Origin of the sequence: Gilliamella sp. CG22, assembly GCF_046635725.1 — a bacterium.
Lineage (GTDB): Bacteria > Pseudomonadota > Gammaproteobacteria > Enterobacterales > Orbaceae > Gilliamella > Gilliamella apicola_I.
Map to the genome: position 1 here is coordinate 115,344 of NZ_JBIDFK010000005.1, position 57,671 is coordinate 173,014.

Here is a 57,671-nt window from a genome sequence, read left to right on the forward strand (position 1 = left end):
AGTTGACTTGCTTACTCACAAATACGTTTATCGAACATTACGAGTGGGTTACGTTTATATCTTAGTGAAACATAAAACCAAAGGATGGGAATTTTTAGGATACGAAGTGACACCATCAGGGGTATTTCGTCATAAAACCATTACTGACTTAAAAGAGCGAAACGTTAAAGAGATCCCCGCAGCGTGTACCAAAGACGGTAATAATCACCATATACCTGGATCCTTTATCAATATTGACATCACGGTATACGAAGGCGAAGCCTACATTGCTTATACCCGTCGAGCATGGTCTCAAGGTGAAAACAGTGCGGTAGAAAAGTACCTAAAATTAATGAATGAATCCTCGATCACCATTGATTTACCATCCAAACAAGATCAAAAAAATGATTCATCGCAAAATGGGCAAAATAGTAATACCGAATCGGCAAAACGCAATACTAAAACTATCGATTTAAATACGGCGTTAAAACGGTTTACCAAAATCAAATTAAATCAAGAAACTTATAAAGATCCCACCAAATTGGCTGACAAAGATGGACGAAGTTTTGCATTCAACCAATTATTATCAGATAATTCATTATTAGAATTAGCCGCAAAACCGACAAACATCATACATAATCAAGGTAATGATGATGAAAGTGAACATGATAGCGATGATAAAGAACTGATTGAAGATAAAGATACCTTTATTACAGCACACAAATTCAACTCGTTACGAGATCGCCATAAAGCAAATAATAAAGAATATTTGAATTCACATGATGTGTTAAAAGAGCAAATTAATACATTTGAAAAAGATAAGCGTTTTGTTGTGCCAGTTGTTGTGATTGAAGATCCCTTTGGTATCGCAGAAGAGCTAAGTTTACAAAGACAGCTAAAAATCGAACCCATCACGCAGTTAATTATTCAATCGGAAGAAATCTATGCCAAGAAAATCGATGAAAATTACAAAAAAATCATTGAAGCAAACAAACGGTTAGATGAAAAATACAATGCAATATTAAACAATAAAGAGCCTGCACGTGATAAAAGTATTTTTGATGACATTAACGAAAAACAATATTATGACACTTACAACTCGTTGAGTTCAGATGTTATCAGTAAGCAATATTTTAAAGAAGAAAGATTGCATAAACGCAAAACATTAGCGTTAATAAATGAATACCGCAACCAAATTATCTCGTCTGAAACAGCAAAAGCGAAGGATGATATTCATTATGATTACTTTTATTATTCTTACTCAGGGCAATCAAGACTATATAGAAAATTTCCAAATACGCCTGACTTTTTGAAAAAGGGTTATCAAGAAATGCCAATGAGTCCAGATGAAAAGAAGAAACATTTGCATGAATTAAATAATCGATTTATAACAATATACACTTACGAAGACGTACGTAAGTTTAGAAATAATAACACTGCTGCAAAAGCCGCCAATGAAAACATAGATAAACAATTAGAAAAATACAACAGTTTAATAAGTACTCTTGATGAGCAAATTTTTATAGCAATAGAACAAGCGGACTATAACAAGTTTGTCGAATCAATTACTAAGCTTTCACAAGATTACTTTTATTACTTAACCTGGTTATTTGGTTTCAACGGATGTTCACAATATGCTCCTTCAGCAATTGAGCAGTATAATGATTGTGAATTTTGGTTAATCGAGTGTGATACTAACTGTTCCAATAATCATGTTGGCTACCTAACCGATTTTCTAAAACTGATTGATTTTACTTGTCTGGGTAATGTAAAAATGGAAGAGCAATCAGCGGTATGGGATACTCTGCTAAACAATGAAAACAGTCTGTTTTATCACCTGATTGACGGTCAACAAGGCAGTTTTTGGGAGTTAGTTTTCAATAAACGTCTGGATATTATGCAAGACGAACTCGCATTACATTCGAGTTTTACACCACAATTAACGAATAAAACCGAAGATCAAATTAAAGCTTATTTGCAACAGCAGTATGACAACGAACAAGCAGCGAAGCAAAAGCGCGTAGAGCAAACGAAAGTCCTTTTACAAGAACTGGAACAAGATTTAGGACAAGGCAAGTTAGCGAATAACTTTTTTGCCGAAAAAGGTGAACTTATGCTAAATCTCTATTTCATGCTATTTGCGCGTGTTTCAGCAGGATTGGCAAACCGCCCATCAATCCAATCTCAAACCAACGAACAACAAGATACAAAACAAGCGGACGCCTTGCTATTAAAAGTTATACCATTAATTATTCAAAGTAATCTGGTTATTCATGGTTACTTAATGCTGTATATTAAGCTGCAAAATATCCCGATTGCAAAATTATCTGAAGTTTTAAATTACTGGGAACCATTTGAAAGTAGCGATCAAGAACTGTCTTATAAAAATTACACCCTAACGGATGATCAAGACAGTACCATCGATTGGGATTTGCAGTCTACTTATGCCGATTATCTGGCATTCGGAACAAAAATAATCGAAATTGGCGCAAATGATAAGATATTACAAAATGGTAAAGAGCTGTTTCGAGCGATTAAAGCGACGTTAACATTTGCATTGAGTCGAAATTGGTTAGATGCCGCATTAACGTTTGGATTTGCCCAAAGCCGAAGCTTAAATATTGTCAACCAAATCAAAATTGATTTTTGTACGAGTATATTGAAAGATATTAAAGAAACCCGCATAAGTACTCGCTTACCAAAAACAGCCGATATGGTAGTTGGTATCAGTAAAATGGCAGTCGCTGGCGTACAATCCATAGTTGCCCATATGCAATATTTGGAAAATTTGAAAAAATTAGATGATCCCACATTAAGTGAAACCGTTCGCTTTGAAATAAAACGCGATGTGCAATTTGGCTTATGTAAAGTAGCTGCAAACCACGCATCAACAGTTAATGAAGTGTTATTATTTTTGAATAAAACACTACCAAGAGTCTGGCGAAGAACATTAAGATTTAATAAAAGTATGAGATTGATTAGCAATAGTGTTCTTAAAGGTTCGGTAGGGGTAACAGCGGTATTAGGCTCCATAACCAGTTTTATCACTATACTCGAAGGGAGCATGTTATTTTTAAAAGGGTATGCCAAAGGGGGCAAAGTAGGCACAGCCTATATGATTGCAGGTGGCTTGCAAATGTTTTCGGGTTTTGTATGTCTAATGCAAACAGTTGGAATATTGGGGTTATTTTCTGGCCCGATTGGCGCAGCCATATTTATTCTAGGACTAGTTGCGGGTGTCGCTGCTGCAATTATAACAATGATCTATAAAGATGAAACCGATGACTGGGATAAAATGCAAATCTGGTTTAATTACTGCCTATTTGGATTACAACAACCAAGTGACAAAGGCGTACCTTATTTAGCCAACTTTGACAGCATGGCATTAGCGATTAATGACTTTATGGTGGCAAGAACAGGGCTCTATGCGGTGCTTCAGTTCGACAATAACAAAATATACTATATGGACGAAATGAGAAAAGTACAAGAAATTCTCGAATTACAAAATCAAATGCCAAAAGTTGACGTCGGTTCCTACCCAATAGGCGGTTACGTAAATAATACACCTTTTTGTAAGGAAATATATCTTTCGGTGGGGTTACCCAATTTTAAAGCTAAAAAAAGTGATTATGAAGGTAAAATTCGATTTTTAGATAAACATACGCAAGAATTGGTGACGTTAAATATTAGTAATGGTGAAGAGTATCCGATTCTTACCTTTACGCAAGATTCCGTTGAAGACTTACTGATTAAACGCAAAGCGCCTTTAGCGCCAGTAACAGAAGATTATGAATTAGAGAAAAATAAAGTTGGAAAGGTGGAATCTTACAATGATGCAATAGATGCTGATGGAAAAAAATTGGGTTACTTTGAAATCTACTATAAAACAGGTGAATGCTATTTTTCGGCAAATAACGAAATTAATTTACAACTCTACTATTGGCCAACGGGTAGAACCACCAAAGATAACCAAGGCAATACAGTCGAAGCCAATCCTATTGTCATTTCGGATACATACAAAAGGTAATGATTTATGAAATTAAAAAACAGTAAATTCAAAAAGCTATCAGCCCTATTGATTGTTGGTAGTTGTTTAGTTGGTTGTTATAACAAAGAAGAATTTAAACACATTATTCAAGACGGTTATGACAAAGCACGTGCCAATACGAAAGTAAAAGGTGATTTTTGCTATTACTTAGGCGTACTAAGATTCCCTTATACGGATGAGCCAGTATTAGAAACGGATATAAGATGGGATATTTGGAACAAACGTAAATTATCAAGATCATTACCCCTATTTGCCGAAATTGGTTTATTAAGTCGACAATCTGTGGAAGGGCAATCAGGACTGTATCATTATGACTTAACCGACTTGGGGCGGGAATATTGGCATCAATACATTGATAATAGAGATGATGAACCTCTCTACCATAATGAATTTTGTTATGGACCAATAGTTGTTGAAAGAGTGACAGATGTCACCAAAAAGGAATACACCCGAGCGCAAGGTTATAGCTATAATGAAGTTAATTTATTGGTTCAGTTTCAATATCATGTTTTAGACATCCCAGACTGGGCAATCAACAACCAAGAAAAATTGAATGCGGTATATCCCCAAGTAAAAGTAAGATTGCCTGATAGAAATTATTTGCAAACTATAAAATTTTATGTAGGTAAAGATGATAAATTATATCAAAATAGCCTGTCCTATTTTCAAATTAAACCCACAAGTGAAACAATGGACAATAGTAAATAATTTATGAAGCAAAAAAATAGTAAATTCACCAAACTATTAGCCTTATTGATTGCTGGCAGTAGTTTAGTTGGTTGTTATAACAAAGAAGAATTTAAACGCATTATTCAAGACGGTTATGAGAATGGGAGAGCCAAAACGAAAGTAAAAGGCGATTTTTGCTATTACTTAGGTGTATTAAGATTCCCTTATACTGATGAGCCAGTTCTAGAAACGGATATAAGATGGAATATTTGGAATAAAGGTAGATTATCAAGGTCATTACCCCTATTTGCCGAAATAGGCTTATTAAGTCGACAACCCGTGGAAGGTCAATCAGGACTGTATCATTATGACTTAACTGACTTAGGTCGAGAATATTTATATCAATATGTTGAAAAAGGTGTTTCAGGACCTCTTCATCATACTCAGTTTTGTTATGGGCCGATCGTGGTTGATCGGGTAACAGATGTCACAAAAAATGAGTACACCCGAGCACAAGGTTATAGCTACAACAAAGTCAACCTTGATGTCTATTATGAATATCATGTTATCGATGTGCCAAATTGGGTAATAAACAATCAAGATAAACTTAATGCTGTGTATATTCAAACTAAGGCAAAATTACCCGGAAAAACTTATAAAGATATTATTACGTTTAATGTTGGTAAAGAGGGAAAATTATATCAAAATACTTTAGGTTACAAGCGTATTAAACCAATAGGCGAAGCACAGTCTAATAAAGAATGATTTATGAAACCAAAAAACAGTAAATTGACCCAACTATTATTGCTATTGATTGCTTGCAATAGTTTAGTTGGTTGTTATAACAAAGAAGAATTTAAACACATTATTCAAAACGGGTATGACAAAGTACGTGCCAATACGAAAGTAAAAGGCGATTTTTGTTATTATTTAGGAGATCTTCGATTCCCTTATACCGATGAGCCAGTGAAGGAAGACGATACCAGAGGTATGATTTGGAATAAGGAAGATCTTGCTAAAAGTTTACCTTTATTTGCCGAAATTGGCTTATTAAGTCGACAACCCGTGGCAGGGCAATCAGGACTATATCATTATGATTTGACCGACTTGGGTCGAGAATATTGGCATCAAGATATTGATAATAGATTTAAAAGAACACGTTACTATAATCAATTTTGTTACGGACCGATCGTGGTTGAACGAGTGACAGATGTCACCAAAAATGAGTATACCCGAGCACAAGGTTATAGCTATAACAAAGTCAATCTTGAAGTAGATTTTGATTATCATGTTATCGAAGTGCCAGATTGGGTAATAAACAATAAAGAAAAACTGAATTCGATATATCCACAATCAGATGTAATGTTACCAAATGAAAGTTATTCGCATACCATAAAATTTTATGTGGGTAAGGATGATAAATTGTATCAAGATAATCTTTCCTATTTTCAATTTAAACCATAAATTCTAAACCATAAATTCAAAGGTTTTAAAAAAGATGAGTAAACTCACCCAACTACTAGCCCTATTGATCGCTGGTAGTAGTCTAATCGGTTGTTATAATAAAGAAGAATTTAAACGCATTATTCAAGACGGTTATGACAAAGCACGCGCCAATACGAAAGTAAAAGGTGATTTTTGTTATTACATAGGTGTACTAAAATTCCCTTATACCGATGAGCCAATACTAATGCTATAAAAGGCATTCAAACAGAAATCTAAGACAAATATGAACCCAATAATTGTATAAAAACTAATGGAATATTAATTAAAGATAATAACTTTAATTTGAATGTTAATTAGCTATAATTAGTTGCAGTATAAACAAATAAAAAAGTTAACAAAGGTAAATAAAAAAGGAATTAAAAATGACTAATTTACGAGGCGTTATTCGTTTAGGTGATGATACTAATCATGGCGGTAAAGTTATTACCGCGTCAACCACAATGAAAGTAATGGGTAAACCTGTTGCTCGAGTCGGTGATTTAGTTAGTTGCCCCATTCATAAGCATGGTGTCAATTCAATTATAGAAGGTGAACCAACAATGACAGATCAGGGTAAAAAAATTGCTTTAGATGGGCATAAAAGTGCTTGTGGTTGTTCGTTAATTTCATCGATATCTAAAGTAGGAAAAAGCTAATGCCCGTTAATCTAAATGCTATCCCTGACTCACTGCCTAAACAGAAAAAAGGTAACTTTTGGCTTTGGCTTGGTTTTCTTATCTTGTCTGTCGCTTTAGGTGTATTGGGTACTCTAATTTACAGTGTTTTTTATAGTCTTTCTAATTTTTGGTTTATTTGTTTTTCGATTATTTTTCCAGTCTCAATATGGATGTTTTGTTTTTTTTATAATCTTTATATTCGTTTTTGTAATGATATATATATTGAAAATTGGAATATTGATTGTGAAATCGAACGACAAGAGTTAATTGAATTTGCAAGACGAGGTTTATACGTGTTAAGTCATTCTCTTGAAACGCATCATGGCAAACAGGGTAGTGGTGTCGGCGTGGCTAACAATAAAGTGTTATTAAGTTCGATGCCTGTTGTTAGTGGTAGAAAGTCTATTGCATATAGTTCATTAGCTATACCTGAAAGTTTGTTAGGTAACTATATTGAACAACGATTAAAAGCAAAATTTGATGAGTGGAAACTTGAATACCAAACAATATTTAATCGTCTTTCTCCAAAATTAAATATTCATGTACGATTGTTCATTGATTCAGAACCAAGTATTGATAATCTTGAAGATATTTGGACACAAACCTTAGGAAAATTAATTAAACCTACTAGTTTTGAAATAAAAAACCCTAAAAATAGTACTTTATTCACTGAGTCATGGTTGGATCATCGTGATCATGATTCTGATTTATTAATTGTCATTGCTGGTCATCTTTTTCAAATACCTTCTGAAAATGAAGGCGAATTTTTATCGTTCATGTTGTTTGCTGGTGAAGAAGCGATTAATGATCTTTGTCTTTCTGATTTTAGAGAATCAGCTATTAAAGTCTATCGTAGTGAACAAACTCAAACATTAGAAGAAACAATCGACAAGGCATTACTTTGGGGTGATGGTAAAGATAAAGATTATGACGGAATTTGGACAAGTTTTATCAGTGAAGATCAAAACAAAGCGGTATTAAATCATTTAAATATTATTGATTTTAAACCAAATAATTTTTTTAGTGTCGATAATTCAATTGGTAAATCAGGTAATTGTGCTTTATGGTTGGCAACGGGATTGGCTATTGAACAAGCGTTAGATAGTAAAAATAAGCAGTTTATCTTAATTGGTCAACCTGAATTAACTGCTTCTGTTGTAGCTTATCCTCAGCTCAGTTAAAAGTAATGAGTGATGAATGACTTAAAATGTTCTTCATTTAGGCAATGGTATACAGCTTCGAGACGTTTTAACAATTAAAATGAACATAATTGACATTAGTTATTGTTGATTCGCGTTTAAATTATTTAACCATAACATTATGGAATTTAGTTTAAACTTTTTCGAAGCTTTTTAAGCATTCAAGAAATATCCGTAGTTGAAAATTACCGTTTAAAAATGGCGTTACGGTTAAGTAATATAAACATTTAATTTGTCTAACTAGTTGTAATAATTAAAAGTTTGTATATACAGTGACCGCACCGCAAACTTTAACAAATCAATAACATTCGCATATCTATAAAGTCTATGTTTTAAAGCAGAAACGAACTGGTAGCGAAGTGTTAAAACATCTTAGAACCCATACCCCGTTTTTTTCTTGTGCGAAAACGCCTTTTTTAGAACTGCAAAAACTTATATTTAGTCAAGATCATTTATTATTAATGACTAAAAATAGCAAACAAATTAATTCATATCGATATCAGTCTAAACCAGACGATCAAGATTATTTGATGAAAATATGGAGTTAAAAAAGAGTTTAACGGAAGCATAAAAAGAGCCATGAAAAACCCATGCATAAAAAAAATTGGAATGCCTAGGCTACCATGTTCATACCTAACTGATACGAAAAAACTGTTTAGAATAAAAAATCATGACAATGTTAACGTCGAAATTCTAAATTTATCAACGATGTTACGCGGTAAAACAATCGACCTAATGGAAAAATTATAATTGATAGGGCTACTTTGAATGCCGTTCGGTAAATTGATTTAAGTTAGATTATTTGTGCTCAGGGTTATCGAGCGCAATAATATGTAGGACTATTTTGCTTTAATTGCATTCTAATACTACTTACTATTACATATATTTGTCAAAAAAAAACATGAACATTTAAATAATTACTAATTGTGGCACGAACGAGCATGAGTTATTTAAACTGATTTACTCACGTCAACTATTAGTAAAATCGAGAAAGGAATCGACTATTGGAGCATGAAAACACTATTTTTAAATATTTGGATGGATGTAAATAGACGACGATTTTGTCAAATCCTATAACAAACATTGGTTATTGTAATAATTTTATAGCTATGTAATCTAATTGTTTTTTAGTAAATTATTGTCAATTAATAATATCCAGTGTATATTTAGTGGTCGTATTATTTGTAAATAATAATTGAGAATATTTAATTAGTGAAAGTGTTTGTAATAAATTTGAGCAGTGCAGTAAATAGACGGGATAGAATTTCTAATTTATGTAAAAAATTGAAAATGGATTTTGAAATTATTACAGCGATTGACGGGCGTGAATTAGATGAAAATTTTATTAATGACAATGTTTATGATTATAAAAATTGTTTTTTAACGAAAGGTGAAATTGGATGTGCCCTCAGTCATATAGGTGTGTATAAAGAAATTATAAATCGGAGGTTACCTTATGCACTAATTATTGAGGATGACGCAATCTTCGATAGTAGAACAGTAGATTTTATGAGTGCATTCGAAAAAAAACCAAAAAACGGAATTTTTTTGCTAACTGGTGACGTCGAATACGCAAAAAATAAAAAAATGAGACTTGGCGATTTTAATGTTTTCCCAATAGCTAAGGCTATTCGCGCTACAGGCTATATAATTACATTAAAAACAGCAAAAAAGATGGTTGAGTTTCTAATGCCTATCAGATACGAGGCAGATATGTTTGAAATTTTCAGAACGTGCGGAAATATAAAAACATACTTTACCTTACCACATCTCATTGAAACCAACGATCGCGATAAGAACGATTCCTCACTTGAAGCGGAGCGCAAATTGGTTGTTGCTAATCGAGAAAATTACCGAAAAAAATTATATAGCCTAGAGAAACGACCTAAAGTCAATTTTATTGTTTCGATACTGCAAATGTTTTCAAAAAAACCTAAATATAGGAATTATTTTGATTACTGATTGCTAAACAAACGGTATGAGTTTGCAATATCAACATTATTAACATTAATACGTACTAATAGTAATTGGTATTTTTTACAATTGTGTTCCCCATACATATGGGTATAGATATTTAATAACACAGATTAAATATCTATACCTTGTCTTTTGAAAATACTTCCCATCAACATTTATCAACAAAATATTTCATCACCCGATTATCGTTAGATAGCTCGGGATGAAATGAGCAGACTAAAATATTATCTTGTTCTGCCATTACACAGTGATCATCAATAAATGCCAGTTGTTTTACTGGGTTACCTGCATGGATGATATAAGGAGCACGGATAAAGATGGCTGGAATGTGCTTGCCAATTGACGCTATATCTAAAAAGGTTTCAAAACTTGCTACTTGCCGACCAAACCCGTTGCGTTCAACGGTAATATCCATTAATTCAAGCAGTTCAACTTCATGATGAGTGGTTGTCATACCACAAAGAACTAAGCCGGCACAGGTGCCTAAAATACTTTTGCCTTGACGGGCAAATTCTTTGATGGGGTCAAATAATCCATTTTGCTTAATTAGTCGGCTAATTGTGGTAGATTCACCGCCTGGAATAATTAGACCATCCAATCCCGCTAAATGTTCTGGTTTTTTTACTGTCACCGCAATCACATTTTCGATACTCAGCAACATGGTTATATGTTCACTAACTGCGCCTTGTAAGTTAAGCACGCCAATTTTTTTTAACCGTAAGGGTTTGAGTGATTGCATCGTTACCATCCTCGTTCTTGCATTCTTTCGGATTCAGACAATTTACTGATCTCAATGCCTTTCATTGCCTCACCTAATCCTTTAGATAGTTCTGCTAAGCGTGGATAATCGTCATAATACGTCGTTGCCTGCACAATCGCTTTGGCAAATTTTTCAGGATGTTGCGATTTAAAAATACCCGAGCCAACAAAAACGCCGTCTGCGCCAAGTTGCATCATCAAGGCTGCATCGGCTGGGGTTGCAATGCCTCCGGCAGCAAAGTTAACAACAGGTAATTTACCCAACTGTTTGATTTGTATGACGAGTTCATAAGGCGCACCGATTTCTTTTGCCAATGTCATTAGTTCATCTTTAGATTTACTGTTTACCAATCGAATTTGTTCGTTTACTCTGCGCATATGGCGTACTGCTTCAACGATATTACCTGTTCCCGGTTCCCCTTTTATGCGTAGCATGGATGCCCCTTCACCTATACGACGTAGTGCTTCGCCTAAATCACGACAACCACAAACAAAAGGTACGGTAAATTCATCTTTGAGTAAATGGTACTGTTCATCGGCAGGTGTTAATACTTCGCTTTCATCAATATAATCAACGCCCATTGATTCTAAAATACGGGCTTCAACAATATGACCAATACGCGCTTTTGCCATGACAGGAATTGTAACCGCATTCATCACTGCTTCAACAATAGTTGGATCTGCCATTCGGGCAACACCACCAGCAGCACGAATATCTGATGGAACCCGTTCTAGTGCCATAACGGCGACAGCGCCAGCTTGTTCAGCGATTTTGGCTTGTTCTGCATTCACCACATCCATTATCACGCCACCTTTTTGCATTTGTGCCATACCCCGTTTTACGGTCTGTGTTCCGATAATTTTATTCATCACGTCTCCTGTTTTAAATTAATTAATGCTTAGTTATGTATTATTTAAAATTAACGATAGGTAAGATACAGCCAATTGGACTATAATTAGGTCATCCAATTTTTTATGCGTTGTCTGGCAAGGTTTAAAATGTTGAGTAATCGATAACATGTGGAATCATCAGAAATTAAATGCCTATCAAGGCGCACTTTTTAATAAAGTAAGTCAACTAATTGAATATTATATTGAGCAAGGCATATTGATTGCTGGCGAACGATTACCATCAGAACGTGAACTTGCTAACATTTTAAACATCAATCGAACAACGGTGGTTCGTGCTTTGGATAATCTCTCTGAACGAGGACTTTTAATCCGCAGGCAAGGAAGTGGAACATTTGTTAATGATAAAAAATGGGGTGTTCAGGCGTATACTTCAATAAATTGGCGGTTACCAGCACGTTTTTATCAAAATAAACAATCTCGTTATCAACAAAAAGTCGAACTCATACGACGTCAGCAATCTAACATCATCGATCTTGCTAATGGGGACTTACCCACAATTTGGATGCCCAAATTGTTATTACCCAATATCAGCTCAGATGAGCTTATCATGCATGAAAAAAATAGTGACCAATTACAGTTAGGTTTGCCAGCACTAAAAACGCAAATAGCCAATTACATGCAACAACGTTTTGCTATGTCGGTAGAGACATCTCAAATACTTATTACATCAGGCACACAGCAATCACTATTTTTAATTACCCAGGGATTACTTAAATCAGGCGATGCAATTGCTATCGAATCGCCTTCTTATTTTTACTCTTTGCCACTTTTCCAAGCAGCAGGGTTACGCTTATATGGGATTGAGTGCGATAATGAGGGTATTACCTTAGACAGTTTAAGTAAAGTCGTTAGTCAGCAACCCATAAAATGGCTGTTTCTCAATCCTATCTTTCAAAATCCATTAGGTTTTGTGATGAGTGATAAACGCAAAAAAGCAATATTAGCATTTTGTCGTTCGCAATGTATTGGTATCGTTGAAGATGATGCTTATAGTGGTTTAGCATTTAATTCTCAATTATCCATTTCACCCATTAAAAAGTTTGACCATCATAATCAAGTTATCTATTTAGGATCGCTTTCTAAATACATTGGTCGAAATATACGGGTGGGGTGGATGATAGCACCTCGTAATATTATTGAAAATCTAGCGAATATTCGTCAACATATCGATTCTGGGTTGAGTATTTTGCCGCAATTATTGGCAGAAGAATATCTAAAAAATCATTATTTCACTCATCAACACTTTTTGAGTGAACAGCTCAATTTTAAAGCGAATCAATTAATGGTATGGCTCAATAATTATTTTGATGACACAATAAATTATCAAAAACCTTTAGGTGGTTTTCATTTATATGCCCAATTACCTGTTAAATCATCACAACAAGAAATCGCTATTTTAAATCAATTGCTTGCTCAAAATATTATCGTATCACAAGGAAGTGATTATGGTGATAAATTAGGGTGGATACGTTTAAGCTATGGACATTTCAATCAAAATTTGGTTTGATCTTAAAAAATTACTATTATTTTTATGTTATGCAATATTCAACAAAACGCTCAATATCAACCAAAAAACTTTTATTTATTGCCGGTACAGGCTGGCTGTTTGATGCGATGGATGTCGGATTACTGTCGTTTATACTTGCCGCCTTAAAACAAGATTGGGGATTAAGTCCTGAACAACTTAGCTTAATTGGCAGTGTCAATTCTATCGGTATGGCGATAGGCGCTTTTCTGTTTGGGATCTATGCGGATAAAAAAGGACGTAAATCGGCATTTTTATTTACTTTATTAATGTTTAGTATTGCCAGCGGATTAAGTGCATTTGCTTGGGGACTAGCAAGTTTAGTTATTTTACGTTTTTTTATTGGTATGGGATTAGGTGGTGAATTACCGGTTGCTTCTACTTTAGTAAGCGAAAGTGTCGAGCCTGAACATCGGGGTCGAATTGTCGTATTACTTGAAAGTTTTTGGGCTGTCGGTTGGATTTTAGCTGCTCTAATCGCTTATTTTCTTATTCCTATTCCGGCAATAGGTTGGCGAGGAGCGATGATTATTTGCGCTATCCCTGCGTTTTATGCGCTTTACTTACGTTTTAACTTACCCGATTCATCGGCTTTTAATAGTTTGAATGCAAACTCTAAAAATGATTCGGTAATTAAAAAAGTTAATTCATTACTCACTTCAGAGTTTCGCCGTTCGACCATCATGTTATGGATAGTATGGTTTTGTGTGGTTTTTTCATATTATGGCATGTTTTTATGGTTACCGAGTGTCATGATGATAAAAGGATTTTCCATGATAAAAAGCTTTCAATATATTTTAATTATGACATTTGCTCAGTTACCGGGGTATTTTTCGGTTGCTTGGTTGATTGAGCGAGTAGGGCGTAAATGGGTGCTAATCACCTATTTATTAGGTACATTAATTAGTGCCTATTTATTTGGTGAGGCTAAATCTGTTAATCATTTACTCGTATATGGTGCTTTTTTATCATTTTTCAATTTAGGTGCTTGGGGTGCTATGTACGCTTATACTCCAGAGCAGTATCCTACCAATATTCGTGCTACAGGTTCTGGTATTGCTGCTTCGGTTGGACGAATAGGGGGAATATTAGGCCCTCTCATGGTTGGTTTTTTAATGGCTAAAGATATTCGTTTAAGTGTGATTTTTGGGTTATTTAGCTTATCTATTTTAATGGCAATAATGGCTATTGTCCTATTAGGTAAAGAAACAAAGCAAACACCATTAACCTAACTGTTTCCTAAAATGTGAGTTGTATAAATTCAGCGTTGACCTATACTAGTAAAGTCATCTGGTCGCTTCGTGTAATAAATAAATGATAAACATGAAGCGATAACACTGAATTTAACTTTAACGTTGATACCGTTGCTCAAATCTTTTCGTTCTTTATTAATTAATCTTTAGTCATGAATGAGTTTTATACCATTTAAACGTTTTCATTCAAAATGATGCGTATTGCAGTTATCAACATTATCGATTTAACTAATCATTAGGAGGTCATTTTGTATCTTTCAGCAAAAGCTTTCCATTATCTGGGTATTATTGCAACCATAGCTTCACTGGGTATGTACATTTCTTACATTCCACAAATCATTGATAATTTACAAGGTATGAAATCGAATCCTACTCAGCCATTAGCGGCAGCAATCAACTGTTCCTTATGGGTCAGTTATGGTCTTTTACGTGAAAAAAAGGATTGGCCTATTGCGATAGCGAATTCACCGGGGGTGATTTTTGGTCTTATCGCTTTTTTTACCGCCTTATAATTGTCAATGAAAGCGGAAGTATTTGCTTCTGCTCATTTATCTGAAGTCTTTTTTCGTCTATTTAATCCGTCTTAATTTAGCCTAATTTTAACAATTTAATACTTGATTTTTTCTTTAAAATAATATCATTTTTGAGGTCGTTTATTATTTAATCTGAATGATAAATTATTAATAATTAATAAGATAAAGAGTTATCAACAGGTTTGTTAAATACTTATCAAATAGTACAGTGCATAATTTTGATGTTACTCACAGCATCAATAATTATGTTTAAAAGTTACCGCCTATCCGATTATTCGTGTACCTATTTGAAAAGGGTATTTGAGTTTATTTGTCTTAAAATCTGCTATGATAAATGTATGGCAAAGTTAATCGTTATCATTTAATAAGTAATTATAACAATTTGATTTATTATATTTTAATTTCATAGAATATTATTAAGGAAAGAGATGAAAAAAGTAGTTTCTGTTTTGATGATATGTATGCCAACATTTGCGCTGGCATCAAATTGTGACGCTATTTGTGCCGATATTGCTGAAAAAATTGAAAATAATGGTGTAAAAACGTCTGACTATATGTTAAAAATTTCACCCACCGATATTGCCGATCAAGTTGAAGGTAAAATTGTCGGATCCTGTGAAGCTGGACAGAAAAAAATTATTTATCTTCGGTTAAATCATGTCTCAGCGGAATTTTTAGATTTATCATCAGAACATCATTCAAGGGGCATTGAATGTAAAAAAAGAAAGTGATTTAAAGCAAAGTACAGAAAATAAAATTGAATGAACAACGTGAATAATTGAAGAGGGATAAAGTTACGTTATTCGGTGATTTAAGCAGGTCATTTTTCTAATCAGAAGTGAGTAATATCTCTTCTACCATGAAAATAGAAGAGATAATCATTACATTATAATAAATTAGTGTAATTTTGATGAGTTACATCGTTCCAAACACTTGATTGTACTTGTCCAATATGTTTTTGTTGTAAAAGTAGCATCGCTAAACGAGATTGACCAATTCCACCCCCTATAGTTTGAAGTAGATCACCATCCACTAAAGCTTTATGCCACGCATATTGTAAACGATCTTCATCATTGGTTGCTTTTAATTGGCGTTTTAAAGCTTCTGGATTAACTCGAATTCCCATAGACGAAATTTCAAACGCACTATTTAAAATTGGATTCCAAACTAAAATATCGCCATTTAAACCTTTTGATCCCATTTCATTATCGCTACTCCAATCATCATAGTCGGGTGCACGTACATCGTGTTTTTCATTGTTAGACAAATCACCCCCTATACCGATCAGGAACACAGCGCCAAGCTCTTTTGTGATGGCATTTTCACGTTCTTTAGGTGATAAATTAGGATAACGTTTTAATAATTGCTCACTATCGATAAATGTGATCGATTCGGGTAAAAATCGTGATAGATGATATTTATCGGATACTGCACTTTCAGTCGCTTTGATGGCGGAATAGATCTTTTCGACAGTTTGCTTTAAATACCCTAAATTACGATCTTCTGGTCGCATTACTTTTTCCCAATCCCATTGGTCAACATAAACAGAGTGAATAGGGGAAAGTTGATCTTCGTCGGGGCGTAATGCTTTCATATTCGTATACACGCCTTCGCCGACAGGAAAATGATGCATACTTAATATTTTTCGTTTCCATTTTGCCAGCGAATGAACAACTTCAAATTGTGATTGAGGAATAGCTTTAACTTTAACTTGAACGGCTTTTTCAGTTCCCGATAAATTGTCTTGTATCCCATCACCTACTTGACTTAATATGGGGGCTTGCACTTCAATAAGCGATAAGTTTTTTGCTAATTGTTCAGCAAAAAATTGTTTTACAAAACTGATACGTTGTTGTTGTTCTTTAAATGATATCGTCATGTTTACTCTTCAATTATTAGTTAATCCAGATAGCTAAATTAAACTAGAAAATAAAAATATGCAAGTTAGAACATATCGGCACTTTTTCAAAAATACTAAGCAAAATAGTTAACGAGTTTACTTTGGACTTTTCATCAATGATAGGAGCCGATATTAAATGTAAAAACTAAAAATTAAAACGCCTAATAAGACAAGATATTAGGCAATATTTTAATAACACCAGAAAAAGATAAATGGGTTAATTATTGATTAATATAGGTGGTAATAATATTCGCTAAATTTGGTTTTTGCCATTTTACGGTCAGCACAAAATTAGGCACTTTAAATGGATATCGTTTATTTTCAGTAGTCGTAAATTCAAATTTGCTGTTAATCCAACCTTTTTTGAAGGTCATATTTGAAATTGATGTCATCGGTATTTGGAGAACATTATAGGTAAAATCTCCTGTTACAGTTAAACCTATTAAAATAATTTCATTGGAATCAAAATAAATAAGGAAATGTTTAATATCTAAAACAGCTAATTCCTGATAAAGTGCAAATTTCCAAAATTTTGGGTTGATACAACCATAAATTACTGATGAGCTGTTAAAATTGGGTAATTCAAATTTTTCAAATAATGCGTTAATGTTTTCTAACTTTAAGCCTTCGTTCATGTTAATATTCCTTATGTATCGAGAATTTATTTTTAGTTTTTATTAAAAAAAATTATTTTTTAGTTTATATACTGTTTAATGTTAGTTCTAAGGATTTTCGTATTTTACTCTAATGAAATGTTTCATGATATTACAAAGTAGTGAAATAATTGTTTTATCTTCCGTTTTTCGTCATAGGTAATATTCTTTTTTTCAAAAAAATTTTGCAACGATTTTATAGCAAAAGTTTTAGATTCTGAATCTGTTTTAAAATCAGCTTCCATTTCGGCACAATATAACCCGTTTTTTTAAATTTATTATTTCACTTCTTTACCCATAGCCTGTAAATCAGCATGATACGATGAACGGACAAAGGGGCCACATGCGGCATGAGTAAATCCCATATTTAAGGCAATTTGTTTTAATTCATCAAATTCTGATGGTGATACATAACGCTCAACAGGAAGATGATATTTACTTGGTTGTAAATATTGCCCTAAGGTTAACATTGTCACACCATGACTACGTAAATCTTTTAAGACTTGAATAAGTTCTTCATTTGTTTCACCCAAACCAACCATTAAGCCCGATTTTGTTGGAATATCCGGATGTTTTTCTTTAAAGGCTTCTAATAACTTTAAAGAGCCTTCATAGCTAGCACCGGGGCGTATTTTTTTGTATAAACGAGGAATATTTTCAAGATTATGATTGAAAACATCGGGCGGGTTTTGACTTAAAACTTCGACTGCTTCATTTATGCAGCCTCGAAAGTCTGGTGTTAAGGTTTCGACTTTAATAGTCGGGCTTAATGCGCGAATCTCTTTTGTACATGCTGCAAAATGACTTGCACCACCATCTTTTAAGTCGTCTCGGTCAACCGAGGTAATAACCACATAGCGCAATCTCATCTCTTGAATCGTTTTAGCAAGTTTAATGGGTTCTTCATGGTCTGGTGGTAATGGTCTACCGTGCGCAACATCACAAAATGGGCAACGGCGTGTACATATATCACCTAAAATCATAAAAGTAGCCGTTCCGTGATTAAAACATTCCGCTAAATTTGGACAAGACGCTTCTTCACAAACCGAATGTAAACCATGTTTACGCATAGTATTTTTTATATGGGCAATATTATCACTGTTAGCGGATAATTTAATTCTCATCCATTCAGGTTTTTTTAAGGGGGCAGAATCTTCCACCGTAATAGTTGGAATTAAACGTGTTTTATCTGCATCACGGTATTTTGAGCTTCGGATTATTGGTTCATCATTTTGCATAATTTTATCTTATTGATTTTGTAACTGGCTAATAAAGTTATCCGTTAATTGTTGTTTAATAACTTTGCGATCGATTGAAGAGACATATTCTTTTAATTGTGTCATTTGCAATCCAGCATAGCCACAAGGATTAATATAAGTAAAGGGAGTGAGATCCATATCAATATTTAAAGCAAGTCCATGCAATGTGCAACCACGTTGAATGTGCAAACCAAGTGAACAGATTTTTTTTGTATCAATATAGACGCCAGGTGCATCAGGTTTGGCATAGGCTATGATATCATAATTAGCTAAAGTTTGTATGATACTGTTTTCCAGATAACTGACCATATCACGAATGCCGAGTTTGGCTCTTTTTAAGTCAAACAAAATATACATGATTTGCTGACCGGGAGCATGGTAGGTGATTTGTCCACCTCGATCAGTTTGTACGACAGGAATATTGGTTTGTTTAAGTAAGTGTTCAGGTTTACCCACTTTACCTTGAGTGAAAACCGCATGATGTTCGACAAGCCAGATTTGATCGGGTGTCTGATTATCTCGACTTTGAGTAAACTCATGCATAGCTTGATACGTTTGCATGTAAGGTTGTATATTCAAATCTTTGATAATAATGTCTTTGTTCATCATGCTCGTTTTTTCAGTCTCTACGTTGCATTGCTTTAAAATTTACATTTATATATCAGATTTTACTATAGCTTGACAACCTATGCTTGAACAAGGTATAACCATATAGATATTTCTTTAATTTTTCACTTCTTAAAAATTCTTTTATATCAATGAAATATATGCTCTAAGTCGTATTTATTGGAATAGTTGATTAATTTGATAGGAATTAACATTCTTTTCTAAACTCAGGTTTACTTTACTTTTTTTCTGAAAATGGCAGACTGATATAAGTAAAGCTCCATAATGCAGAATTGAAGCTTATATATTTAGTTATGCTTTTGTGATAGCTAAGGATAGCAAAAACTGCATTTTTTTTAACAAAAAAGAGGTTTTTATATGTCGGACATGCAAATGAATGATATCGATCCATTTGAAACGCAAGATTGGCTGAAAAGTATCGAGTCAATTATTCGTGAAGAGGGTATCGAACGTGCTCAGTACATTATCGAACAAATAGTCAACAAAGCCAGAGATGGTGGCGTTCCACTTCTTTTCGGTTCTTCAACAAGTAATTATATCAATACCATTCCAGTAGAAGAACAACCTGCTTATCCAGGCGACTGGGAAATTGAAAGGCGCATTCGTTCAATTGTTCGTTGGAATGCTATCATGATGGTATTACGAGCATCTAAAAAGGATTTAGAGCTTGGCGGTCATATGGCTTCATTCCAATCGGCAGCCACTTTTTATGAAGTCTGTTTTAATCACTTCTTCCGTGCTCGCAACGATAAAGATGGTGGTGACTTGGTCTACTTCCAAGGTCACATTTCACCCGGTATCTATTCTCGTGCTTTCATCGAAGGACGTTTGACTGAAGAACAATTAGATAACTTCCGTCAAGAAATTCATGGTAAAGGTTTACCATCTTATCCGCACCCTAAATTATTACCAGAATTTTGGCAATTCCCAACCGTATCTATGGGATTAGGGCCAGTAAGTGCTATTTATCAAGCTCGTTTCTTAAAATATTTACATCATCGTGGACTAAAAGATACCTCTGAACAAACCGTTTACGCTTTCTTAGGTGATGGTGAAATGGACGAGCCAGAATCTAAAGGTGCAATTACGGTGGCAACCCGTGAAAAACTGGATAATTTAGTTTTCGTTGTTAACTGTAACCTGCAAAGACTTGATGGACCAGTAACCGGTAATGGTAAGATTATCAACGAACTTGAAGGGATTTTTGCTGGCGCAGGTTGGAATGTTATCAAAGTGCTTTGGGGTGATCGTTGGGATAAATTATTACAAAAAGATAAATCAGGTAAATTGATTCGTTTAATGAACGAAACCCTTGACGGTGACTATCAAACTTTCAAATCAAAAGATGGTGCTTATGTGCGTGAGCATTTCTTTGGTAAATATCCTGAAACGGCTGAATTAGTAAAAGACATGAGCGATGAAGAAATCTTCAGACTCAACCGTGGTGGTCAAGATCCAGAGAAGATGTTTGCGGCATTTAGTCGTGCTAAAGAGACTAAAGATCGTCCTACCGTGATATTAGCACATACTATTAAAGGCTATGGTATGGGTGAAGCGGCTGAAGGTAAAAATATTGCTCACCAAGTGAAAAAAATGAATATGGACGGCGTTCGTCATGTTCGTGATTTCTTTAACATCCCGGTTAATGATGAATCACTTGAAAAATTACCTTACATTAAATTTGAAGAACATACGCCAGAATATAAATATATTCATGAACGTCGCCAAGCATTACATGGTTATGTGCCTTCACGATTAACTAAATTCTCAGGCACCGTGTCAATTCCACCGTTAAGTGAATTTGCGCCACTACTTGAAGAGCAATCAAAAGAGATTTCGACCACTATTGCTTTTGTTCGTGCGCTTAACATTATGCTTAAAGATAAAGATCTTGCTCCTCGTTTAGTGCCAATTTTAGCTGATGAAGCAAGAACATTTGGTATGGAAGGCTTATTCCGTCAAATTGGTATCTATAATCCACACGGTCAACAATATACGCCACAAGACAAAGAACAAGTGGCTTATTATCGTGAAGACGAAAAAGGACAAATTCTACAAGAAGGTATTAATGAATGTGGTGCAACCGCTTCATGGCTTGCAGCCGCAACATCTTACAGTACCAACGACTTGCCAATGATTCCATTTTATATTTACTACTCAATGTTTGGTTTCCAACGTATCGGTGACTTAATGTGGGCTGCTGGGGATCAACAAGCACGTGGATTTATGATTGGTGGGACTTCAGGACGAACAACGTTAAATGGTGAAGGTCTACAACACCAAGACGGTCACAGTCATATTCAATCTTTAACCATTCCTAACTGTATTTCATATGATCCAGCTTACGCTTATGAAGTAGCAGTAATTATGCAAGATGGTTTACGCCGTATGTATGGTGAGCAAGAAAATGTTTACTATTACATTACCACATTGAATGAAAACTATGCACAACCTGCAATGCCAGAAGGTGTTGAAGACGGTATTCGTCGTGGTATCTATAAACTCGATACGGTTAAAGGTAAAAAAGGTAGTCCAACTGTTCAATTATTAGGTTCAGGGGCAATTTTACGTCATGTTCGTGAAGCGGCAGAAATTTTGGCTAAAGATTACGGCATTGGATCCGATGTATATAGTGTTACTTCGTTCACTGAATTGGCTCGTGAAGGTCAAGATTGTGAGCGTTATAACATGTTACATCCAAGTGAAAAACCAAAAGTACCTTATGTAACACAAATTATGAATAATAACCCAGCCGTGGTTTCAACAGACTATATGAAACTGTTTGCTGAGCAAATCCGTGCCTTTGTACCTGCTGAAAGTTACAGAGTACTTGGTACTGATGGTTTTGGTCGCAGTGATAGCCGTGAAAACTTACGCCATCATTTTGAAGTGGATGCATCTTATGTTGTTGTTGCAGCATTAGGTGAGCTTGCTAAACGTGGTGATATTAAAGCCAGCGTTGTTGATGAAGCGATTAAAAAGTTTGAAATCAATGCTGACAAATTAAACCCACGTATTGCATAAGAGGTAACCAACATGAGTATTGAAATTAAATTACCTGACATTGGCAGTGATGAAGTCGAAGTCACCGAAATCCTTGTAAAAGTGGGAGACAAGGTAGAAGTCGATCAATCATTATTAACGGTTGAAGGCGATAAAGCCTCAATGGAAATCCCTGCGCCACAAGCAGGGATCGTAAAATCTATCTCAGTCAAAGTCGGCGATAAAGTTAAAACTGGTGTCGATATTATGGTATTTGATACCGAGAATGGCGCAGAATCTGCGCCAGCTCAAGCAGAGTCTGCCCCGAAAGTCGATGTTGCTCCAGCGGCTGCAACCGTAAGTCAAACAGTCGATGTTAATGTGCCAGATATTGGCGGTGACGAAGTCGAAGTGACCGAAATTTTAGTGAAAGTCGGTGATACTATATCGGTAGATGATTCACTTATTACTGTTGAAGGCGATAAAGCCTCAATGGAAATACCTGCCTCTATCGCAGGTGTGGTTAAAACGATAACAGTTAAAGTTGGCGATAAAGTGAAGACAGGTTCCAAAATTATGGAATTTGAAACGGCATCCAGCAGTGCGCCAGCTAACGCTGCAACTGCAACGCCAGCGCCGACAGCACCAGAAAAATCAGCTTCAGTTGCTGCACCGGTGAGTAATGTTTCTACTCCTGCTGCAACGGCTTCTACAACGGCAAGTAATGATTTTGTTGAAAATGATGCATATGCACATGCAACACCTTCTGTTCGTCGTTTAGCGCGTGAATTTGGCGTGAATCTGGCTAAAGTATCACCAACAGGGCCTAAAAACCGAATCCTACGTGAAGATATTCAAGCTTACGTTAAAAATGCGGTGAAACAAGTTGAGAGTGGTACAGCAGGCGGAGCATTACCGGGATTATTACCATGGCCGAAAGTTGATTTTAGCAAATTTGGTGAAACTGAAACTTTACCATTAACTAAAATCCAAAAAGTGTCAGGAGCAAATTTACATCGTAACTGGGTCATGATTCCTCATGTTACTGAATTTGACGAAACCGATATTACGGATTTAGAAGCATTCCGTAAACAACAAAATGCCGAAGCAGAGAAGAAAAAACTTGATCTTAAAATCACGCCATTAGTGTTTATTATGAAAGCGGTGGCAAGTGCATTAACTGCTTATCCACGTTTTAATAGTTCATTATCGGAAGATGCGCAAACCTTGATTATCAAAAAATACATCAATATTGGTGTCGCAGTTGATACGCCAAACGGTTTAGTCGTACCGGTATTTAAAGATGTCAATAAAAAAGGCATCGTTGAGTTATCTCGTGAACTTGCCGAAATCTCGAAAAAAGCTCGTGAAGGTAAATTAACCGGTGCGGATATGCAGGGCGGATGTTTTACAATTTCAAGTTTAGGTGGTATTGGTACAACTTCATTTACCCCAATTGTGAATGCACCTGAAGTCGGTATTTTAGGGGTGTCACGCTCAAGTATGAAACCTGTATGGAATGGTAAAGAGTTTACGCCACGTTTAATGTTACCTTTATCTCTGTCATTTGATCATCGTGTGATTGATGGTGCAGACGGTGCACGCTTCTTAAGCCATATTGTTAACGTCTTATCTGACTTACGTCGATTAGTGATGTAGTTTAGGAGAATAAATTATGAGTCAAGAAGTTAAAACACAAGTGGTGGTTTTAGGTGCTGGTCCAGCAGGTTATTCTGCTGCGTTCCGTGCCGCCGATCTTGGATTAGACGTAACGTTAGTTGAACGCTATTCTACATTGGGTGGCGTATGCTTAAATGTGGGATGTATTCCTTCTAAAGCACTTTTGCATGTAGCTAAAGTCATGGACGAAGCCAAATCACTGACAGAACATGGAATTCATTTTGGTACACCTAAACTTGAACTGGATAAAGTTCGAGGTTGGAAAGAGAAGGTCATTAATCAGTTAACTAATGGATTAGCAGGTATGGCTAAAATGCGTAAAGTCAATGTTATTCAGGGCGAAGCGCAATTTACCGGTAGTCATACTATGGATGTGACTTCAGCAAAAGGTATTACTAAAATTACGTTTGATAATGCTATTATTGCAGCTGGGTCTCGACCAATTAAATTACCTTTTATTCCGCATGATGATCCTCGTATTTGGGATTCCACAGATGCGCTTGCTTTGACAACCATCCCTAAAAAATTATTATTAATGGGTGGGGGAATTATTGGGCTTGAAATGGGCACGGTTTATCATGCCTTAGGTTCAGAAGTTGATGTGGTTGAAATGTTTGATCAGGTCATTCCTGCTGCTGATAAAGATGTGATCAAAGTCTTTACTAAGCAAATTCAGGATAAATTCACCTTACGTCTTGAAACAAAAGTAACGACGGTTGAAGCAAAACATGATGCGATTTACGTCACTATGGAGAAAAAAGACGGAACCACTGAAACACACACTTATGATGCCGTATTAGTGGCAATTGGACGTTCGCCAAATGGAAAACTAATTAGTGCTGAAAAAGCCGGCGTGAACGTTACTGATCGTGGTTTTATTGAAGTCGATAAACAAATGCGCACCAATGTTCCACATATCTATGCTATAGGTGATATTGTTGGTCAACCAATGCTTGCGCATAAGGGCGTTCACGAAGGACATGTGGCTGCTGAAGTGATTGCGGGCAAAAAACACTATTTTGATCCAAAAACGATTCCTTCTATTGCTTATACTGAGCCAGAGGTTGCTTGGGTTGGTTTAACCGAAAAAGAAGCGAAAGAAAAGGGTATTGATTATGAAGTGTCTATCTTCCCATGGGCAGCATCTGGGCGAGCTATCGCATCGGATTGTTCACAAGGGATGACTAAGCTGATCTTCAATAAAGCAGATAATCGCCTTTTAGGTGGCGCAGTCGTTGGCGCTAATGGCGGTGAATTGCTTGGAGAGATTACCCTTGCGGTTGAAATGGGGTGTGATGCCGAAGATATAGCCTTAACTATTCATGCGCATCCAACACTTCATGAATCAATTGGACTTGCTGCTGAAATTTATGAAGGAACGGTAACTGATTTACCGAATCCGAAAGCAGTAAAAAAATAGTTTATATTCAGTCATTCTATCTATCTTAAAATTTATGCCGTCAATGATTGACGGCTTTTTTTTAATCACTCACTTTTGCAAAACATCCTTTCCCACTATAACTATAATATTTGGCATGATACGCAATAAACACTGATTCCCCTTTATTTAAAGTGAGTACTTCATGTTTTGTTGTTAATGTAATAGCGCCATTTGCACAAAATAGGATTTGAGGGCTGTTGACTTTTTCTTTTCTTAATTGAAGATCACTTTGAATGATTTCAAATTTAAAATCATTAACGGGAACAGGAAAATCAATTTTATTATGATTAATTAACGGATTAATTAGCAATTCACTAGCATCAATACTGCTAAAGTTCGTATTCGCTATTAATGCGTCAATATCAATAAACTTATGGGTTAAACCTGCTCTTAAAACATTATCTGAATTTGCCATCACTTCAAAACCGGTTCCCGATAAATAACAATGCGGTGTTTGGGCATGTAAAAACATCGCTTGAGATGGCTTGAGTTCAATCACATTTAAAATTAAAGGCATAAACAAACCAATATCGTTAGGATAATCTTTTACCAGTGTATGAATGGTTAAAAAAGGCTCTTGATTGAAACTTCTAGTACAGGCTAATAATTGATGAATAGCTTGTAATTTTTGGTCTGGTGAAAGATTCAACAAGAATTGAAAAAAGTGTTTCAGTTGTTTTGGATGATGATTATTTTGTAATTGTGCTAATTCATGGTTAAAAATAGGGATAGTTATTTGCGAAAAAAATGATAATATTTGCTCAATCGGTCGAAACGAATTCATGGCTTTAAATGGCGTGAGTGCATACAATAATTCTGGTTTATGATTGGGATCTTTAAAATTTCGGTTTGGTGAATGAAGATCGATACCTAATTTATTTTCTTTTTCAAAAGCTTTTTGAGCATCAGCTTTAGTCGGATGAACCTGAACTGAAAGGGGTTTATTTGCTGCGAGTACTTTGAATAAATAGGGAAGAGTACCGAAAAGTTGATAAGTATTTTTACCCAAAATCTGCAATGGGTTTTGATTGATAAGCGCATTAAGATTTATCTTTTCGCCATTTAAACCGATAATCTTTGAACAACCCAGAGGATGTATACCCATCCATATTTCAGCCATCGGCTTTTGGCTTGGGCTTTTAATACCAAATAAAGTCGTAATACTATCGATACTTCCCCAATCATAATCTTTAATACAATTTTCAAGTTTCCATATCGTTTGCTTCATATTATCAACCTGTAAAAGAGTGAATGTGATGCGAATATTGATATTTAAGCTTATTCCTTCTTAATAAACGTTATTTAACAGTAAAATCTGTGCCTTAAACCGATCATTTAACATATTTTTAGTTATCTTTTCCTGTATTCATAAAAAGTGTTGAATAAAGTAAAGACCTTTTAACAAAGTAATCAATCAACTGAATTATAGTAACGACTAAGCAAATTTTTGAAAAGATTAAAAAGTGATTTTTGTGAAATGAATAACACTTTTTGAATGTCTGTGTTTAAAATAAAATTCTGAGATATTTCACAGCATTATTAATAGTTGCAAGGATGAAAAAGTAGGGAAACTGTATTTTAAAGGCGATTAAGTATATAATGCCCCGCAAATTCATTTATTCACGATTAAAAATAGACTTTTATATGAAACCCTCAATTATCAGTAAGTTAGAAACTTTGCAAGAGCGCTACGAAGAGGTTCAAGCGTTATTGTCTGATGCCTCGGTGATTGCCGATCAAAATCGATTCCGTACTCTTTCTAAAGAATATGCGCAATTAACGGGTGTGGTGAAATGTTTTACAAGTTGGAAGCAGACTCAAGAAGATATTGAAACTGCTAAAATGATGCTTGCCGATCCTGAAATGAGTGAAATGGCTCAAGAAGAGTTAAATGAAGCGTTAAACCGTATCGAAGAGCAAGAAAAGCAGTTACAAGTTTTATTATTACCTAAAGATCCCAATGATGATTATAACTGCTTTGTTGAAGTTCGAGCTGGAACAGGTGGAGATGAAGCAGCAATATTCGCTGGCGATCTTGCAAGAATGTATACAAGATATGCAGAATCCCGTCATTGGCGAGTTGAAATTATGAGTGCCAATGAGGGTGAGCATGGTGGCTATAAAGAAGTCATTATGTTAGTCAGTGGCGACGGCGTTTATGGTAACTTAAAATTTGAATCGGGTGGTCATCGTGTGCAGCGTGTACCTGAAACAGAATCGCAAGGTCGTATTCATACATCTGCATGTACGGTTGCGGTGTTACCTGAAATTCCAGAAGCAGAAATGCCTGAAATTAATCCCGCTGACTTAAAAATTGACACTTATCGTTCGTCTGGGGCAGGGGGGCAGCACGTTAATACAACCGATTCAGCTATTCGTATTACGCATATTCCAACAGGAATTGTGGTTGAATGTCAGGATGAACGTTCTCAACATAAAAATAAAGCTAAAGCGATGTCGGTGTTAGCAGCACGAATCCAAGACGCTGAAACCCGAAAACGCCAACAAGAAGAGGCGTCGACCAGACGTAACCTTTTAGGTACTGGTGATCGTTCAGATCGTATTCGAACCTATAACTATCCACAAGGACGAGTAACAGATCATCGTATCAATTTGACGATTTATCGCTTAGATGAAGTTATGGAAGGCAAGTTAGAAATGTTGATTGAACCAATTGTACAAGAATATCAGGCAGACCAGCTTGCTGCATTATCGGAACAAGATGAATGACTTATTTAGAGTGGCTTAAATATGCATCTCAAACTTTAAGTGAAAGTGAAAGTCCCAAGCGTGATGCGGAAATACTATTAAGTTTTGTGACGCACAAAACACGAACATTTTTAATGGCGTTTAGTGAAACTTCATTATCAGACGATGAGTTAATGCGCCTCAATGCATATTTAGCTCGTCGGCAAGCGGGTGAACCGATTGCTTACATTACCGGTGAAAAAGAGTTTTGGTCTTTAAAATTTAATGTGTCGGACTGTACCTTGATTCCAAGACCAGATACCGAAAAATTAGTTGAGCTGGGATTAGAATACCTACCTAAAATTCCCTGTGAAGTTTTAGATCTTGGAACAGGTACAGGAGCCATAGCCATTGCTATGGCAACAGAACGCCGAGACTGTCTTTTTACTGCTGTTGAAAAAAATCGAGATGCGCTAATATTAGCTCAACAAAATGCGACACAAATCGGTGTAAATAATGTTTATTTTTTACAAGGTGATTGGTATAAACCACTCAAAACCCGTAAATTTTCGATGATAACATCCAACCCGCCTTATATTGAGCCAACAGATATTCATCTATCTCAAGGTGATGTTCGTTATGAGCCAAGAACAGCACTTGTGTCAGACGACGATGGACTTGCGGATATAAAGCTAATTGTCAAAGGGGCTACCAAACATCTGAATCAATATGGTTGGTTACTGATCGAGCATGGTTGGAAGCAAGGCTCTGCAGTACAAACGATTTTCAAACAACATGGATTTCAATTAGTTGAAACCTTCACAGACTATAGTGGCAATGATCGAGTGACGCTTGGTCGTTGGTTCAAACCTTAACTAGGAAACAATTTATGATGAAGCAAAAACAAGTAAAAGTCAGGGATATTACGGTCGCAAATGATCTTCCATTTGTGTTATTTGGTGGTATGAATGTGCTTGAATCACGTGATTTGGCAATGAAAATTTGTGAGCACTTTGTGACGGTCACGGATAAACTCAACATCCCTTATATTTTCAAAGCTTCGTTTGATAAAGCGAATCGTTCTTCTGTTCATTCCTATCGTGGCCCTGGTTTGGAAGAAGGCATGAAAATTTTTCAAGAATTAAAACAACAATTTGGCGTAAAAATCATTACTGATGTTCATACCGAACAACAGTGTCAACCCGTTGCCGATGTTGTTGACGTTATTCAATTACCGGCTTTTTTAGCCAGACAAACCGATCTCGTTGTGGCAATGGCGAAGACAGGTGCCGTCATTAACGTTAAAAAACCACAATTTGTTAGTCCCGGACAAATGGGCAATATAGTTGAAAAATTTGAGGAAGCAGGCAATGATCAAATCATTCTGTGTGATCGTGGTAGCTGCTTTGGTTATGATAATTTAGTGGTCGATATGCTTGGCTTTAATATCATGAAAAAAGCCAGCCATGGTTCACCGGTAATTTTTGATGTCACTCATGCCTTACAATGTCGTGATCCTATGGGAGCAGCATCAGGTGGACGTCGTGGACAAGTGACCGAACTTGCTCGTGCAGGCATGGCAGTGGGTATTGCAGGGCTATTTTTAGAATCACATCCTGATCCAAGCCATGCAAAATGTGATGGACCTTCAGCACTTCCATTAGCTAAACTTGAGCCATTTTTAAAACAGATGAAAGCTATTGATGAGCTAGTAAAAAGTTTTGATGAAATTAATACTGAAAATTAAAATTGATTGATGTGATTAAATCCCTATTAATAAATTAAATTTTATCAATAGGGTTTAATCTCAGTATTGGTAATACGAATTTTTTGATTTTTCTTTTTTCCCCTCCCTATATTTTCATTTCTGACAAGCAAATTTATTTAAACATAGGATTTATACATCTGAATGCGTTAAGCGATCGTCTGGGTTAATTCAAAACTCTATTAATCTTTTCTTATTTTTTAATATAAAAAAAGTTGTGATATTTATCGAAAAATTAGAAAAAAAAAGGGGTGTTTTGGTGATTCGGATCACGATTTAACAACATTTAATTTGATAACCAAAATATGTTTATGCATTATAAAAACACCTTATTCACAGGAGTTTTAGATTAATTTAGTAAATTTAACCAATTGTTTGTACAGAAGATTGACATTAATTTTGTCGTATTTTATTGATTTTAGGTAGAAAATGATTTTTTGATCCATAAAGATAAGTTGTTAACGGACTAATCTGATCGTTGATTTAAAAAAGTCATTTCAAGGAAGCAGATATGAATTTTTATAACCCCCTATTAACCACTCGTTCACTCAGTCGTATCACTAAGCTCATTTTGTCTTGCTCCATTTTAATCAGTGCGTTGCCTGCACAAGCAGAATATACCCATCCCTTTGTTGAGGATGCTTCATTAACCGGTAATGTCTTTTTTTGGAATCGTGATCGGGAAAGAAAGAATGTCACTCAACATAAATATGAGAAAAACCTAAGGCATACTTCTTTCAATACCAATCTGGATTTTAAAACAGGTTATATAGCCGATATGTTTGCTTTAGAATTGGGCGGCTATGGTGCTTGGGAAGTCAGTAATGGTGGTAATGGTCATCCTAATGAAATCGGTTTTAGTGGTGCCAATAATCGTTGGGACGAAAATTGGAAAAAAGATATTAGTGGTCTTAGTTTCTATAAAGCCCAAATGAACTTCAAACTTGATGAACTATTTTGGCTCAAAGCGGGGTATATTCAACCGTCAGGACAAACGTTGCTTGCTCCACACTGGAGTTTATTACCAGGCACTTATCGAGGCGTTGAATTTGGTACAAAGCTCGATTTTGACTCTGCGGGGGTGTTATCTATGTCCTATATGTGGGCAGATAAATATAAAGCACCTTGGTATAAACGACTTTATGAATTTAGACAATGGCAAAAAGGAAGAAAGATCGATTACTTACATTCTGCTGGTTTGAAGTATGATTTTAAAAATAATGTCGTGCTAGAAGGCGCATTTGGTCAATCCCATAACTATATGAATCAGTTTTTTGGTAAAGCGTCTTATCAATTAGATATTTTGGATAACCCGTTAACAATGAGTTATCAATTTTATGGTGCGAAAGATCAGTCTCATAAGGGGGCTAAAGTATATGATGGTTTAGCATGGTTACAAGCTGCGACGTTAGGTTATCAAATGGGGCCAGTAGGGTTACGTCTTGAAGGTGTAGCAGTTAAAGCAGAAGGTGAACAAGGATTCTTCTTACAACGAATGACGCCTGATTATGCTTCCTCAAATGGTCGTTTAGATGTCTGGTGGAATTCACGTTCAGATTTTAATGCCAATGGTGAAAAAGCATTATTTGCAGAAGTTACCTATGATTTAAGTCATCTATCACACTATTTATCTGGTTGGAGAACTGGCGCTTCGTATGCTTATGGCTGGGATGCTAAACCAAGTACTAATAAAGATTTTGACCAAAAAAGACGGTTGATTGAATCAGCTTATAACTTCGATTTAGGTTATACCGTACCACAAGGTTTTGCTAAAAACACCTCTTTCCAATTACATTATACCAAATATAATAACCACTCAAAAATACCAAGCTGGAGTGAAGGTTATGGCAATATTTTCCAAGATGAACGAGATATCAAATTTATTGTTACCGTTCCATTCACTATATTTAATGCAAAACAAAAATAGGTAAAAAAATAATGAAAAAGCTTAAAACTGCAATACTTGCAACCTCGATAGCCTCTTTATTAAGTGTAGGCGTTACACAATCAGCTTATGCAAATCAAAAGACAGTTGATGTAATGAGTGCTCAACTTAATGTTAAATATACTGTTAATGATAATCAGGCAAATGATCATGGTATCAATTGTGCTACTTTAGGTGCGGATTGGGCTGCATGTAATAAAGTGACTATTTCGTTAACAAATAAAGGTTCAGCAATTAATGATAAAGATTGGGCAATTTATTTTAGTAGTATTCGTATGATTTTGTCGGTTGACAATGATCAGTTTAAAATTACACACCTAACAGGTGATCTTCATAAAATTGAGCCGACGGATAAATTTGTTGGTTTTCCTGCTAAAGGCACTATCGAAATTCCTATGATTGGTGAATATTGGATCTTGAGCGAAAGTGATATTATGCCTCGTTGGTATGTGACATCGACCAATGCAACCCCTAAAATTATAGCAAATACCAATACAGATTCTGATAATTTATCGGCATTTGTGTCGCCAATTAATCAACACTGGAAAAGAACGGCTGATGATCATAATATTTTAATGACACCCGTCAATCGTTTTCAATATAATGCCGATATTGAAAACTTATCGGCAGAAACATTACGTGGGCAAATCTTGCCAACACCAAGTAAAATATCCATTGGAAATGAAGATATAACGCTCGATTCGCAAGGAGTAAATTTAGTTTTAAATGGATTAAATCAAGACAGTTTAGCTGTCATACAGACTGAATTTAAAGCATTAAATATCCCGATTACTCAACAAGGCTTTAAAATACAAGCAACAATCGAACCTCAACAATTTTCCCAAAAGCAAGCAGGGGCTTATCAATTAGTAATCAACAAAGACAAAGCAATCATTACAGCTTATGATGAGACTGGAATTTTTTACGCGATCCAATCCATTTTATCGACAATTTATGTCGATCATTCTCATACCATTCCAACACTTAATGTCATTGACTCGCCTCGATTTGAATATCGTGGTGTCATGCTTGATATTGGCCGTAATTTTAAATCTAAACAGGCCATTTTGCGTTTATTAGATCAAATGGCAAAATATAAAATGAATAAATTTCATTTTCATTTAAGTGATGATGAAGGTTGGCGAATTGAGATCCCAGGATTACCAGAACTCACCGAAATTGGTAGTAAACGTTGCCATGATCTTACTGAACAAACTTGTTTACTTCCTCAATTAGGATCTGGTCCTGATAGTAATACATCTGGCTCGGGATATTTAAGTCGTCAAGACTATATTGAAATTATTAAATACGCTAAAGCACGGTTTATTGAGGTCATCCCAGAGATTGATATGCCTGCTCATGCTAGAGCGGCGATTGTCTCTATGGAAGCACGTTATAACCGTTTAATGAAAGAAGGCAAAGAACAGAAAGCGAACGAATTCCGTTTAGTTGACCCAACGGATACTTCTAACACGACAACTGTTCAATTTTATAATCGATTAAGTTATTTAAACCCTTGTCTTGACTCGTCTAAACGGTTTGTAAATAAGATTATTGATGAAATAGCTAGCATGCACATCGAGGCAGGCCAACCTTTGACAACTTGGCATTTTGGTGGTGATGAAGCTAAAAATATCCATTTAGGATCTGGCTACCAAGATTTACAGCTTAAAGAAAAAGTTGCTTTTAAAGGTATTATCGATCAAAGCAATGAAGACCATCCATGGGCTAAATCACAAGCATGCCAAGCTTTTATATCTAAGGGTATTGTCAAACAAATTGAACATCTACCAAGTTATTTTGCTGAGCAGGTTAGTACTATCATTAAGGAACATGGTATTGACCATATGCAGGCTTGGCAAGACGGCATGAAACATGCCGACAGTGCTAAATCTTTTGCTGTTGATAAAGTCACGGTGAACTTTTGGGATACTCTTTATTGGGGTGGGGCTGACTCAGTCAATGAATGGGCAAATAAAGGCTATCAAGTCATTATTTCGAATCCGGATTATGTCTATTTAGATATGCCATACGAAGTCAATCCTAAAGAAAGCGGTTATTATTGGGCTACACGTTACAATGATGAACGTAAAATATTTACTTTTGCGCCTGATAACTTACCTCAAAATGCTGAAACGTCGTTAGACCGCGACGGCAATCCATTCACCGCTAAAGGTACACTTAATTGGTCGGGCGCTTACGGATTATCTGCGCAAATTTGGACAGAAGATATTCGTAGCGATAATAAAATGGAATATATGGCATTTCCTCGTTTGCTAGCGGTGGCAGAAAGAGCGTGGCACCAAGCCGATTGGGAACTTAGTTATCAAAAAGATCGTGAATTCATACAAGGGAAAACACAGTATGTGGATCAACAAAAATTACGGCAAGATTGGGTACGTTTTGCTAACTTAGTTGGTCAGCGAGAATTAGCGAAATTGGATTTAATGGGAATAGATTATCGATTACCTATCCCAGGGGCTAAAATTGAGAACAATCAGCTCAATGCTAATATTGTTTTTCCGGGATTAATTATAGAATATTCGACGGATAATGGTAAAAATTGGCATCGCTATACTGATCCCGTGACAATTAAAAAAGGTGATGTTGTATCAGTACGTAGTCTTTCAGTTGATCGAAAAAGAATAAGTCGTATTGAGCAAGTTAACGAGTAATCGAAACAGTTTACCATTTTTATCCAATCACCATTGGATAAGAATGGTAAATAATTAGTTCAATGTTTCTAGGCTATTAATGTAACGTTTCATTGTCAAAGACGCTATCATCTAAAATATCGTCACTTCCGTCTTCAAAATAAGTGCCCCAACCGTCATAATTCACATTAAATTGGTGCGCCAACGTCATAATTTGGGCAATTTGTGCATTGATTAAATCAGCACTGAGGGGGCTTTCAGCAATGATATCAAAACCAATAATAACGTTACCAGAATCATCGACATCTTCATCAGGATCTGTTGCTTCATAACCTAATTTATAGGCTTCTACTGCAACTTTTTCAAGTTTATCAAAGTTTTCTGAAGAAATATGATGTTCTATCAAATATAGCGCATGGGGATCACTCCCATCTTCTAAAAGTTCATCAATAATTGATTGAGTATCTTGTTGGGCAAGCAGAATTTGATCTTTCATAATATACCTTTTAGTGGTCACGCAAATTGTGTGGTATATTACACGTTTAAAAATAATTTTCGAGAAAAAAGTGATCGTAGATTTGCATTCTCATACTATAGCCTCTGATGGTGTTCTATCACCAAGCGAGCTGGTTAAACGTGCTGTCGATAACCAAATTGACATATTAGCGATAACGGATCACGATACCATAAAAGGAATTCCTGAAGCGCAAAAGTTGATCTTAACTGAAAATCTTCCGGTTAAACTGGTGAGTGGAGTTGAAATATCAACCGCTTGGAAAAATAATGAAATTCATATTGTTGGATTGAATATTGATATTGAAAATCAACAATTATTAACATTGCTTCAAGCTCAAGAACAAGGTCGGATTGATCGCGCAATGGCAATTAGCTATAAATTGGGCAAGTTACATATTGATGATGCTTATGAACAAGCAAAGACTTTTTCAAAGGGGGATATTGTGTCTCGTGCACACTTTGCTCGATTTCTTGTTGCTCAAGGTTTAGTCAAAGATGTGAAAACGGCATTTAAAAAATATCTTGGAAAAAGTGGATATGCTTATGTGCCAGCAAAATGGTGTAGTATTGAAGAGGCAATAACGGCGATTCATGTGGCAGGTGGATTTGCAGTATTAGCGCACCCGACCCGTTATGATTTAACTGGCACTAAATTGAAATTATTAATTAATGATTTCAAAACTTGGGGTGGTGATGCCATTGAAGTTTCGCAAAGCCGACAAACACAAGATGACTTACAGCGATTAGCTAAATTAGCCAACGAATTTGAACTGCTTGCTTCGCAAGGTTCGGATTTTCATGATCTGGTTAACTATTTAGATTTAGGAAAAACGCACCCTTTGCCAGGCAGTGTCACACCGATTTGGCATAATTGGAAACTAAATTAATATGGACTAAAATTGCTTTAAGTTAACATGCTATCAACCTTCATGATAGCCAATCTGACATTGTAAAAAGTGTTTTAAATTTAATATTAATATAGAAGAACATTATGAGCCAAACTTTTTATATTCATCCGGACAATCCTCAAAATCGATTATTAGAACAAGTTGTTAAAATCTTAAAAGAGGGTGGCGTTATCGCTTTTCCTACTGATTCCGGTTATTCATTAGGTTGCTTGCTTGATAATAAAAATGGTGTTGAGCGTATTTGTAAAATACGACAGCTTGATAAATATCATAATTTTACGTTGATGTGTCGAGATTTATCGGAATTATCTTCCTATGCAATGGTCGATAATATTACGTTTCGACTGTTAAAAAATAATACGCCCGGTAAATACGTTTTTATTTTACCTGCAAGTAAAGAAGTACCACGTCGCTTGATGAATGACAAGCGAAAAACCATAGGGTTGCGTATACCGGACAACAAAATTGATTTAGCGTTACTGGATCTATTAGGGCAACCATTGATGACCACAACGTTAATTTTACCAAATGAAGAGGAAGCGCAATCCGATCCGGATGAAATTGAGGATAGAATTGGACATCTACTTGATGCTGTTGTCCATGGTGGTTATATAGGTCAACAACCTACAACCGTTATTGATTTAACAAATGATTACCCTGATATTATTCGTCAAGGAAGTGGTGATATAAAACCTTTTGAATCGTGATCAAATATTTCAAGAGCTCACTATTAAAAGCATCTGGATTATTTAATCATGGTAGCTATTTATTATGTGTTTTTGAAATATTGAAGTTCAAATTATGGATAATCTAAAGATTTTGTTTGGTAAACACTATCCATTTTTAAGTTAGTCAAGCTGAGCACTATCGTATTAATTGTAATGCTAGTAAAGCAATATGAGTAAATCGTCGTTTTTCACAAAACGAACAAAGATATAGTTAATCTGATACCTGTGAAGGTAGCGAGGAAAATATGAAAAAAGTAAATGACAATACTGAAAAGTTGCAAAAAGTGTTAGCTAATTTAGGTAATGGCTCACGTCGTGAAATTGAGGCGATGATAGCCGCAGGAAAAATTAGCGTTGACGGAAAAATTGCAACATTAGGTGATAGGGTTGATGTAAATGCTAACCCTAAAATTCGAATTAATGGACACTTAGTTCAGCTAAGAAGTAAAGAAAAAACGGTTTGTCGTGTATTAGCCTATTACAAACCTGAAGGGGAAATCTGTTCGCGAAGCGATCCACAAGGGCGAGCAACGGTTTTTGCTCGATTACCGCGTTTAAAAAATGCCCGTTGGATTAATATTGGACGATTGGATATTAATACTTCCGGTTTACTCCTTTTTACCACAGATGGTGAATTGGCTAATCGATTAATGCATCCTCGTCATGAAATAGAACGTGAATATGCGGTACGTGTATTTGGAAATGTGACTGATCAGCAAGTTAATCAATTACGCAAAGGGGTGCAACTTGAAGATGGTCCAGCTTCTTTTAAATCTGTAAAAGCGCAAGGTGGTGATGGTTTAAATCAGTGGTTTAATGTCGTCATAACTGAAGGGCGTAACCGTGAAGTGCGACGAATGTGGGAAGCGATTGATGTACAAGTAAGCCGTTTGCTGCGTATTCGTTATGGCAATATAACCTTGCCTAAAGGTTTATCACGAGGAACTTGGATGGAGTTAAGTATTGATTCGGTTAATTATCTACGTGAAATTGTCGGATTAGCAAAAGAATCCAAATCATTCATTGACGCCAAAACGGATAAACGTAGTTTCAGACCAAAAAGAACTAAACTTAAAAACTTGTCAAAATCATCAAGACAAGCCACAGCCAAAAAACCAACACGAATCTAAAAACTAAATCACATCCTCAATAAAAAACATCAATTTATTGGGGATATGATGACATCTATCCAATTTTTCTTACATAGACAGTAAACCAATTATCATTAACTACATTGATTAAGTTGATAAACTTAATTTTAATTTATAAATTATTTGGTCACTCAATTGTGGTTTAGACCTTGTTATTGTTGTTGTAGATTTTCCAAATTTAGACTTAAATAACTTGAAATTAACAAATATAAATAAAGTAAAATCACTTCGAAAACATTAAGCGTCAAATGTTCATAATGTGGGTGTATTAAGCATATTTCATTAAGCTATATACAACTACCTATAAAAATAAACAATAAAAAATCTTTTTCGTACATTCATAATTAAAAGCCGACATAACGTCGGCTTTTTTGTTTCAATTACTTAATGGCATTAGCAACAATTTGTTGTGCTTCTTCTTGAAGTAAAGCTAAATGCTGATTGCTGATAAAACTTTCCGCATAAATTTTATACGCATCTTCAGTGCCAGAAGGTCGGGCTGCAAACCAGCCATTTTCAGTGATAACTTTCAATCCACCAATTGGGGCATGATTAGCTGGCGCAGAGGTTAAACATTGGGTAATTTTTTCACCCGCAAGGTGATCGGTTGTCAGTTGGCTTGCATCAAGTTTGGCTAGTTTTTGTTTTTCAGCAAATGATGCGGATGCCTGGATTCTGCCATAATAAGAAACGCCAAATTTATCCTCAAGTTGTTGATATTGTTCTTGAGGGTTTTTGCCTATTTTGGCGGTCATTTCTGCTGCCAGTAGACATAAAATAATCCCATCTTTATCGGTTGACCAAACTTTACCATTCGTTCGTAAAAATGATGCGCCAGCACTTTCTTCACCGGCAAAACCTAATTGCCCATCATAAAGTCCTTGGGCATACCATTTAAAACCGACAGGGTATTCTAAAAATTTTCGGTTTAGGCTGTTTGCAACGCGATCTATCATTGAACTTGTCACCACTGTTTTGCCAATGGCAACATCTTTATGCCACTCTGGACGGTGCTGAAATAAATAATTTACACAAGCTGAAAGATAAGCGTTTGGGTTCATTAATCCTTTTGGCGTAACGATCCCATGGCGATCAAAATCGGTGTCATTACCGAATGCTAGATCAAACTTATCTTTTAAATTTAACAAACCATCCATTGCCCAGCGGCTGGAACAATCCATTCTGATCACTTCGTCGTGATCTAAATGCATAAAACTAAAGGTAGGATCAATTTTGTTATTTACAATATCAAGATTCAGACCATACTTTTCAGCAATTCGGGGCCAATAGGTAATACCTGCGCCACCTAATGGATCAACGCCTATTTTAAGCGATGAAGATTTAATCAATGCAAGATCAACAATGTTTTCCAGATCGTTAATATAATCAGTCTCATATTCTTTGGTATGAATAAATTGTGAATGAGTGGCTTTGTCTAATGAGACCCTTTTCACACCGTCTAATTGCTGTTTAAGGAGTTCATTTGCTCGATGTTCGATTTGTTTAGTGATGTCAGTATCAGCAGGGCCACCATTTGTTGGATTATATTTAATTCCACCATCTTCTGGGGGATTATGGGAAGGAGTAATGACAATACCATCAGCAAGCTGTGATTTTTTATCTTGATTATACGTTAAAATTGCATGTGAAATAACTGGAGTAGGGGTATATCCCCAATCATGTGCAATAACAACAGTCTGTTCGTTAGCAACGAACACTTCAAGCACTGATTTGAGCGCTAATTCAGATAAAGCATGCGTATCTTGACCAATAAAACAAGGACCAGTGATACCATGGGATTTACGGTATTCGGCAATAGCTTGAGCGATAGCGAGTATATGGGCTTCATTGAATGTGCCTTTATTTGAACTACCTCGATGTCCTGAAGTGCCGAAAATCACCAATTGGCTAATATTATCGGTATCGGGTTTAATTCGAAAATAGTTATCTTGTAAGGTTTCCACATTGATTAGATCAGAAGGTTTAGCTAATAATCCCGCTCGGCTATGGTTTGCCATTTTTCGCTCCTCTACATAATTTTTAATCATTTGATAATGGTTACAGCGCTTTTCTGATTAATATGTGACTACAGAAATTTTATTTCACTGATGTTGAAAACACATCTTTAATTTGGTTAATCGTATTTTCTGAAATCCCCATGTCGCTCATGATTGATTCAATGATATAAATTTTTCTTGCCGTATTGGTATTACTGATTACCCAATAAGGTGTGCCAATAATTTCACGAGGTTTAGTATTTTTACCCGAAATCTCTAAAGATTTTTTATCTTTAGCTAGATATTGGCGTTTACTACCATGAAGCGATGTCGCCGCAATGGCAAAAAGTGCTGGATTATAGTTATAAAGCGCAGCGAGTAATAATAAAAAACGACTGATAATCGATTTTTCATTCGTAAAGGTATCGCTGGTTAACAAATCATTGAACATCGAGTAATGACTTTCTAAATGAACTTTGGCGTTTGAGTTAACAGGATCCGCTTCTATTTTTAACAAACGTCGCAATATACTTGATGCATCTTCACCAATGTGTTTTGTTTGCCCTGCAATAAATTTATATAATTCGTCGTCAATTTCGATAGTTTTCATTATGTTAATTATGCCTATTAGATTATCTTACTGGACACCCTTGTACAGCAATATTGTCAATTTTATGTAAGTTTTTTGTTACGCTATTATTTAAACAATCATTATGAACCTCATCTTGCGGCTTAATGTTTGTTATTACGTCATTTTTTTGTTGTTGATATGAATTATGACAGGCCGATATCATAACTGATAATAATAATTGAAAAAATAACCGTTTCATATACTTATTGTATGTCATATAAACTATTAACTTGAGTATACTCCAACTTAAATGTAAATTGTATTATCTATTGATAAAATAATGAAAAAGATATTGTTGTTATTGTAAAAGAATATTATGCTTAATCTGACAAAAAAAGTATAACTTCAATAATATATATGGGGAATCAAATATGAAAAAAATTGTTTTAACAAGTATCATAGTTGCTATCCTTTCGGGATGTAGTAATAGTGATATCTATTCTGGCGATGTTTATACAACCGATCAAGCAAAACAAGTTCAACAAGTAAGTTATGGCACTGTTGTTTCAGTAAGACCAGTTAAAATTCAAACAAATGCATCTAATGGACGAAGTGAAAATGTGGTAGGTTCATTAGGTGGTGCCGTGATTGGTGGTGTACTTGGTAACACCATTGGTGATGGAGCCGGTAGAGCTTTAGCCGTTGCAACAGGTGCGATTGGTGGTGCGTTAATTGGTAACACAATCGAGGATAAAGCAAGCCAATCAAATGCGGTTGAATTAGAAATTAAGCAAGCAAATGGTGCAAATATTGTGATTGTGCAAAAAGGCACAACCAAAGAGTTTTATGTTGGTCAACAAGTTAGATTAGTGAGTAATGGAAGGCAGATAAGTGCTTCTCCTCGTTATACTACTTCAACACAATAGTTGTCATTAAAAGTTACTAACCCATTTATTATTAGTTTACATTCCAAGACTTTTGTTTATACCTTGTATAAATAAAAGTCTTTCTATCTATTTTATATGAAAGCGATTTCATACTCTACTTCATCTAAACTACTAAACGTTTTATCACTCGGTTGATAATGTTTTGCCTGCTATGACATCAAAAAAATTTGCGTCACTAAATATGAACATATAAACTCAATATTAATCTCACTAATAAAAAGGAATATTTTAGCAATGCGCATTTTACATACGATGATACGTGTAGGAGACTTACAACGTTCTATTGATTTTTATACTCAAGTTATGGGAATGAAAGTATTAAGAACAAGTGAAAATACAGAATACAAATATTCGTTAGCTTTCGTCGGTTATGATGATGAATCTGTCAGTTCCGTTATTGAGCTAACGTATAACTGGGGAACGCAAGAGTATGACCATGGTAATGCATTTGGTCATATTGCTATTGGTGTTGATGATGTCGCCAAAATGTGTGAAGACGTTAAACTTGCTGGTGGTAACGTAACCCGTGAAGCTGGTCCCGTGAAAGGTGGAACGACCATTATTGCCTTTGTTGAAGATCCCGACGGTTATAAGATAGAACTTATTCAGAATGATCAGGCTGAACAAGGACTAGGTAATTAACGCTAACGCTTTTATATATCGCCGATAACATCGGCGATATGTGTATTAAATAAGTATCAAATGATTAGTACTCAACTATATCAGCATGATTATTAATTATTGTGCGTTAAAAGTTTTGTGAAGAATGATTGATGAATGACTTCTTGTTTATCACGCTCTAAACTTGCTGCAATAATGATAGAATTAAGGGCGTTTAATGAAGTGTTAAAATCATCATTAATAATCACATAGTCATATTCATGATAATGTGAAATTTCAGCTTGTGCTTTTGCCATTCTTTTACGAATAACTTGTTCGGTATCTTGTCCTCGCTTAATAAGACGATGTTCAAGTTCTGCTAACGAGGGCGGTAAGATAAAAATACTTTTGGATTGTGGCATTTTTTCTCTAACTTGCTGTGCACCTTGCCAATCAATATCTAAAAATACGTTAACTCCTTGTAATAAGCTTTGCTCAATTTCTGCTTTCGAAGTACCATAATAGTGATCAAATACGTTTGCATATTCGACAAATGCCTGCTGACTAATCAATGACTCAAAATGGTCATGATCCACAAAATAATAATCTTCACCATGTTCTTCGCCTGGTCTTGGCGCTCGGGTGGTATGCGAAATTGAAACTTTTGCCGGATACTGATTTTTTTGCTCTAAATAAGCCCGAATCAAACTTGACTTTCCTGCTCCACTCGGAGCCGAAATAATAAAAAGTGTACCCGTATACTGGTTTGATATGTTATTTTTCATATAAAATCGATTTTGATTATCTTAAAAAACAATTTAAAGGATTATAACAAATTTACAGGCGGAGTGGTGCATAGTCGAACTATTTATCTTAATAATTACTATTAACCCGATCAAACTACATTACTGAGTGTAATTACGTTAATGTGATCCTTGTTAAAATAAGTGAATATTTTGCCTAGACTGAAAACGCAGAACAAACTGGTCAATCATTTCATTTAAAATAAATTTTAAGATTAATCATTTATTGTTTGACAGTACCGTGTTAATAATTATGATGAAGTTTTTATCAAGAGAATGCGTTATGTCACTCACATTTAAAGATGGTGTTTATGCTTGTATTCCAACGTTACTAGGCTACGTTGGTATAGGTATTGCTGCTGGTGTTGTAGGAAAATCGGCAAATTTAACGATTTTAGAAGTAACTCTACTTGCTGTGATTGTTTATGCTGGAGCGGCTCAATTTATCATAGCTGGGTTAATGTTAGTTGCTACACCCATTACAGCCATAATTTTCACTGTTTTTCTGGTTAATTCCCGCCATTTTTTAATGAGCATGGCAACTGCGCCTTCTTTTCGCCGTTTTTCATTACTGGATAATATTGGTATTGGTAGTTTGCTCACAGATGAGAGTTTTGCAGTGGCCATGAATGCAATTGCCAATCATAAACCTGTCAACGCCGTATGGATGCATGGACTGAATGTCACGGCTTATGTTGCTTGGATATTATCCTGCTTAATAGGTGCTTTAATCGGTGAGTGGTTACCCGATCCCACTATGTTTGGTCTGGATTATGCTTTAGTGGCTATGTTTATCGGTTTACTTTATTTACAGTTGATAGGTGACAAAACAAAAAATATGTATAACAAGATTCTTGTTATGCTCACTGTTTCAGTACTGCTGATCATCTTAATGCGATTTGTATCCCCTGAAATGGCAATATTAATTAGCACATTTGCTGGATGTTTTATGGGAATAGCGATGGAGCGTAAAGTATGACTACTTATAGTTTACTCATCATTATAGGATGTGGATTGGTAACATGGTTACCTCGAATTATTCCTTTTATACTTGTTAGAAAGTTACATTTGCCTGATATTGTGATTCGATTTTTATCGTATGTTCCACTTTGTATCTTAACGGCACTTTTTGTACAAAACCTATTTATTGCAAAACAGGGGCATTTTCCTGATTTCAAGATCGAATACTGTTTAGCTAGTCTTCCCACTATTTTGGTGGCTTTATTGACGAAAAATCTGATGTGCATTGTTGTGACAGGGATGTGCTTTATGGCGTTGATTCGATATTTTTTATAATACAAAATATTTTATACCTAAAAAAACAGGGCTTGTTGCCCTGTTTTTATGTTCTTTCTTGATCTTTAATTTTAGCCACTGATTCCAGCAATTTATCTGCTTCGACAGTTTGGCCAAGTTGTTTAAGGTAGTTAGCCATTGCTTTTTGATACGCAGTATTATTAAGTATTGCTTTTGGCTGTGATTTCCACCATTTAATTAATGCGAGCGGATCATTATCGGTTGATAACTGTTTGATTCGAGCAATATAAGCAGCTTGTTTAAACTGATCTAATTGAGAATCACTATATGTTTTTACTTTATACATAATAGGTAATAAATCAATAACAGCTTGATAATTACCCATTTCATAATAAAGTTGATCTGCAAGCCTTAATACTTCGGCATTACGTGGCTTTTCATTTAACAAACTTTCAATAATAGTATGAGCATTATCATATTCATGATTCTTAAGCTGTAAGCGAACTTGAACCAATTGGAAAGCAAATTTTTCGCTAGGTTGGCAAGTCGCTGCGGCTGCTTCGAGCATTTGGTTAGCTTGAATCAACTGATCATTATCAATATTCGCTTGTGCCGCTAATAAATAAGATAATGTTGTATTGGTTGCACCCTTAGCACTTTTCATGAAAAGTTTAGCTGCTTGTTGGTAGTTACCTTCAAGTAATAAAAATTGTGCTTGTTCAATTAATTTTTTTGCTTTATGCGGCGATTTTAAACGAAGCCAATTACCGAAAGCTGTTTTAGAATTGAAGATTTTTTTAAATAATCGATCAATCAAATAAAGACAAAAAAGCGCCAACAATAATAAAATAACAAAAGAATTGAAGGACATGCTAATTTTATAATTGGCGATGATAAATACAGCTGAACCTTGATTGAATTGCAATAAAGGCCCTAAAAAGAATCCCCCAACTAATGCTAAGAAAATAACTAATATTTTAATCATTATTATTCTCCTATTTAGCCAACATAGAACGAACACGAGTTTGCATTAACTTCTCAAGTTCACTTAAGCTAGCTAATCTGTCAGGAACACTTTTATTACTAATTGTTTGATTTTGCAAATTATCAAGATCACTTAGGAAGGCTTTAACACTTGGCGAATTATTATCAAAATAGGCATTAACCCAAACAGCAACATCATTAAGCGAACGCTGATAAATCAACTCTTGATGTCGAGGTACAGCTTGTGCGGCTATTAACAGACGGAAACGAATATTTTCACGAAGATACAGTGATTGTTCTAAATTTAGTGGGGTACTTAAAATATGGCATCTAACGATCTGCTTTTCATCTTTTCCTGCTTGTGACAAACATGTCGCAAAGTTATTATCATTTTTATCCAATTTTTCGATGGTAATAAATTTTTGCATAAAAGAATCAATGTTTGCCCATAAATTATGCGACCAATCAGAAATTGACGAAGTGACCACATTGTCGGAACTTTTAGTTGGGTCAATTTTATTTTCTGAATCAGCATCTGAAGATGCGCTGTGAGAATCATCAACTGGCAAAGCATCATTATACTGCGTTAAGCCAAGATCAATATCATTATAATTCTCAACCAAAGGAAGATCGGTCAACGAATCTGAAAGACTAATTAAATTCAAAACAATACCGTCAGAATCGATAAAACTCAATTCAGAAAGCGAACTGATATCTTTATTAATGGCTTGTCTGGCAGGCAATAAACTGGGGTCATTTGTTTGTGCTAAACTTTCATCTGCATTTCTTAACAACAAACGGGCAGTGGTATAATCTTGATCACTCCAGATTTTTCGAGCGGCTAAATGGACTAAATAGTTAGCTTGCGATATCAGCCAAACATTATTATCAGTGCTCGACATTGCTGATAATCGTTCGTTAAAGTTATGAAGATTTTGTTCATTTAACCTAATTGTGTCATTAATTTGATTGGTTAACTGTTTTTGTAACTTTTGTTGCTCATTTAACTGATTAGTAACACGCTCTTCAAGCGAAGAAAACTGCTGGTTTTGTTTGGTTACTGCATCATTAATATTACTTTCTAAATCCTTAACAATACTCTGCTTGGTAGTTTGTTTTAAATTGGCTATTTTCATTTCGAGCATTGAAATAGTGCTATTTTGTTTTTCAAGTTGTTCATGGCCGTGATAAAAAACAAAGCCACCTAAGCCTAAAGTTAAAGCAATAGCTACAAGCGATAGTTTTGAAATGGGTGTTTTATTGACATTATTTTTGCTGGATGAAGAAGTCGATTTTTTTTCTGTTGTTAGACTTGAATTTGTCGTTATCGTATTTTTTTCTTCTTTCATAATATTGTTCACTTGTGTTAGTGCATCGGTTGTAAAAGGTTTGCTAAATGAGGTGGTACTAATCGTTGAACTGGTTGCATTAGCTCCATAAAATCGAATCGGCATAAAAACCTCATTTAGATGATTTTATATAATTGATATTATTATGACATAGACTTATCATTGTTTTAAATAAAATTTGATTATTTGCGCTTTTGGCTAAAACAATATTTTGCCAGTTTAGGCGCTTAGCTTCCTCAAAAATTCTTAGACTGGTCACCACTAAACAAGCTTGTTTTTTATGTTCTGTTTGGCAATACAACTCAAGTTGATGTAAATGTTCAATACTGGTAATGATAACGAGCTGATGCTCAATGGAATTACTCAGTATGTCCAACGGATAGGATATAGCATGACGAGAATAACACTCTACCAGTTTGACTTGGGCTTGTTTGGCACTTAATGTATCGGCAATTAGCTGTCTTCCTGAATCACCGCGTAAAATTAAAACTCTTCGGTTTTTCACCATATCAGCATCAAATAAGGCAAGTAATCCTTCACTATTTTCTTGTTTTGGAAAACTTACCGATTTATGGACTAATTGACGAATCAGTTCCGCCGTTTTATTTCCTATGGCAAAATACTGTAAATGTTTAGGAAAATTAAGATGCGGATTAAATGTGGTAATAACATTTGCGACTTGTGGCGACACTGCAATAACAATATCATTTGGTAACAACTGGTTTAAATTATATTGTAAATTCAGCAGATCCTTACCTGCTGAAATCCTAAATAAAGGAAGATGGGTAGCCTGTAAATTGGCTTGATTTAATAATTTAGTCAATGCTTCACCTTGCGGTGAAGGACGGGTGACGAAAATCATTCGCTATTCAATTCCTCTAAAATTGCTTTAGCACCAAGCATTAACAATTCATTAGCGACATCTCGTCCTAACTGTTCTGCTTGAGTAATGCTACCGGACAAAGGGACTTTGATTATTGTAGAACCATCTGTTTTGCCAACTAAACCCTTTAAAAATAGCTTGTCATCCAAAATTTGGCTATAACAAGCAATAGGAACTTGGCAACCACCTTGCAATTGTTGATTCATTGCTCTTTCAGCTTGTATGCAAATTCGACTATGTTGGTCATCTAAAGGGGCCAGTAAAGCTAAAATTTGCTTATCATTAGCACGTGTTTCAATACCAATTGCCCCTTGACCGACAGCAGGTAAGATTACATCAGTATCAATATATTGTTTAATACGGTCTTGCAATGATAAACGTTTTAATCCTACAGCGGCTAAAATAATTGCATCATATTCTTGATTGTCTAATTTTGCTAAACGGGTACCAATGTTGCCTCGCAAATCTTTAATATACAAATGTGGGTAAAGCGCACGTAATTGACATTGTCGTCGTAAACTTGAAGTACCAACCACTGCACCAGAAGGTAACTGTGATAAATTTTCGTAGCGATTTGAAATAAATGCATCTCGGACATCATCCCGTTTGCAGATTGTTGCAAGTGTGAGTCCATCGGGAAAATGCACGGGAATATCTTTTATAGAATGCACTGCAATATCAGCTTCATTATTTAAAATGGCTTCTTCCAATTGTTTAACAAATAATCCTTTGCCACCTATTTTTGATAATGGGCTATCAAGTAATATATCACCTTTTGTCACCATAGGGATAAGCTCTACAGACAAATCAGGGTGAATGGCTAATAGCTGCTGTTTAACATAGTTAGCTTGCCAAAGAGCTAAAGGGCTTTTCCTTGTTGCAATGCGGATTTTCAATGGATGTTCCTATAAATACTTTTAATGTTATTTTATTATTGATGTCTTAAAGGTGAATAAGAATAACCGTTTGTTATTTAATCACAAATTGACATCATTCAATCATGTATTGTGATTCAATATAATCTGAAACATTATTCAATGATGTTTCAGATTATTAACCAACAAAAGATAATCAAAGTTTATCAATAAACGTTGATGCGTAACCAATATAGTTGGCTGGTGTTAACTGTTTCAAACGTGATTTTTCATTTTCTGGTAAATCTAACGAATCAATAAACTGCTTCATTCCTTCGGCATCGACACGTTTTCCTCGCGTCAATTCTTTTAGTTTCTCGTAAGGCTTTTCAATACCATAACGTCGCATCACTGTTTGAATGGGTTCAGCTAAGACTTCCCAGTTACGATTGAGCTCATCCAACAAGTACTCTTGATTCACTTCAAGTTTGCTTAATCCTTTTAAGGTTGATTGATAAGCAATGATTGCATAACCAATACCTACACCAAGATTACGTAAAACGGTTGAATCTGTTAAATCACGTTGAAAACGGGAAATTGGCAATTTGCTACCTAAATGATTAATAATGGCATTAGCTATGCCAAGGTTGCCTTCAGAGTTTTCAAAATCGATTGGATTGACTTTGTGTGGCATGGTTGACGATCCGATTTCGCCAGCTACCGTTTTTTGTTTAAAGTGATTTAGTGAAATATAACCCCAAATATCACGATTAAAGTCGATCATAATGGTATTAAACCGAGCAACACAATCAAAAAACTCGGCAATATAATCATGCGGTTCGATTTGAGTTGTAAATGGATTCCATTGTAAACCCAAAGAACAGACAAACTCTTCACTAAATTGATGCCAGTCAATATGAGGATAAGCCACAATATGCGCATTATAGTTACCGGTAGCCCCATTGATTTTACCCAGTATTTCTACCGATTGTAGCTGTTTTAATTGGCGCTGTAAGCGATAAGCAACATTAGCAAATTCTTTACCAATCGTTGATGGAGTAGCTGGTTGACCATGAGTTCTGGAAAGTAAAGGTAAATCACGATACGCTTTAGCCTGATCAGTAATTTTATCAATTACTTTTTTCCAATACGGGATTAAAACACTTTCTTTCGCCGTTTTTAACATTAAAGCATATGATAAATTATTGATATCTTCGGATGTACATGCAAAATGAATAAACTCATTGACGGCATGCAACTCTTCATTCGTTTTCACTTTTTCTTTAAGAAAATACTCAACCGCTTTAACATCGTGATTGGTTGTTTTTTCGATCGCTTTAATACGTTTAGCATCATCTTCGTTAAACTGTTCAACAATTTGATTAAGATGCGCCAAGGCTGATTGGCTGAGTGCAGGCACTTCAATAATTTCGGGGTGTGAAGCTAATTTTTGTAACCAACGAACTTCGACTTGTACACGGTATTTTAATAAACCATATTCGCTAAAAATAGTACGTAATTCTGTCGTTTTATCTCCATATCGACCATCAATAGGCGAAAGGGCGGTAAGTGCAGATAATTCCATCGGGATAACTCCGTTACGATGTTAAAATAGTAATAAAAAATTAAAGTGAATTTGCTTTTTCAATTTCTTGCAAAAGCGCCTGAGCCGTTTTTATTAAGCGTTTTCGTTGAAAAAATAGCTGTAAACGGCTTCCTCCTACTTGGTACCATAAAATAGCAGAACGAATACAACCCAACAACGACGTTCTCACCTTTGCTTGAACTAAAGAATTTTGTAAATACTCAATTTTACCCATCACTTTAATTTTAGTGGTTAATGGGCTAATAATATCGGAATAAATACCGGCTAACGAATAAGACAGATCATCTACATGTGAACTAATCGTTTCTTCATTCATGATAGGATACAATCCCGAAATACGCGTTAAACGCTGGTCAATATTATTTAATGCATCATTATTTTTTATTAATCTATTGGTAATACTTAATGTTCTTAACAGATAGCGAACAACATCCAGTTGTTCTTTTTGCCCTGATGAAAACAGATAAACTAATGTTTGTAAACCCGTTTTAATATTCTGAATACCACCATACACTTCTTCGGTAGTTTGTGGTGAGGTAATAAAAAGGCTATGTATAGTTTGCTCATAAAGTGTTGAGCTACAGACCCCAGTATTGGCTAACTGGGGAACTAAAACAGAACTTTGTATCACACCGGCAAGGGCAATAGTAGTATGGTAATACTTATTCGTCACTCGAACTCTCCTTACTTCGAATAATACGTTCCTCAATAATGCCGCCACCTAGACACACTTCGTCTTGATAAAACACAGCAGATTGTCCAGGAGTGACTGCCGCTACAGGGTTAGCAAAAATCACTTCGATTTTGTCTTCTGATATTGGATTGACCTGGCATTGAATATCTTGTTGACGATAACGCGTTTTCACCGTACAAGTAAAAGGTTTAGTCACAGCTTTTCTATCAACCCAATGTAGTTGTTGTGCAATCAGACCATCTGAAAATAGCGCAGGGTGATCATGACCTTGAGCAACAATAAGTTCATTATTTTTAATATCTTTATCCACAACATACCATGGGGTATCATCGGCTTGCTTTAATCCACCAATTCCCAGCCCTTTACGTTGTCCTAAAGTATGATACATAAGCCCTTGATGTTTACCGATAACCTGTCCGTCCACCGTACGAATTGCGCCAGCTTGAGCCGGTAAATATCGAGCTAAAAAGTCACTAAACTTTCGTTCGCCAATAAAGCAAATTCCTGTAGAGTCTTTTTTAGATGCAGTAGCTAATCCTAGCTGCTCAGCGATTTTACGAACTTGCGGTTTTTCAAGTTCCCCAACAGGGAACAGACTTTGTCTAACTTGGTCTTCGCTTAACGTATATAAAAAATAACTTTGGTCTTTATTATTATCTACCCCTCGCAATAATTCGACTTTATCGCCAGTGGTACGTTTACGAACATAATGACCAGTTGCAATATAATCGGCACCAAGATCTTGCGCTGCATACTCTAAAAATGCTTTAAATTTGATTTCTTTATTACATAAAATATCGGGATTAGGGGTTCGCCCTGCTTTATATTCTGATAAAAAATGTTCAAATACGTTATCCCAATATTCGGCTGCAAAATTAATAGTATAAAGTTTAATATTGAGTTTATCACAAACAGCTTGAGCATCGGCTAAGTCAACAGCCGCTGAACAGTATTCATCTGTGTCGTCTTCTTCCCAGTTCTTCATAAATAAACCAACAACTTGATAACCTTGTTGCTGAAGTAAATATGCAGAAACAGAAGAATCAACGCCACCAGACATACCGACGACAACTTTTGGGGAAGTATTCATATTTGGCATAATAACTAACATTGTCTATAAAAAAATAATGGCTAATTTTAGCATAAATGACCCCAAAAGCATAAATTTATGCCAATAAGAATTCTGATTGAGAACATTTTTTTTACTGGAACATAGACGGATACTTAAACATTTTTACGTTTTTTTACTCAGTAATCTTTCTAAAATCTAAAGAAAAAAAACGAGTGCCTAAATTTCTTAATAAGTGGTTCTATCAACATTAATCAACAAAACCACATATTTTATATGCCATAAAAAAATACAATCAATACACAATATTGTTAATAAAGATCCTTTAACAGATAAACGACATGACCAATAATTTTAAAATCTTGAGGTTCATTTTTGTCTACAGTTATAGACGGATATTTTTGATTATCACAGAGCAAAGCAATGTTAGAACCCTGATTTTGGATGCGTTTAATACTTATCTGATCATCATATTGCACGGCATAAAGATATCCATCAATCGGTTTGCTATGTGCAGTATTTATAATCAAAATATCATGATTGGATATCGTCGGCTCCATGCTATCACCTTTAGCCCAAACCGCTCGCAAGTCATCATTATCAAAAAGTTGATGTTTAATCAATGTGATATCAAACGGTATTGCCTCGATTTGTAAAAGTGACTTATTATTACCGAATTCATTTAATTTATAAAAAGGGATATAGACAAAACCACGACGTTCAGTATCGGGAAGTAACCGACACTCACCTTTACCTGTTGCTAACCACTCAATAGGGATATCACATTTTTGTGCGATAATTGCTAATCTATTAAGAGAAGGGTAAGTTTTACCAGATAAATAGTCACGAATAACGGCTTCAGACATTCCCACTTTTTTGGCAAAGGCATTACCCGATAAACTCTCTAAAACTAAGGTAAGTCGATGCTTAAAATCGATAACACCTGTTTCCTTAAGAATTCGTGTTTTTTCTTGATCTTCAGTTGTTTTTATGTTGCTTTCTTTCATTTTTATAATCCATTTTGCGTTATTTTTTATTTTTCTTGTTTTAATTCGTTTTTTTATGTGTTATTCTTTTGCTTGGAATTTACACCATGCTAGTGTTGTATACCGATAATCTTTTGGATAGCAATAAAAATAAACTTATAGAGGATCTCATAATGAGCGAACAAGATCAAGACTGGACTCCATCAAGAGTAGTAGGCGAAATTAAAATTAGAGGTGGAAATTTAAGAGGTCTATCTCGTGCGAGTGGCTTGCAAGCTGATACTCTACGAAACGCACTTTATCGTCATTGTCCTAAGTATGAACATATTATTTCAGAATATTTAAAAGTTCCTGCTGAAAAAATTTGGCCTTCTCGATATAACTCAAAATCAAATAAAGTTAAATATAAATAAATTATTTAAGTTTCTATTGAAAGACGCCAATCTGGCGTCTTTTATCTTATTGTTAAGTTTTAAAAAAATTAATTCTTTGCTTTTTCCGCTGCTTTAACAATAGCTGCAAATGCATCTGCTTTTAATGATGCGCCACCCACTAATGCACCATCAATATCTGGTTGAGTAAATAACTCAGCGGCATTTTTATCATTGACCGAACCACCGTATTGAATAATGACTTGATCAGCTACTTTTGCATCTTGTTTTGCAATATGGTCACGAATAAATTTATGAACAGCTTGAGCTTGTGCAGGCGTCGCTGATTTGCCTGTACCAATTGCCCATACAGGTTCATAAGCAATAACTGCACCATTGAAAGCTTGAACACCTAATGCATTAATTACCGCATCAATCTGACGAGCACAAACAGTTTGAGTTTGACCCGCTTCGTTTTCGGCTTCGGTTTCACCAATACAAAGTACAGGAACTAAACCTGCTTCTTTAATGACTCCAAATTTTTTAGCGATAAATTCATCTGATTCTTTATGATAAGTACGACGTTCAGAATGACCAATAATAATATGCGTGACCCCAACTTCTTTTAGCATGTTGACAGATACTTCACCAGTATAAGCGCCAGATAAATTAATTCCGACATCTTGAGCGCCTAAAAGAATATTTGATCCACCTAATTGGTGTTTAACAAAATCTAAATAAACGACTGGTGGAGCGATCGCAACATCACATTCGACATCCGTAGATAGCTCATTTCTTAGTTCGGCAACTAAGTTTTTAGCCATTTCAATACTACCATTGAGTTTCCAGTTACCCATCACGAGAGGTTTACGCATAATTTTCTCCAACTTAAATTTTAAAAAGGTGTTGATTTTAGAATGAATTCGTTATAATAGTAGACATTATACACCAAGTAAATAAAGTCTGAGGAAAAATATGTCATTAGAAATATTGAATCAATTGGAAAATAAAATCCAACATACTGTGAATACTATCAGTACATTACAACAAGAGATTGCAACGTTAAAACAAGGAAATCAAGAATTAGAACAGTTGATTAATGACAGTTCAGACGAAATGAAAGCACTACGTGATGAAAACGAAAAATTAAAACAAGATCAACAAGTTTGGCAACAACGTATTCAAACTTTATTAAGTAAAATTGGTGAAATAGCACAGTAATATATTTAACTTACACAACGCGACTTAAGTCGCGTTTCTTTTATGCTTCATTAATCTCATTTTAAGATAAGTATAATGCGAGAAAAGTTAAAATCTTTATGGCTTGCTGAAACGATACGCTTGATTGAAAATGAATCAGGTCGATATGCCGATCAAGACATCAATCGAAAGGCAAGGGCTACACAATCATCATTATCCGATCGAATTATCCTACGAGCGGTGATGTTGTCTAAGCAAAATGGACTTTATACTGCACAAACGCTATTACTGCATGCGATAAAAATTTCTTTTGTTCTGCTCCTGTTTCTTTCCGTTTTTTTAGGCGTGACATTAGCGTTTAGCGCACTCAATCAAAACCCTGTTAATTTATACTGGGCACTTTTCAGCTTATTAGGCGTTCACCTGATCACCTTTTTAATCTGGGTTTGTTCCTTTTTTTTCTTTTCCAATATGGGTGGAAGTATTCTTATCCATTGTTGGTTATGGTTAGCTAAAAAGCTATCTCAAAAAAAGACCATACAAGAACTGATTCCTGCTTTTGTACAACTGTTTGGGGGTAAAATCCGCTGGCTAATTGGGTTTGTCCTTAATCTTTTTTGGACAATCATATTAAGCTTTGCCCTTGTTGTACTGGTGGTTTTGTTTTCGACACAACATTACAGTTTTGAATGGAAATCAACCCTACTAAACCCCGATGCAATTATACAACTGACCCATTATCTAGGGTTGTTACCTTCAACATTTGGGTTTTCAATTCCGCAAGATGAGATTATTCGATACAGCGAACGTGCACTTAATGCTAGCGAAGTTCGATCTGCGTGGGCGATTTGGTTACTTGGCGTGTTTATTGTTTACGGATTAGCAGTACGTTTTATTTGCATGATCATTTGCGGTATTAACTGGATAGTCAGTTGCCGTAAAGTAAAATTGAATTTAAATTTACCTGAATATCAAATTTTGGCTAATGATTTACAACCGATTTCAATCCACGTTGTGGATGAAGATACGCATAAACAAGATCTTAATATTGATTTAACCAAACATTTTATAAACAATGGCGAAGGAATTTTTTTAGTTGCGGTAGATATTCCTGAAAGCTGGACACCGCCAGCATCTGTTACCTTTTTAGGTTTTGTAAATACGCGTGAACAGCGCAAACAAATTTTAGATTATCTTCAAATAAACCCAGCTAAAAAATTATTAATCGCTATTGATACCGACCGATCACCCGATCGAGGAGTATTAAATTTACTTAGTCAATTAACTGAAAAATCGCAACAAAACCGTATTTGGTTCATCAATCAAGGTCACCAACTTAACAACTGGCAATCTTTACCGTTTGAGTTTGCTCAACCGTCATGGTTAAAAGAGGAACTGTAAAATGTTAACAACATTAAAATTAGCCGTTGTTGGTCATGCTAATGTTGGTAAAACCTCATTATTACGGACATTAATTCGCAATAGTCATTTTGGTGAGGTTTCGAATAAACCTGGCACAACAAGGCATGTCGAATCCATAAAAATAAAACTTGGCAATCAAAAATCGATTATTTTTTATGATACACCTGGTTTAGAAGATAGCTTGGCTTTATACGACTATATTAATCAACTTTTGCCTACCAATCATAAACTTGACGGCATTGATAAATTAACGATTTTTTTACAAAGCCCAGAAGCGGAAAACCAATTCAACCAAGAAGCAAAAGTTATAAAACAACTCCTAAATAGTGATGCAGCTATCTATGTTATTGATGTGAGAGAGCCTATACTACCTAAATTTCATGATGAATTAGCTATCTTAGCCAATAGTGATAAACCTATTTTAGCGGTGTTAAATTTTACTGCACAACAAAATCAGAATGAAAAAGAATGGAAAATGTTACTTTCACGAGTCGGGATACATGCTATCATAAGGTTCGACGCGATCGTGCCACCATTGGACGGTGAAGAAAGATTGTACAAAAGCCTTGCGCTTATGATAGAGCCAGCTAAAGCTATTTTAGATGAATGGCTAAATAAGATAACCGAATTACGAGACTCTCGCAACCAAAGCGCTAACTTAATTATTGCAGAAACACTGGTTGATGTGACTGCATTTTATCAAATGGCTAAAACAGATGATAAACAAGCCATAGTTGATATGCAAAATAAAGTAAGAAAGCGAGAACAAAAAGCAATTGATGAATTATTATCGCTTTATCAATTTGATGCTGAGCACGAAAGCGAACAAGGTTTACCCTTAATTAAAGGGCGCTACAAAGCGGATCTTTTTAATATTGATGCGTTAAAAAGCATGGGCGTTCATTTAACCAAAGGTTTTGTATCGGGAGCCACTATCGGTGCAAGCATCGACTTAGCAACCGGAGGATTGACCTTCGGATCTGCTGCGTTAATTGGTGGTGCTGTAGGTACGCTAATGCAAACGGCCAAACATTACGGATCTAGAATGCGCTACCAGCTATCTGGATACAGTAAATTAAGTGTTGACGATGCAATTATCTGTTTTCTTTCATTGCGATTAATTCGTCTTAAAGAAAATTTGAATAATCGTAGTCATGCAAATACCGACCCGATTCAATTGTCTAATTTGGATAATAGCGAATGGGAAAAGGGTGTATTACCCAAAAGTCTAAAAGTTGCAAGACGTTATTCACAATGGTCAAACTTAAACAAGGGAACCAAAAGATATGACAAAAAAAGGCAATCAACGATACGTGACGTTGCTAAGCAGTTGTTTTAGTCTAAGGAAACGTTGTTTTATTCTCACGTTAATTTTATCTATGTTTATGCTATTTGGCTGTAGCAGTAGTCGGGGACAAGTGACCTCAAATACGCTAAGATCAGAAACGGCTATGTTAGCTAAAATAGAATCCCATTACAAAAAATGGCAAGGTACGCCATACCGTTATGGTGGAACAACCCTAGCCGGGAGCGATTGTTCAGCTTTAGTCATGAACTTCTTTAAAAATAAACTAGCTAAACGATTGCCAAGAAGTGCAGCTGAACAAGCTAAACTAGGTTACAAAGTGACGAAACCCAAAGCGGGAGATTTAGTCTTTTTCAAAACCGGTGGACGGGGTAGTGGATTACATGTCGGCATCTATTACACGGATGGAAAATTTTTACATGCCTCGACGTCGAAAGGTGTCATCTATTCCAATTTAAATGAGTCTTATTGGAAACAGCGCTATTGGATGGCAAGACGAATAAATGATATTTAAAAACGACTAAAATGCTCACTCATCACATCACATCATGACAAGTGAGCATGATACTATCAGCACAATCAGTAATTTCAACTTAAATCAAAGACTGACTTTTCAAATTTCGCATAACATTTGCAACATAAAGCATTTCACTTGGTGTCCCTAATGATATTCGACACCAATTTGTGGCAGGCTCAAAATCTCGACCTATTAAAATAAAATTTTGTTTCATGAGTTCTCGATATTTTTTTAAATCAATGGGGCTTTTATGAAACAAAAAGTTCGTTTCAGATTTAAGATAATGTAAACCTAAATCTGACAAAGTCTTTTCCATAATCGTCCGTGACACATCAACCGCTT

53 protein-coding genes (2 of these 53 cut by a window edge) are annotated in these 57,671 nt (G+C 35.4%); 32 read left to right on the forward strand and 21 right to left on the reverse strand.

All coding sequences use genetic code 11. The annotated features are described in order from the left end of the window. The 8 genes from ACGH46_RS06335 to ACGH46_RS06370 form a co-directional block, all read left to right on the forward strand. Positions 1-4,006 carry the 3' portion of a toxin VasX gene (locus tag ACGH46_RS06335; protein ID WP_411604807.1) on the forward strand. 278 nt of this gene lie to the left of the window's left edge, so the window shows 4,006 of its 4,284 coding nt (coding positions 279-4,284); the start codon falls outside the window, past its left edge; its stop codon occupies positions 4,004-4,006. Positions 4,007-4,012: 6 nt separating this feature from the next. After that, entirely contained in the window at positions 4,013-4,735 is a 723-nt protein-coding gene (locus ACGH46_RS06340) for a hypothetical protein (protein WP_411604809.1), read from the forward strand. A 3-nt stretch (positions 4,736-4,738) separates the two neighbouring features. Continuing rightward, entirely contained in the window at positions 4,739-5,461 is a 723-nt protein-coding gene (locus ACGH46_RS06345) for a hypothetical protein (RefSeq protein ID WP_411604812.1), read from the forward strand. Positions 5,462-5,464: 3 nt separating this feature from the next. Then, entirely contained in the window at positions 5,465-6,160 is a 696-nt protein-coding gene (locus tag ACGH46_RS06350; protein WP_411604815.1) for a hypothetical protein, read from the forward strand. A 34-nt stretch (positions 6,161-6,194) separates the two neighbouring features. Beyond that, positions 6,195-6,395 carry a hypothetical protein gene (locus ACGH46_RS06355; protein WP_411604817.1) on the forward strand — a complete coding sequence of 67 codons (201 nt, stop codon included), beginning with the start codon at positions 6,195-6,197 and terminating at the stop codon, positions 6,393-6,395. 169 nt (positions 6,396-6,564) lie between these two features. Continuing rightward, complete coding sequence (locus ACGH46_RS06360; RefSeq protein WP_267352526.1) at positions 6,565-6,837, forward strand: PAAR domain-containing protein; 273 nt, start codon at positions 6,565-6,567, stop codon at positions 6,835-6,837. Continuing rightward, the gene (locus ACGH46_RS06365) at positions 6,837-8,039 is read left to right on the forward strand and encodes a hypothetical protein (protein WP_411604820.1); all 1,203 of its coding nucleotides are present in this window, start codon (positions 6,837-6,839) and stop codon (positions 8,037-8,039) included. Before ACGH46_RS06360 ends, ACGH46_RS06365 begins: the two co-directional genes overlap by 1 nt. 1,230 nt (positions 8,040-9,269) lie before the next feature. Then, the gene (locus tag ACGH46_RS06370; protein WP_411596825.1) at positions 9,270-10,019 is read left to right on the forward strand and encodes a glycosyltransferase family 25 protein; all 750 of its coding nucleotides are present in this window, start codon (positions 9,270-9,272) and stop codon (positions 10,017-10,019) included. A gap of 163 nt (positions 10,020-10,182) precedes the next feature. Here ACGH46_RS06370 and pdxT read toward each other — a convergent pair whose 3' ends face one another. Together pdxT and pdxS are read right to left on the reverse strand one after the other, a co-directional pair. After that, positions 10,183-10,773 (reverse strand): pyridoxal 5'-phosphate synthase glutaminase subunit PdxT, encoded by a 591-nt coding sequence (gene pdxT / locus ACGH46_RS06375; protein ID WP_411604822.1) that lies wholly within the window; start codon positions 10,771-10,773, stop codon positions 10,183-10,185. Positions 10,774-10,775: 2 nt separating this feature from the next. Beyond that, the gene (gene pdxS / locus ACGH46_RS06380) at positions 10,776-11,663 is read right to left on the reverse strand and encodes a pyridoxal 5'-phosphate synthase subunit PdxS (protein WP_411604825.1); all 888 of its coding nucleotides are present in this window, start codon (positions 11,661-11,663) and stop codon (positions 10,776-10,778) included. Positions 11,664-11,811: 148 nt separating this feature from the next. Between pdxS and ACGH46_RS06385 the strand changes: the two genes are divergently transcribed. From ACGH46_RS06385 to ACGH46_RS06400, 4 genes are all read left to right on the forward strand, one after another. Beyond that, positions 11,812-13,212, forward strand: a complete 1,401-nt coding sequence (locus ACGH46_RS06385; RefSeq protein WP_411598728.1) for a PLP-dependent aminotransferase family protein — start codon at positions 11,812-11,814, stop codon at positions 13,210-13,212. A 29-nt stretch (positions 13,213-13,241) separates the two neighbouring features. Continuing rightward, on the forward strand, positions 13,242-14,462 hold the full coding sequence (locus ACGH46_RS06390; RefSeq protein ID WP_267352587.1) for an MFS transporter: 1,221 nt from the start codon (positions 13,242-13,244) through the stop codon (positions 14,460-14,462). Between the two features lie 269 nt (positions 14,463-14,731). Beyond that, the gene (locus tag ACGH46_RS06395) at positions 14,732-14,995 is read left to right on the forward strand and encodes a SemiSWEET family transporter (protein ID WP_081299178.1); all 264 of its coding nucleotides are present in this window, start codon (positions 14,732-14,734) and stop codon (positions 14,993-14,995) included. A gap of 449 nt (positions 14,996-15,444) precedes the next feature. Beyond that, on the forward strand, positions 15,445-15,747 hold the full coding sequence (locus ACGH46_RS06400) for a DUF1161 domain-containing protein (protein WP_411604828.1): 303 nt from the start codon (positions 15,445-15,447) through the stop codon (positions 15,745-15,747). Positions 15,748-15,902: 155 nt separating this feature from the next. Here the strand turns inward: ACGH46_RS06400 and asnA are convergent, their stop codons facing one another. The 4 genes from asnA to lipB form a co-directional block, all read right to left on the reverse strand. Continuing rightward, complete coding sequence (gene asnA / locus ACGH46_RS06405) at positions 15,903-16,895, reverse strand: aspartate--ammonia ligase (protein WP_411604830.1); 993 nt, start codon at positions 16,893-16,895, stop codon at positions 15,903-15,905. Between the two features lie 242 nt (positions 16,896-17,137). After that, positions 17,138-17,551 (reverse strand): hypothetical protein, encoded by a 414-nt coding sequence (locus ACGH46_RS06410; RefSeq protein WP_411604833.1) that lies wholly within the window; start codon positions 17,549-17,551, stop codon positions 17,138-17,140. A 296-nt stretch (positions 17,552-17,847) separates the two neighbouring features. After that, positions 17,848-18,807, reverse strand: coding sequence for a lipoyl synthase (gene lipA, locus ACGH46_RS06415; protein ID WP_267352536.1), 960 nt, complete (start codon positions 18,805-18,807; stop codon positions 17,848-17,850). A gap of 9 nt (positions 18,808-18,816) precedes the next feature. Beyond that, a complete protein-coding gene (gene lipB, locus ACGH46_RS06420; RefSeq protein WP_411604836.1) occupies positions 18,817-19,437 on the reverse strand; it encodes a lipoyl(octanoyl) transferase LipB in 621 nt (206 codons plus the stop codon). Positions 19,438-19,812: 375 nt separating this feature from the next. On the opposite strand from lipB, the gene aceE reads away from it, so the two are divergent. Genes aceE through lpdA form a run of 3 tightly spaced genes read left to right on the forward strand, consistent with a single transcriptional unit; the run spans position 19,813 to position 25,537 of the window. Next, positions 19,813-22,479, forward strand: a complete 2,667-nt coding sequence (gene aceE, locus ACGH46_RS06425; RefSeq protein WP_411604838.1) for a pyruvate dehydrogenase (acetyl-transferring), homodimeric type — start codon at positions 19,813-19,815, stop codon at positions 22,477-22,479. Between the two features lie 12 nt (positions 22,480-22,491). After that, on the forward strand, positions 22,492-24,096 hold the full coding sequence (gene aceF, locus ACGH46_RS06430) for a pyruvate dehydrogenase complex dihydrolipoyllysine-residue acetyltransferase (protein WP_411590202.1): 1,605 nt from the start codon (positions 22,492-22,494) through the stop codon (positions 24,094-24,096). Between the two features lie 16 nt (positions 24,097-24,112). Then, the gene (gene lpdA / locus ACGH46_RS06435) at positions 24,113-25,537 is read left to right on the forward strand and encodes a dihydrolipoyl dehydrogenase (protein ID WP_065559371.1); all 1,425 of its coding nucleotides are present in this window, start codon (positions 24,113-24,115) and stop codon (positions 25,535-25,537) included. A 61-nt stretch (positions 25,538-25,598) separates the two neighbouring features. Here lpdA and manA read toward each other — a convergent pair whose 3' ends face one another. Further along, positions 25,599-26,786: a mannose-6-phosphate isomerase, class I gene (gene manA, locus ACGH46_RS06440; protein ID WP_411604841.1), complete on the reverse strand. Its 1,188-nt coding sequence runs from the start codon at positions 26,784-26,786 to the stop codon at positions 25,599-25,601. 416 nt (positions 26,787-27,202) lie between these two features. On the opposite strand from manA, the gene prfA reads away from it, so the two are divergent. The 5 genes from prfA (at position 27,203) to ACGH46_RS06465 (ending at position 34,631) form a co-directional block, all read left to right on the forward strand. Next, entirely contained in the window at positions 27,203-28,288 is a 1,086-nt protein-coding gene (gene prfA / locus ACGH46_RS06445) for a peptide chain release factor 1 (RefSeq protein ID WP_411604843.1), read from the forward strand. Further along, entirely contained in the window at positions 28,285-29,121 is an 837-nt protein-coding gene (prmC, locus tag ACGH46_RS06450) for a peptide chain release factor N(5)-glutamine methyltransferase (RefSeq protein WP_411604844.1), read from the forward strand. The genes prfA and prmC overlap by 4 nt, the downstream gene beginning before the upstream one ends. Positions 29,122-29,138: 17 nt before the next feature. Then, positions 29,139-29,993, forward strand: a complete 855-nt coding sequence (kdsA, locus tag ACGH46_RS06455) for a 3-deoxy-8-phosphooctulonate synthase (RefSeq protein ID WP_324123836.1) — start codon at positions 29,139-29,141, stop codon at positions 29,991-29,993. A 529-nt stretch (positions 29,994-30,522) separates the two neighbouring features. Continuing rightward, positions 30,523-31,938 carry an OprD family outer membrane porin gene (locus ACGH46_RS06460; RefSeq protein WP_267352543.1) on the forward strand — a complete coding sequence of 472 codons (1,416 nt, stop codon included), beginning with the start codon at positions 30,523-30,525 and terminating at the stop codon, positions 31,936-31,938. Between the two features lie 11 nt (positions 31,939-31,949). Further along, positions 31,950-34,631: a beta-N-acetylhexosaminidase gene (locus tag ACGH46_RS06465; protein ID WP_411604847.1), complete on the forward strand. Its 2,682-nt coding sequence runs from the start codon at positions 31,950-31,952 to the stop codon at positions 34,629-34,631. Positions 34,632-34,707: 76 nt separating this feature from the next. On the opposite strand, the gene rraB is transcribed toward ACGH46_RS06465, so the two are convergent. Next, entirely contained in the window at positions 34,708-35,106 is a 399-nt protein-coding gene (gene rraB / locus ACGH46_RS06470; protein WP_267352545.1) for a ribonuclease E inhibitor RraB, read from the reverse strand. Between the two features lie 70 nt (positions 35,107-35,176). Between rraB and rnm the strand changes: the two genes are divergently transcribed. The 3 genes from rnm to rluB all read left to right on the forward strand — a co-directional run bounded on the left by rnm (position 35,177) and on the right by rluB (position 37,892). After that, the gene (rnm, locus tag ACGH46_RS06475; RefSeq protein ID WP_411604849.1) at positions 35,177-36,013 is read left to right on the forward strand and encodes an RNase RNM; all 837 of its coding nucleotides are present in this window, start codon (positions 35,177-35,179) and stop codon (positions 36,011-36,013) included. 104 nt (positions 36,014-36,117) lie between these two features. Beyond that, entirely contained in the window at positions 36,118-36,741 is a 624-nt protein-coding gene (locus ACGH46_RS06480) for an L-threonylcarbamoyladenylate synthase (RefSeq protein ID WP_267352547.1), read from the forward strand. A gap of 266 nt (positions 36,742-37,007) precedes the next feature. Continuing rightward, complete coding sequence (rluB, locus tag ACGH46_RS06485) at positions 37,008-37,892, forward strand: 23S rRNA pseudouridine(2605) synthase RluB (RefSeq protein WP_411604851.1); 885 nt, start codon at positions 37,008-37,010, stop codon at positions 37,890-37,892. 401 nt (positions 37,893-38,293) lie between these two features. On the opposite strand, the gene pgm is transcribed toward rluB, so the two are convergent. Continuing rightward, on the reverse strand, positions 38,294-39,931 hold the full coding sequence (gene pgm, locus ACGH46_RS06490) for a phosphoglucomutase (alpha-D-glucose-1,6-bisphosphate-dependent) (protein WP_267380681.1): 1,638 nt from the start codon (positions 39,929-39,931) through the stop codon (positions 38,294-38,296). Between the two features lie 79 nt (positions 39,932-40,010). Beyond that, positions 40,011-40,520 carry a hypothetical protein gene (locus tag ACGH46_RS06495; protein ID WP_065559380.1) on the reverse strand — a complete coding sequence of 170 codons (510 nt, stop codon included), beginning with the start codon at positions 40,518-40,520 and terminating at the stop codon, positions 40,011-40,013. Positions 40,521-40,912: 392 nt separating this feature from the next. Between ACGH46_RS06495 and ACGH46_RS06500 the strand changes: the two genes are divergently transcribed. Together ACGH46_RS06500 and gloA are read left to right on the forward strand one after the other, a co-directional pair. Continuing rightward, positions 40,913-41,407, forward strand: coding sequence for a glycine zipper 2TM domain-containing protein (locus ACGH46_RS06500; protein WP_267352550.1), 495 nt, complete (start codon positions 40,913-40,915; stop codon positions 41,405-41,407). Positions 41,408-41,662: 255 nt separating this feature from the next. After that, positions 41,663-42,070, forward strand: coding sequence for a lactoylglutathione lyase (gene gloA / locus ACGH46_RS06505; protein ID WP_411596817.1), 408 nt, complete (start codon positions 41,663-41,665; stop codon positions 42,068-42,070). A gap of 92 nt (positions 42,071-42,162) precedes the next feature. Here gloA and gmk read toward each other — a convergent pair whose 3' ends face one another. Continuing rightward, positions 42,163-42,813, reverse strand: a complete 651-nt coding sequence (gmk, locus tag ACGH46_RS06510) for a guanylate kinase (RefSeq protein WP_411590214.1) — start codon at positions 42,811-42,813, stop codon at positions 42,163-42,165. A gap of 301 nt (positions 42,814-43,114) precedes the next feature. Between gmk and ACGH46_RS06515 the strand changes: the two genes are divergently transcribed. Together ACGH46_RS06515 and ACGH46_RS06520 are read left to right on the forward strand one after the other, a co-directional pair. Beyond that, entirely contained in the window at positions 43,115-43,810 is a 696-nt protein-coding gene (locus ACGH46_RS06515) for an AzlC family ABC transporter permease (RefSeq protein ID WP_411604854.1), read from the forward strand. Further along, positions 43,807-44,127: an AzlD domain-containing protein gene (locus tag ACGH46_RS06520; protein WP_267352554.1), complete on the forward strand. Its 321-nt coding sequence runs from the start codon at positions 43,807-43,809 to the stop codon at positions 44,125-44,127. Before ACGH46_RS06515 ends, ACGH46_RS06520 begins: the two co-directional genes overlap by 4 nt. Before the next feature lie 46 nt (positions 44,128-44,173). Here ACGH46_RS06520 and ACGH46_RS06525 read toward each other — a convergent pair whose 3' ends face one another. From ACGH46_RS06525 to ACGH46_RS06560, 8 genes are all read right to left on the reverse strand, one after another. Beyond that, the gene (locus tag ACGH46_RS06525; RefSeq protein WP_065559387.1) at positions 44,174-45,073 is read right to left on the reverse strand and encodes a heme biosynthesis HemY N-terminal domain-containing protein; all 900 of its coding nucleotides are present in this window, start codon (positions 45,071-45,073) and stop codon (positions 44,174-44,176) included. 10 nt (positions 45,074-45,083) lie between these two features. Beyond that, a complete protein-coding gene (locus ACGH46_RS06530; RefSeq protein WP_411604856.1) occupies positions 45,084-46,526 on the reverse strand; it encodes a uroporphyrinogen-III C-methyltransferase in 1,443 nt (480 codons plus the stop codon). Positions 46,527-46,533: 7 nt separating this feature from the next. Then, on the reverse strand, positions 46,534-47,283 hold the full coding sequence (locus ACGH46_RS06535; protein ID WP_267360290.1) for a uroporphyrinogen-III synthase: 750 nt from the start codon (positions 47,281-47,283) through the stop codon (positions 46,534-46,536). Then, positions 47,280-48,200 carry a hydroxymethylbilane synthase gene (gene hemC / locus ACGH46_RS06540; protein ID WP_411604859.1) on the reverse strand — a complete coding sequence of 307 codons (921 nt, stop codon included), beginning with the start codon at positions 48,198-48,200 and terminating at the stop codon, positions 47,280-47,282. The genes ACGH46_RS06535 and hemC overlap by 4 nt, the downstream gene beginning before the upstream one ends. Before the next feature lie 175 nt (positions 48,201-48,375). Further along, positions 48,376-49,743: an adenylosuccinate lyase gene (gene purB, locus ACGH46_RS06545; RefSeq protein ID WP_411604862.1), complete on the reverse strand. Its 1,368-nt coding sequence runs from the start codon at positions 49,741-49,743 to the stop codon at positions 48,376-48,378. Positions 49,744-49,783: 40 nt separating this feature from the next. Continuing rightward, positions 49,784-50,437: a high frequency lysogenization protein HflD gene (gene hflD / locus ACGH46_RS06550; protein ID WP_411604864.1), complete on the reverse strand. Its 654-nt coding sequence runs from the start codon at positions 50,435-50,437 to the stop codon at positions 49,784-49,786. Beyond that, entirely contained in the window at positions 50,427-51,557 is a 1,131-nt protein-coding gene (mnmA, locus tag ACGH46_RS06555; protein ID WP_324123835.1) for a tRNA 2-thiouridine(34) synthase MnmA, read from the reverse strand. Before mnmA ends, hflD begins: the two co-directional genes overlap by 11 nt. A 281-nt stretch (positions 51,558-51,838) precedes the next feature. Next, a complete protein-coding gene (locus ACGH46_RS06560; protein ID WP_267352562.1) occupies positions 51,839-52,534 on the reverse strand; it encodes a helix-turn-helix transcriptional regulator in 696 nt (231 codons plus the stop codon). Between the two features lie 152 nt (positions 52,535-52,686). Between ACGH46_RS06560 and ACGH46_RS06565 the strand changes: the two genes are divergently transcribed. After that, positions 52,687-52,926, forward strand: coding sequence for a transcriptional regulator (locus ACGH46_RS06565; RefSeq protein WP_267352563.1), 240 nt, complete (start codon positions 52,687-52,689; stop codon positions 52,924-52,926). A 68-nt stretch (positions 52,927-52,994) separates the two neighbouring features. On the opposite strand, the gene tpiA is transcribed toward ACGH46_RS06565, so the two are convergent. Further along, positions 52,995-53,759, reverse strand: coding sequence for a triose-phosphate isomerase (tpiA, locus tag ACGH46_RS06570; protein WP_267380670.1), 765 nt, complete (start codon positions 53,757-53,759; stop codon positions 52,995-52,997). Between the two features lie 100 nt (positions 53,760-53,859). On the opposite strand from tpiA, the gene zapB reads away from it, so the two are divergent. From zapB to ACGH46_RS06590, 4 genes are all read left to right on the forward strand, one after another. Further along, positions 53,860-54,105: a cell division protein ZapB gene (zapB, locus tag ACGH46_RS06575; RefSeq protein WP_267352565.1), complete on the forward strand. Its 246-nt coding sequence runs from the start codon at positions 53,860-53,862 to the stop codon at positions 54,103-54,105. A gap of 75 nt (positions 54,106-54,180) precedes the next feature. Continuing rightward, positions 54,181-55,485 (forward strand): DUF2868 domain-containing protein, encoded by a 1,305-nt coding sequence (locus ACGH46_RS06580; RefSeq protein ID WP_411604867.1) that lies wholly within the window; start codon positions 54,181-54,183, stop codon positions 55,483-55,485. A gap of 1 nt (position 55,486) precedes the next feature. Further along, positions 55,487-56,845 (forward strand): GTPase/DUF3482 domain-containing protein, encoded by a 1,359-nt coding sequence (locus ACGH46_RS06585; protein ID WP_267380666.1) that lies wholly within the window; start codon positions 55,487-55,489, stop codon positions 56,843-56,845. Further along, a complete protein-coding gene (locus ACGH46_RS06590; RefSeq protein ID WP_081299181.1) occupies positions 56,793-57,326 on the forward strand; it encodes a C40 family peptidase in 534 nt (177 codons plus the stop codon). Before ACGH46_RS06585 ends, ACGH46_RS06590 begins: the two co-directional genes overlap by 53 nt. Positions 57,327-57,405: 79 nt before the next feature. Here ACGH46_RS06590 and ACGH46_RS06595 read toward each other — a convergent pair whose 3' ends face one another. Further along, positions 57,406-57,671 carry the 3' end of a pyridoxal phosphate-dependent aminotransferase gene (locus ACGH46_RS06595; RefSeq protein ID WP_411604870.1) on the reverse strand. The gene runs 922 nt beyond the window's last position, so 266 of the gene's 1,188 nt are visible here — the last part of the coding sequence; the start codon falls outside the window, past its right edge — the gene reads right to left on this strand; it ends in the stop codon at positions 57,406-57,408.

Bases quoted from the DNA above. Each gene is read 5' to 3' on its own strand.
- prfA (WP_411604843.1), top strand. From the start codon at position 27,203: ATGAAACCCTCAATTATCAGTAAGTTAGAAACTTTGCAAGAGCGCTAC.
- manA (WP_411604841.1), bottom strand. From the start codon at position 26,786: ATGAAGCAAACGATATGGAAACTTGAAAATTGTATTAAAGATTATGAT.
- zapB (WP_267352565.1), top strand. From the start codon at position 53,860: ATGTCATTAGAAATATTGAATCAATTGGAAAATAAAATCCAACATACT.
- ACGH46_RS06585 (WP_267380666.1), top strand. From the start codon at position 55,487: ATGTTAACAACATTAAAATTAGCCGTTGTTGGTCATGCTAATGTTGGT.
- rluB (WP_411604851.1), top strand. From the start codon at position 37,008: ATGAAAAAAGTAAATGACAATACTGAAAAGTTGCAAAAAGTGTTAGCT.
- ACGH46_RS06390 (WP_267352587.1), top strand. From the start codon at position 13,242: ATGCAATATTCAACAAAACGCTCAATATCAACCAAAAAACTTTTATTT.
- tpiA (WP_267380670.1), bottom strand. From the start codon at position 53,759: ATGCGTAAACCTCTCGTGATGGGTAACTGGAAACTCAATGGTAGTATT.
- aceF (WP_411590202.1), top strand. From the start codon at position 22,492: ATGAGTATTGAAATTAAATTACCTGACATTGGCAGTGATGAAGTCGAA.
- gmk (WP_411590214.1), bottom strand. From the start codon at position 42,813: ATGAAAAATAACATATCAAACCAGTATACGGGTACACTTTTTATTATT.
- purB (WP_411604862.1), bottom strand. From the start codon at position 49,743: ATGGAATTATCTGCACTTACCGCCCTTTCGCCTATTGATGGTCGATAT.
- ACGH46_RS06535 (WP_267360290.1), bottom strand. From the start codon at position 47,283: ATGATTTTCGTCACCCGTCCTTCACCGCAAGGTGAAGCATTGACTAAA.
- ACGH46_RS06520 (WP_267352554.1), top strand. From the start codon at position 43,807: ATGACTACTTATAGTTTACTCATCATTATAGGATGTGGATTGGTAACA.
- ACGH46_RS06580 (WP_411604867.1), top strand. From the start codon at position 54,181: ATGCGAGAAAAGTTAAAATCTTTATGGCTTGCTGAAACGATACGCTTG.
- pdxS (WP_411604825.1), bottom strand. From the start codon at position 11,663: ATGAATAAAATTATCGGAACACAGACCGTAAAACGGGGTATGGCACAA.
- ACGH46_RS06590 (WP_081299181.1), top strand. From the start codon at position 56,793: ATGACAAAAAAAGGCAATCAACGATACGTGACGTTGCTAAGCAGTTGT.
- ACGH46_RS06385 (WP_411598728.1), top strand. From the start codon at position 11,812: ATGTGGAATCATCAGAAATTAAATGCCTATCAAGGCGCACTTTTTAAT.
- mnmA (WP_324123835.1), bottom strand. From the start codon at position 51,557: ATGCCAAATATGAATACTTCCCCAAAAGTTGTCGTCGGTATGTCTGGT.
- ACGH46_RS06410 (WP_411604833.1), bottom strand. From the start codon at position 17,551: ATGAACGAAGGCTTAAAGTTAGAAAACATTAACGCATTATTTGAAAAA.
- lipB (WP_411604836.1), bottom strand. From the start codon at position 19,437: ATGATGAACAAAGACATTATTATCAAAGATTTGAATATACAACCTTAC.
- aceE (WP_411604838.1), top strand. From the start codon at position 19,813: ATGTCGGACATGCAAATGAATGATATCGATCCATTTGAAACGCAAGAT.
- ACGH46_RS06350 (WP_411604815.1), top strand. From the start codon at position 5,465: ATGAAACCAAAAAACAGTAAATTGACCCAACTATTATTGCTATTGATT.
- ACGH46_RS06460 (WP_267352543.1), top strand. From the start codon at position 30,523: ATGAATTTTTATAACCCCCTATTAACCACTCGTTCACTCAGTCGTATC.
- ACGH46_RS06345 (WP_411604812.1), top strand. From the start codon at position 4,739: ATGAAGCAAAAAAATAGTAAATTCACCAAACTATTAGCCTTATTGATT.
- gloA (WP_411596817.1), top strand. From the start codon at position 41,663: ATGCGCATTTTACATACGATGATACGTGTAGGAGACTTACAACGTTCT.
- ACGH46_RS06365 (WP_411604820.1), top strand. From the start codon at position 6,837: ATGCCCGTTAATCTAAATGCTATCCCTGACTCACTGCCTAAACAGAAA.
- pgm (WP_267380681.1), bottom strand. From the start codon at position 39,931: ATGGCAAACCATAGCCGAGCGGGATTATTAGCTAAACCTTCTGATCTA.
- kdsA (WP_324123836.1), top strand. From the start codon at position 29,139: ATGAAGCAAAAACAAGTAAAAGTCAGGGATATTACGGTCGCAAATGAT.
- ACGH46_RS06465 (WP_411604847.1), top strand. From the start codon at position 31,950: ATGAAAAAGCTTAAAACTGCAATACTTGCAACCTCGATAGCCTCTTTA.
- pdxT (WP_411604822.1), bottom strand. From the start codon at position 10,773: ATGCAATCACTCAAACCCTTACGGTTAAAAAAAATTGGCGTGCTTAAC.
- prmC (WP_411604844.1), top strand. From the start codon at position 28,285: ATGACTTATTTAGAGTGGCTTAAATATGCATCTCAAACTTTAAGTGAA.
- lpdA (WP_065559371.1), top strand. From the start codon at position 24,113: ATGAGTCAAGAAGTTAAAACACAAGTGGTGGTTTTAGGTGCTGGTCCA.
- ACGH46_RS06480 (WP_267352547.1), top strand. From the start codon at position 36,118: ATGAGCCAAACTTTTTATATTCATCCGGACAATCCTCAAAATCGATTA.
- ACGH46_RS06495 (WP_065559380.1), bottom strand. From the start codon at position 40,520: ATGAAAACTATCGAAATTGACGACGAATTATATAAATTTATTGCAGGG.
- ACGH46_RS06565 (WP_267352563.1), top strand. From the start codon at position 52,687: ATGAGCGAACAAGATCAAGACTGGACTCCATCAAGAGTAGTAGGCGAA.
- ACGH46_RS06530 (WP_411604856.1), bottom strand. From the start codon at position 46,526: ATGCCGATTCGATTTTATGGAGCTAATGCAACCAGTTCAACGATTAGT.
- ACGH46_RS06400 (WP_411604828.1), top strand. From the start codon at position 15,445: ATGAAAAAAGTAGTTTCTGTTTTGATGATATGTATGCCAACATTTGCG.
- ACGH46_RS06500 (WP_267352550.1), top strand. From the start codon at position 40,913: ATGAAAAAAATTGTTTTAACAAGTATCATAGTTGCTATCCTTTCGGGA.
- rraB (WP_267352545.1), bottom strand. From the start codon at position 35,106: ATGAAAGATCAAATTCTGCTTGCCCAACAAGATACTCAATCAATTATT.
- asnA (WP_411604830.1), bottom strand. From the start codon at position 16,895: ATGACGATATCATTTAAAGAACAACAACAACGTATCAGTTTTGTAAAA.
- ACGH46_RS06560 (WP_267352562.1), bottom strand. From the start codon at position 52,534: ATGAAAGAAAGCAACATAAAAACAACTGAAGATCAAGAAAAAACACGA.
- ACGH46_RS06340 (WP_411604809.1), top strand. From the start codon at position 4,013: ATGAAATTAAAAAACAGTAAATTCAAAAAGCTATCAGCCCTATTGATT.
- ACGH46_RS06525 (WP_065559387.1), bottom strand. From the start codon at position 45,073: ATGATTAAAATATTAGTTATTTTCTTAGCATTAGTTGGGGGATTCTTT.
- lipA (WP_267352536.1), bottom strand. From the start codon at position 18,807: ATGCAAAATGATGAACCAATAATCCGAAGCTCAAAATACCGTGATGCA.
- ACGH46_RS06360 (WP_267352526.1), top strand. From the start codon at position 6,565: ATGACTAATTTACGAGGCGTTATTCGTTTAGGTGATGATACTAATCAT.
- ACGH46_RS06355 (WP_411604817.1), top strand. From the start codon at position 6,195: ATGAGTAAACTCACCCAACTACTAGCCCTATTGATCGCTGGTAGTAGT.
- ACGH46_RS06515 (WP_411604854.1), top strand. From the start codon at position 43,115: ATGTCACTCACATTTAAAGATGGTGTTTATGCTTGTATTCCAACGTTA.